The sequence below is a fragment of the Leptospiraceae bacterium genome, assembly GCA_015075105.1.
Taxonomy (GTDB): domain Bacteria; phylum Spirochaetota; class Leptospiria; order Leptospirales; family Leptospiraceae; genus JABWCC01.
The window spans coordinates 1,252,399-1,310,069 of sequence record JABTUZ010000001.1 but is presented as its reverse complement, the minus strand read 5'-3'; the positions used below and the strand labels follow the sequence as shown (position 1 = coordinate 1,310,069).

Below are 57,671 nucleotides of genomic sequence, written 5' to 3'. Positions count from 1 at the left end.
CCGTCGTTAGATCCCATTGACCAGTTGTTGTGTTTCCCAGAACCATTGACTCCCCGAAAAGGCTTTTCGTGAAATAGACAAACCAGCCCATGTTTGGAGGCAATTTTTTTCATTGTATCCATAACAAGTTGGTTGTGGTCTAAAGATACGTTAGTTGTAGTGAATACAGGTGCTAATTCGTATTGAGCCGGCGCTACCTCATTATGCCTTGTTTTTGCATGAACACCCATCTGCCATAACTCGCCTTCGATTTCTTTCATAAACTCAAGAATTCTTGGCTTCACCGAGCCGAAGTAGTGGTCTTCTAATTCCTGTCCTTTGGGCGGCTTTGCACCAAAAAGAGTTCTTCCTGTGGCAATTAAATCCGGTCTTAGATTGTAAAAATTTTTATCTATTAGAAAATATTCCTGCTCTGCACCTACAGTCGGTATCACTCTGGTTGCAGTTGTATTTCCAAAAATCCTAAGCACTCTTAAAGCGTGCTCACTCAAGATATCCATTGATCTTAACAAAGGGGTCTTCATATCCAATGCTTCACCTGTATAAGAGCAAAACGCGGTTGGGATACAAAGAGTGTCGTCTTTTAAAAATGCGGGAGAGGTCGCATCCCATGCAGTGTAACCCCGTGCTTCAAAAGTAGCCCGTATCCCACCGGAAGGAAAAGAAGACGCATCAGGCTCCCCCTTGATTAACTCCTTTCCACTGAACTCCATAATGATTTTACCATTTGAAGAAGGAGATAGGAAGGAGTCGTGTTTTTCTGCTGTAAGCCCTGTTAAAGGATGGAACCAATGTGTAAAGTGTGTCGCACCATTTTCTAAGGCCCAGTCCTTCATCGCATTTGCCACAATATCTGCAATAGATGGCTCTAAGGGCTTACCGTCTTCAATGGTCTTTTTCAAAGACTTATATACATTTCTTGGGAGTTTTTCCTGCATAACGCTATCGCTAAATACTTTCACCCCGAATAATTCTGTAACCGGGGTCTTTTTGAAGTTAAAACCACAATCCATCGGTGTAGTTTTTGTAATCCTAAAAATAGCTTCTTGTCTGACTGTTATTTGATTCATATCTAATCCTTTGCTTTAAATACTAACAAATCGCTCAAATTTTAAGCAAAATGCTTTCTTAAGTAAGAAGTCATTTTGATAAATTCAGAGAATTTATTCTTTACTATTCTTACTGCAAGATTTGTGCCAAATGTATTAAAGTCTGGGTGAATTTGCGGCCGGGTTGTTTGTAAGAAATTCATCTACAATTTTTTGTTTTTTGTCTAATTTGGACAAATGAGTATCAATAATTTTCTCAAAATCTAATTTTCCATGTGAAATATCAAATCTTTCTGATTCTATCGTACCTAAATCGAGATCAATAGGTACTTTGTCTGCTTTATCCGCATAGTCTTTTGCTTTTTTCCAATAATCTTTGGATTCTTTGTAGAAAGAATTTGCAATCTCAAACGATTTTTTTAAATCATAAGCATAATCTAAATTGTAAAAATACAAATGCCTCTTGTCATAGAGAGAGCCGATTCTCATAAGAGATCGCATAATTTGTAAGTTTATGTGCATGAATACCAGTAGTCTGTATTTATAGTAAGCGTTTTCGTCTTTTATTTCACAAAGTGCATTTTTTGGATTTCTAAATCTTTTTTTTAATCCGATTTTTAAAAAATAAATATCTCTTCTTAGCTCATTTTCCCCATAATGGAGTTTCAACCCATATAACTCATAAAAATCTTCTAAAAATTTAGGCTCCCATTTATGGAGTTTATAGGGAATCCAATCTGAAAATTTAGTGTGAGTACCATTTTTTTCATATTCATAGTTATAATCTAAGTCAACCTCGGACTTCAAAGAGCTTGATAATAATACAATTCCAAGTAGTAAAATTAGCTTGGTTCTCACATATTTCTTATCGGCTGATTTGGTCCTGTCTTGTATTAGCTTTTGGTAATTTGTAGCGTATTTCTGATTTCTTGCCCAAGTTTCATTTAAGTGGGATCTCCATCTTTTTAGCAAAGTGCATGCTTTATACCAATTGTGAACCTTTCACGCAAAAATGTGGGATCTCCAAATCGGAGGACTGAAGACTGAAATCCGAGGACTGAAATAGAGGAGCTAGGATTTTTAAATAGTCTTCCTGAAAAAGGAAAGAGCTTGAAATAAAAGGCTTTTTCATGAAAATTGAGCGTATTAAAATTGCCATGTTTTAGAAATTACTTTAAAAGCTGGCAAATAATGAAATCACAAAATCCTCACAAAATACCGTAATGAGATCCAATTATTTCAATCTCGACTGGATCAAATTCTCGATCCCCGACATCCATTATTCAAGCTTTCATTGTCTATCGATTGGAAATCTTTTGAAATAGAATTTGGCTGCCGAGTAGAAAATAAAGGAAGACCTGGACTACCAAATTCTGGCTTGTGGTCTGTAATGCCTTCATTATCTGAAATTTACATACAATGTTTTTCGGATGAAAGGGTCGTAGAACAGTTTATTGAAAATCCTTACTGGCAATTTTTTGTGGTTATGAATTTTTTGGCATAGATTACCCTGTGGAACCGACATCTCAACCAAATGGAGAAATAGGTCGGAGCAGATGGAGTCGAAAAACTTTTAAAAAGAAACAATTTCTTTGGCAAAAAGGGCAGACATCATAACCGAGAATGTGAATTTAAAAATTAATGTTGATACGTTAGTTCAAGAAAAGCAATAGCGTTTACTGACTGACGCACGGTTGTATCATAAAGCAAGAGTTACTCTGGTAAGAGAAGCCCAAAAAGAGAAGTATTAAATTGCAGGCAGTCCTATGAGCGGGTAATCAATAAGCTTCTTTAATCAAACAAGGACGTTATTCACATGCGAGTCAACCTAAACGATCTCGAAAAGAAACGAAAAACTATTGATTTTACTGGGTAGAGTGACACGTGATATTCGTCGTAAAGCAGGCAATCCGGATTTAGGATTTGAAGCTTTAATAAAGAGCCAGAAAAAGTAATCCAACAAAACGAGATGCAACAAAACCAAATCTATAGTTTTCATGCACCGGAAGTTGAATGTATCGTAAAGGGAAGGCATATAAAAATATGAATTCGGCTGTAAAGTGAGCATAGTTTTAACAAGTAGCCAAATAACTGGATTGTTGGAGCTGAAGCGTTACACGACAACCCGTATGACGCATACATACATTAAAAACCTGAGCAATTGATCAGGCAGAAAAGTTATCCTCCGAAAAAGAGCGATTGAAGTTTTCCTTTCGATCAGAACGGTTACAAAGAATCAAGAATCATCCAGAGGATATAATTGTAAATCTTTCAAACAAAAGTAGAAAAAATGACCATCACACAGAAAAAAAGAATGAATCGTAGAAATGCAATTGAACCGATTATTTCACATATAAAGTTTGATCATAGGATGGACAGAAATTTTCTGAAAGGTGTGAAGGGAGATAAAATCAATGCGTTGCTTGCTGGTGCAGGCTTTTAATTTAAGAAAGATCCTTCGGCTTTCTTTTGTTTCCAAATTTTGTATTTGAAAAAATTGAAATTCTTGGCAATAATTCTACCCAAAATGCTATATTTTCAATATGAAAAACGCCACATTTGATTTTTTCAGGGAGGACTAATTACATTTATCTTGTAGATAATTACATTTATCTTGTAGATAGAGGTTTTGAGCTTTAGTAGAGTTTTTGAGATTTCGCTTTTAGTGCAGATTTTACACTTTTCGTGCGAAAATGTGGGAACTCCACTCTTTTAAGTAAAGTGCATGTTTTATACCAATTGTTCACCTTTCACGCAAAAATGTGGGAACTCCATCGTTTTCGGGGATAAAAAAAGATTTCGCATTTAGTGCAGATTTGGGACTTTTTCTGTAAAAGCCAAAAAAATTTTCTAAAAAATGCAAAAATTTTTTTTCTAAAGCAAACTTTTTTTACCTTATAAAGAAGAGCAGAAAATTTTACTTTAAGGAGAAATTTATGAACCCAGAAAAATATGTAGAAACACAATCGAGCTTGCTTGTTCCAGCAAAATACATGGACGAGTTTAATAGAAGAACGACAGGTTTTTCGAGACGAAAATATTTGCACGCATTGTTGAACAGATACAGAAATGTGATTCTTTGGGGAACTTTTGAGAAAATGGATAGAGTAAAGAAAGCGTATCAAGAAGTCGGACAAAATTTGCAGAAGAAGAATTTTACCCCTGAATAACGAGGACTGGATTGAGCTTGGCATTCTTGCAGACTGGCTTGGCACCACAAAGACCGCTCTTTTTACTCTTCTGTTAGTGCTTGACCTTGCCGAATGGGACATAATTCTCCCCAGCAGGTTCTTCGAGAATGGAGTTCCCACCCCGGTAACCACGATTGCGGGGGGAGCCTACCTCTCCAAGAGAAAAACAACCCGCTACAACAGACTAAAACGACACAAACCCGATGGATAAACAAAAAAACAAAAGTAAAAACAAAAAAAACAACACAAGCTTACAAAAAGAATAGTCATGCTACGTCTAAAAAGTTTTTTATCCATTTATCAATTTCTAATATAGACTTATTTAGAAGGCCATATAATTTTTCTTTTTCTTCTTTAGTAAAATTGGAAAGCACAAAATCGGCTACGCTAAAATCCGAGCGAGGGGGTCTTCCGACTCCAAATCGTAACCTATGGAAATCTTTAGAGCCAACTCTATCAATAATATTTCTAAGACCGTTGTGACCCGCGTGCCCACCTTGAAATTTTAGCCTAATATCTTCAAAAGGAATATCTATTTCATCGTGAACTACAAGCATGCAATTAGGGAGTATCCCATTTTTTGATAAAAAAGAAGAAACGGGATTTCCGGAGAGATTCATATAGGTTGTGGGTTTTAGAAGAAAAATGAATTTATTTTCAAGTTCTATTTTTCCAAAAATAGAATTCTTGTCGGATTGAAAAGAAACATTGTATTTTTTTCCTAACTCATCTATAACCATAAAACCAATATTATGCCTGTTGAAAGCATATTCTTTACCGGGATTGCCCAATCCGACTATAAGTAATTTTTGTTTTTCTGTCATGAGTTACTTAGAGGAAGGTTTAGCATTTTTTCAGTTGCTTTGATTGCAGCAGTAATTTGATCCGAATCAACTCCAACAGTTCGAAATGTATTTTCTTCTTCAGAGTCTATGAACTTTCCCCATGTAATAATTGTTTCTACAAGTGCTGAGGTTTTTCCACCGGGTGGAATTCTTACTTGGTAGTCAAGAAGACAAGGAATAGGAATGTTTAGACCTTTCATAATTTTAGAAAGAGCGTCCATAAATGCATCGTATCCACCGTCACCTATTCCAGTTTCTTCATATATTTTATCTTGAGATTTTATTGTGAGTTCTGCCTTTGGGAAGACACCTTTTCCGGAGGTTACGATACAGGAGAGGATTTCTATATGATTTTCTTTTTTTTCTCCTTCTAAGTCGGCAATTAAAAATGGTAGATCTTCTTGGGTGATTGTTTTGTTTTGATCGCCCAACTCAATCACTCTTTCCAAAACTTTTTTTTCTGTTTCAGAACTTAAAACAAGACCTAATTGTTTTAGGTTTTCAGAGATACTTGCCTTCCCTGCAAGTTTGCCAAGCGCATAACTTCTTTTTCTACCAAACCTTTCCGGTAGTATTGGGTTCGCATACAGATTCCCTTTTTTATCTCCATCCGCATGAATCCCGGCAGTTTGGGTAAATACATCTTGTCCAACAATTGGTCTATTTTCAGCAATTCTTTTTCCGCTAAAAATTTCTACTAAGCGACTTCCTTGGGTAATTTTTTTTTCAATGATTCCGGTTTTTACTTTTACTTTATCGTGGAGTGCTGTAACTACAGCTTCGAGCGGAGTATTGCCTGCTCTTTCTCCGAGGCCATTTACGGATACATGAATCCCTTTTACGCCTGCGTTTACTGCTGAGATACAATTTGCAACCGACAAATCGTAATCATTGTGACCGTGGAATTCAAAATGTATGGATGGAAATTTAGTTATCATTTCTTTTGAAAAATGAAATGTTTCTTCTGGAGATAAAATACCAAGTGTATCGGCTAAAAATATTTTTCCAGTATGAAGATTTGAAAGACCCTGTACGAATTCAAATACATACTCAGGTGAATTTTGAATTCCATTAGACCAATCTTCTAAATACACGTTGACTGCAATGTTTTTCTTATCAGCGTAGTTTACAGTTTTTTCAATATCGAATAGATGATCTTTTAAACTTTTTTTTAATTGCTCGGTTAAATGTTTTTTTGATCCTTTTGTTAATAGGTTGATTGTTCTTCCACCGGCTTCGGAAATCCAATCTATACTAAGGTTTTCGTCAACAAAGCCCAAAATTTCGATTCTTTCTGTGAGATTTTCTGTCCTTGCCCAATCAAAGATTTTTTTTACTGAAGATAATTCTCCTTTGGAAACTCTTGCAGATGCAATTTCCACCCTCTTAATATTCATATCTAAAAGTAAAAATTTTGTAATACCAAGTTTTTCATCTCCTGAAAAGCTAACGCCTCTTGTTTGCTCGCCGTCTCTGAGAGTAACATCTAAGATTTCAATATATTTCTCTTTCATAGAGTCCAGATTTTTTCCGTATTTAGTTTAGTCTATTGTTTTAGATTCTCTTTTTTAATTTACTGATCTTTTGTTTGTCTATTCCTAATATTTCTACTTTTGTGCTTCCGGGATTTGGAATGATAAAATTTTCTGTGTTGTAAATTTTTAAGAAATCATTTTCTTTTATATAGGTTTCAACTAATTTTTTTAAAATCCCTTCTCCGATTCCATGTACAACTTCAACAAATGTCTCCCCATTCATAAACGCTTCTTGAATTTCTCTATCCAATTTATATTTCGCTTCTTCAAAACGCATTTTTCTAATATAAATTTCTCGGATGGGCATATTTTTTTCTCCAAAATATTAATTAAATACAACTTCTTCAAATTGCAATATTTTTATTATTGTTAAAAATCTGTTGGTGTATCGTCATCTGAATACGAATTTTTCATAAAAAAAAGAAAAATTCAATTTATAAAAAAAATTAATTTTTTTGGAAATTACGGTATAAGGTTTTATTTCTATTTACAAAATTCTCCGATAATTAATAAGAAAAAATTGTTTTCTTGATTTTCCATTAAGGTGCAGTCTGTTTGGTGAATCAGGTTTATCATAAAAAGGCAGGGGCTATGTTTTTAACCAAGATTCTATCTATAACAGTGTGTATTTTTATTTTGCAAATCCCAATTTTTGGTCAAGAAAATTCTAAACTAAGCGAGAAAGAAGTCCGCTCCTCAAAAAAGATTCAATTTCAAAATAGAACCTCACGTAAGGCGAGTGAAGGGTCAAGGGAAAAGGATATCGAGGTCGGTAAATCCCTGTCCATTAATCTGGAAAAAAAACCAGACAGTAAACACTCAAGAAATGGTGTCAGTGTAAAAAGAATTAATGCAACTGATGATATTCAATTTGGAGCAGATATTATCTCTCTTACTGAACATTCAAACTTTGGGCATATTCACTCTATTCAGAGAATTTTATCAGGGTATATTCAAAATACATTTGAATACAAAGAGTCTGATTCGGATACGATTGCTTTGTATATATTGTATTACAATGCGATGCACAGGGGAAATTTAAGCTATATCCAAAAGAGATACAATAAAGATGTAGTAGGTGCTCTCGATAAAAATAAAATTGGAATATCCAAAACATATAGAGAGTGGAAAGGCAAAACTCAAATTTTGATTCCGGTTGAGAAAAATATTTTAAAGGATAAAAAGAAAGACGTAACTTTAGATGAATTAGAAAAAGAAGTGAATAAAGTTATCGAGAAAAAAGAAAATGGGAAAGAAGATAAAAGCAAGTTTGACGATGTAGTAAAGAAAAAAAATACCGAAGAAAAAAAGCAGATTGAAAAGAAGAAGGAAGAAATCAGAAAAAAAGAAGAACAAATTGCCAAAAAAGAAACAGAAATCAATAAAAGAGAAACCGAATTAAAAAAAGATCCAGAGAAGAATAAAGAAGAAATCAAAAAAGAAGAGGCAAAGAAAGAGGAAGTTAAAAAAGAAAAAGACTCGGTTGAAAAAGAAAAAAAAGAAATAGAAAAGAAGGAAGAGAAGATCGTAAAAAAAGAAGAAAAGTCCGAAAAGAAAGAAACCACAAGTGAGCCTTCTAAATCAAAAAAGGAGGATCCAACAGCAGAGCAAACCAAAAAAGAATTAGAAGCTACAAAGAAAGAGCTTGAAAAAGTTAAGGAAGAAGAGAAAAAAAAGACAGAGTTCGATAAAAACGTAGTTGGTGGAAAAATTCTTTTTTTGAAAACTCTAAAGTATTTGGATCAAGGTCACTATAATAACGAGATGCACGTATTGGATCCCGAGAAAGACGATTCTATTATGAAGGGGGAGTTTAATAATATTTGCGGAAGAACTTTTGAAATTTTCTCAGATAAGGTGCTTCTTATAGGTTTTCAAGACAGTCATTCAAAAAATCACAAACTTACATTTATCGACAAAGATTCTTTGAAATTGGTGAAGATGAGTGAGGTCAATGTATTTTGGAGAACTCCCATGATTATAAAAGGGGAAGAACTTTACGCATTTGAAGAAGAAAATGGGAAAGTGTATTTTGCAAAGTTTGACAAAGAATTAAAAAGAGTATTGAGATCAGATAGCGAGGTTGGACCCAATTCCAATGTTACTTTCTATGGTTCAAAAATTTATATCACAGGCAAAGAAGATTCATCGAATACAGAAATTAAGATATTCAAAAAGGATGATTTAAAGCTATTAAAAAAAATTCAACCTTGATCTAAAAGCTGGTCGATTTTTAGACCGACCTCTGCATTTGCAGGATTATTTTTATGAAACTCTTTTAAGAGGTCAAGAGCTTTTTCTTTTTTCCCGTTATTGCACCAGAGTTCGGCAAGCTCTATTACAGGTCTCCAATCTAAAGGATTTTGATCTTTGAGTGAAACGTAGATTTCTTCTGCTTTACTGTCTTTCCCTTTCAAGGCAAGAGTGGATGCTTTTCCGAGTTTTGCATAATAGTCGTCGTTGGATTGTAGAATTTTATCAAAGCACTCCAACGCCTTATCGTATTTCCCAAGACCACGAAGACTGTCTGCGTACCTATTTAGAATTAATTTATTGTCCGGATCATTTTTTAGAATTTCTTCCCAGAGCACGATTGCTTTTTTAAAGTCTTTGTTTCCTCGATAAGACTCGGCAAGACCGTACAACGCAAAAAAATTACCTTTGTCTAACTTCTTGGCTCTTTCGTAGTATTCTATAGCCTTATCAAAATTTTTAATTTTTCTGTAACTATTTCCAATCTCTGTTAAAATTTTGATATTGTGGGGTTGGATATCAACTAACTTTTCCCACCATAGAATTGCGTCTTGGTATCTCTGACAGGCAAAATACAAATGACCAATCCCTACAATAACGTACTGATCTCGTGGGTTGATTTGCAAAGCAGACATATAATAGTTTTCCGACTCTTTAAAATTTTTTAATTTTCTGTGTGCATCTGCAACTCGACTAAGGATGGAGGCATCAGAAACTGTAAGAGATTTGAACTCTTCTGCAATCTGAATTACTGACTTTAGTTGTTTCATTTCACGGTAGCAGTTCATAAGCCCCATGATAGAAAATTTATTTGTGTTGTCCCACTTCAAACATTCTCTATAATACTTGATTGCTTCATCATAATTTTTTGTTTTATAGTTAAGATCCCCCAGCCCAACTAATCCGTAAGTATTTGTAGGATCGGTTTCTATAAGCTCGTCTAAGCGAATCTTGGCTTCATCGAATTTTTTTTGGTCTAAGAAACGATAGGCATCCTTTGCGAGGCTTTTTACCTTATTGAATTTTTCTTCTTCGGTGTTTGCAACTTCTGAACTATTCATTATAACCAATATTCTATTGACTTCACACAGGTCAAATTTCTATGATATTATAAGAAAGAAATTTATAAATTTCTTTTGATTTTATTAGTAAAATGATTGTTTTAATTGAACATACTTCATAAAAAAGTAAGTCAAAAAGTGGTGAATATGGAAAAAAAAGAAGAATTATTGTCTGGTGCAAAGCTAATGATTGAGCTTTTGCAGGAAAAGGGAGTAGATATTTGTTTTGGTTATCCCGGTGGAGCGATACTGCCATTCTATGACGAGATGTTGAGAAGCTCGATCAAACATATTTTAGTGCGCCATGAGCAAGGAGCAATCCACATGGCGGAAGGATACGCTCGTTCCACAGGGAAGGTTGGTGTGTGTATAGTAACATCAGGACCCGGAGCTACAAATTTAGTGACCGGGCTTGCAGACGCAAAGATGGATTCTATTCCAGTTTTGGCAATTACCGGGCAGGTGGCTACGGACTTAATCGGAACAGATGCTTTTCAGGAAGCAGACATTTATGGGATTACAATACCCATTACTAAATACAATGCACTATTAAAAAATGTAGATGAGGTTTCCAGACATTTTGAGGAAGCGTGGAAGATTGCGCTTGGTGGAAGACCGGGCCCTGTACTTTTGGATTTCCCAAAAGATGTGCAAGTGAAGACTACCAAAATTCATAAGCCCAAAGATTTAAAAATAGATCCCCACCATTATGAAAAATTTGGGATAACAGGTGATATAAAATCTTTGGCAGAAGGGATTAACAAATCCAAGAAGCCTGTTCTTTATGTAGGTGGTGGAGCAATTAGCTCTGGTGCGTATAAAGAAATTTTGAAGTTAGCAGAAAAAGTAGATATCCCTGTTACGACTACTTTAATGGGGCTTGGAGCATTTCCGGGAACCCACGAACTATCGCTTGGGATGCTCGGAATGCACGGAACTGTATATGCGAATCAGGCAGTCATGGAGTGCGATTTTTTATTGAATCTGGGTGCAAGGTTTGACGACAGGGTAGCTACAAAACTCGGTGAATTTGCTCCTTTGGCAAAAATTGCTCACATAGATATAGATGTTGCAGAGTTCAATAAAAGAATATTCGTTGACTACGCCATTCACGGAGATTTAAAAGAAGTTTTGAATTCTCTAATTCCTTTAGTGGAAAAAATAGAAAGAAAAGAGTGGAAAAATAGAATTCAGGAATTGAAAAAAAATCATCCATTAAAGTATGACAATTCAGGTGATTCTGTCAGACCACAGTATTTTTTGGAAAAACTTTACGAAAAGACAAAAGGCAAAGCAATTGTTGCAACCGACGTTGGTCAGCACCAAATGTGGGCGGCACAATATTATAAATTCGACGAGCCAAACCATTGGTTGACTTCGGGTGGGTTGGGCACCATGGGTTATGGTCTTCCGGCAGCCATCGGAGCCAAAATTGGGAATCCAAAGAAAACCGTAATTTGTGTTTCAGGGGACGGCTCTATTCAGATGAACATACAAGAGCTTGGCACTATATCCATGTATAAGGTAGGCGTAAAAATTCTTATCTTTAATAATGGATTTTTGGGAATGGTTAGACAGTGGCAGGAGCTTTTCTACGACGAAAGATACTCTAATTCAGGGTGGGATTTTAATCCCAATTTTATGAAAGTCGCAGAGGGCTACGGAATCCCGTCTATGAAAATTTCAAAGAAAGATGAGATAGATAATGCACTCGAATTTTTTCTGAAAGACGATAATTCAGCCTTATTGGAAGTAGTGATTCCATCTTTGGAAAAAGTGTATCCGATGATACCTTCAGGAAAATCAGCAAAAGATATAATAGAATTTCAAGGGATTAAGAGTACAGAAAATGAAACACGTAATTAGTATTTTAGTAAATAATCATCCGGGTGTAATGAGTCATGTATCCGGTTTATTTACACGCCGAGGATACAATATTGATTCGATCGCTGTGGGCGTAACAGACAACCCTGAAATTTCCTGTATGACAATAGTTGTGAATGGAGATGAAGCGGTTGTAGGTCAGGTAAAAAATCAACTATTAAAATTGACCGATGTATTGAAAGTAGTGGATCTTGCCTACCATGAATCTTTAACAAGAGAGCTTGTGCTAATGACTATAAAGTCAACAAATTCTACAAGATTTGAAATTATTTCTATTTGTGAAGTGTTTCAAGCAAAGATAGTAGATATGACCGATGAGTCTCTCATGGTAGAGTTTGCTGGAAGCTCAAGACAAGTAAATGCAATTATCTTAATGTTGAAGAAATTCGGAATTAGCGAGATTGCAAGAACAGGTCAAATTGCACTTCCTTATCAAACTAAAGAGTGGTAGAGTTAAATTTTTTTTGAATAACTTTTTAACTCTTCACCCACCGAACAGAATACAGTACCATCTCCCAGAATTTCTGTAAGTCTCATCATCAGCTCGTTGGTCGGCTCTATAGAGTAGTGTGGGTGCGCTTTGATTACTTTTTTCTCTGTAGAGGATTGCAATAGGTGAAAGAAAACTGAAGAGTCTCCTTTAAACGAAGTTAAGATCGAATACAGTCGCATTACAAGCTCAGTATTTGCAAAATCTGTAGTGTCAATTTTAATATGAAGAGATCTTTCTAATCTTTTTTCGAGGCTGTCTTCAGATAAAATTTCCATAGAGTTTACGATTACCTGACCTCTTAAATCAGATTCTCCAACTTCTACTTTTTCTAAAATTCCTTTTAGAAAGACCGGGTTGTCTTCTTTAAGCAATTCCTTGAATTTCTGGTAAGTCTTTGGAAAAATCGTACAATCAATTTCACCGGTATAGTCTTCTAATTTGAAATTCATAAATTCTTCATTTTTTTTGGTGAGCTTCAACTGAGGTTTTGTTATAATCCCTGCAAGCTCTATATTCGATCCGGAGTTTACATTGTCAATTTTCTCAATCGTTGAAGTTGGGAGATTTTTTAGTTTGAATTTGAACTTATCCAACGGGTGACCGGATAAGAAAAAGCCAGTAATCAATTTTTCATTTTTTAATTTTTCGTCCAAGCCCCATTCTTCTGAACTTTTGGGTATATTTAAAGAAATAGATTCATTGTCGCTCATTTCAAAAAGAGAAATTTGCCCTTCCGATTTCCTTTCTTGCTCTTTTATGGCATAATTTGTAATCTGGTCTAAAGAGTTGAATAGGCATTTTCGGGTATAACCGAATGAGTCCAATGCTCCTGCTTGGATCAGAGCTTCAAATACTTTTTTGTTTACCAATCGGAGATCGATACTCGTTAAAAATTCCATGAAATTTGAAAAAGACTTTTTGTCTTTTCTTGCCAAGATTATATTTTCACTGGCTAATTCTCCGACTCCTTTCAATGCAGATAAACCAAATCGAATTGTATTGTCTTCTGGAATAGTAAAATTTGAATCTGATTCGTTTACATCCGGGTTTAAGATTTTAATTCCCATTTCTCTTGCGTTATTTACGTATTTAACAATTGTAGAGGTATCGCCGTTTCCAGTAATTAAAAGAGCCGTAAAGTATTCTGTTGGATAATTTGCTTTTAAATAAGCAGTTTGATATGTAATTAAAGCATAAGCTACAGAGTGGGACTTGTTGAACCCATACCCACCGAACTTTTCCAATAAATCAAATAATTCTTTGGCAAATTTTTCTGAATGACCTTTTTGTATTGCGCCTTCTATAAATTTTTTTCTAAGCGGCTCCATAAGCTCAGCCTTCTTTTTTGCCATAGCCTTGCGAAGCATATCGGATTCACCCATAGTGAACCCTCCCACAATTCTGGAGATACTCATCACTTGTTCTTGATAAACCGCAACTCCAAAGGTCTCTTTTAAAACAGTTTCACAGCTTTCGTGAGGATAGGTGACTTTTTGTTTTCCACTTTTTCGATCCAAATAGTCTTGTAACATTCCAGATTCCATAGGCCCCGGACGATATAGAGCAATGAGTGCAACAATCTCTTCAAACGTTTTTACTTGGCTTTTTGCAACAAGGTCAGTGATCCCTGGTGATTCTAACTGAAATATTCCTAGTGTATTCGCTTTTTTCAGGAGGGTGAATGTGGCACTATCGTCTAAAGGAATTTCATCAATTTGAATTTTGATGTTTTTTCTTTTTTCGATGAGCTTTACTGCATAGTCAATCGTTGTGAGGTTGTTCAGACCTAAAATATCCATTTTGATTAGACCGACACTCTCTAAGTTGTCTTTATCGTATTGGGTTACTATTGCTCTTCCACTTTTCCCTTTTTCGGCGACTGTAGATAAAGGTACAACTTCTTCTAATGGGTAGGGGGATATAACAACACCGGCAGCGTGCCTTCCGGGTTGGCGAAAGTTTCCTTCCAATCTATCTGCAATTGCAAATAGCTTCTGGTTAGTTTCATTTTTATTTTGAAACTCTCTTAGGTCTTTAGATATTTCTAAGGCTGACTTTATAGACGTTCCAGGCTTACCCGGAAATGCTTTACTTATTTCATTGGACTCTGCATAGCTTATATTTAAAACCCGTGCAACGTCTTTCAACGCAGCTTTTGCAGCCAAAGAAGAAAATGTGACTATTTGACCTACTCTTTCTTCACCGTATTTTGACTTGATGTAGTTGATAACTTCTTCTCTTCTTTCCACACAAAAGTCTGTGTCAACGTCGGGCATATCTTTTCTGTCCGGGTTGAGAAATCTTTCAAATAGCAGGTTGTATCTTAATGGGTCAACATTGGTCATTCCTATGGCGTAGGAAACAATTGAGCCGGCGGCAGAGCCTCTACCAGGTCCGACCGGTATTTTTTCTCTTCTTGCAAATTCTATATAATCCTGTACAATTAAAAAATACCCGGAAAAATTCATTTTTCGGATCGTATCCATTTCAAAATTTACTCTATCTTGGATTTCTTTTGTTATATGGGAATATCTTTTCTTAATTCCTTCATTGACTAATTCTTCTAAGTAAGTTTCGCTATTGTATCCTTTTGGTACGTCGAATTCTGGTAAGAGGTGATTTCCGAAGCTGAGTTTCAGGTTGCACTTGTCTCGAATTTCAAGAGTTTTTAAAAAGGCTTCAGGAATTTCTGGATACAAAAGACTCATTTCTTCCGGGCTTTTTACAAAAAATTCTGGGTTAAATCCAAATTTTAATTCTTCGTCAATTTTTTTTTGTAGTCCTATTCTGAGTAAAATATCTTGTGCGGAATGGTCTTCCTTGGTTAAGAAGTGAGAATCGTTTGTCAGTACAAGTGGAATATTATTGTTCTTTGAATATTCTATTAAGGATTTTGCAACAATTTCTTGCTCTTTTATCCCATGTTTTTGAATTTCAAGATAGAAGTCTTCTTTCCTGAAAATTTCATGCAGCTTTCCTGCCAACTGAATTGCTTCTTTGTCCTTACCTTCCATAGCTTTTCTTGGGATTTCTCCAGCAAGACAAGCTGAAAGACAGACCAACCCTTCGCTGTGGGATTCTAAAAGCTCGTAATCTATTCTGGCTTTTTTATAAAATCCTTCTGTGTAGGATCTACTTGCTAATTTCAAAATATTTTTATAGCCGATTTCATCTTTGACTAATAAAATTAGGTGGTAAGCACTTCCATCAGGAATACTGTCTAATTCTCTTTCCTCTGATCTGTTTGGTGAAACGTAAAATTCACACCCAATGATTGGTTTAATCCCTTCTTTAGTAGCTTCTCTGTAAAATTCAATTGCCCCAAACATATTACCGTGATCGGTCATAGCGACTGCGCTCATCCCGAGTTTTTTTACGTGTTTCATTAACTCAGGTATTCTTATAGCTCCATCTAACATGGAGTAGGTAGTGTGCAGATGCAAATGTGTAAAATCAGATTCTTTCATGGGACATAATTTTTAGCTGTTAAGTCAGTTTTATAAACATTATGAATCTTTACCGTAAATTTTTGTTATAAATTTCAGAATAATTCAAAAATTTCTATAAAAATTTAGAATTATTGAAATAGAGTTGGTACAGTTTTTGAATATTGTAAATTTAACAGTGAATTTTCACATACGCTGTAGAATAGGTTTAGGCTATTTTTTCTTCAGATTTTAAAATCAATACCGGAGCTTCTTTTCGTTGAATCACTTCTTCTGTAATTACAACTTCTACAATATCTGTTCTGGATGGAATCTGAAACATTAATTCCATCATCGTATCTTCAATGATAGCCCTGAGTCCTCTTGCGCCGGATTCTCTTTTCAAAGCTAATTCTGCAATTGCTGAAATTGCTCCTTCTGTAAATTTGAGTTTTACATTCTCAAGCTCAAACATTTTAATGTATTGCTTCATGATAGAGTTTTTAGGCTCGGTAAAGATTTTTTTCATTGTTTCAACATTAATTTCGTCTAAGGTTGCAAGAATTGGAAGTCGTCCAACGAATTCAGGAATTAAACCAAATTTTAGTAAATCTTCTGGGATCACTTCTTTTAGTGTATCTTCTTTTGAGGCTTCTTTATTGTCAGAACTAAATCCGATCACCTTAACACCAGTTCTTGCTTTCACAATCCTGTCTAAATCTACAAATGCTCCACCGCATATAAATAAAATATTTTTGGTATCAATAGAAATATAATCCTGATGAGGGTGCTTTCGACCGCCTTGAGGAGGAACGTTTGCTAGAGTTCCTTCGATAATTTTTAACAAAGCCTGTTGTACACCTTCGCCACTAACATCTCGTGTAATAGAAGCACTATCTGATTTTCGAGCGATCTTATCAATTTCGTCTATATAGATGATTCCAAGTTCTGCTTTTTTTATATCGTTTTCGGCGTTTTGAATCAACTTAAGTATAATATTCTCAACATCTTCTCCTACATAGCCTGCTTCTGTAAGTGCTGTAGCATCTACAATAGCAAATGGTACTTTTAGTATTTTTGCAAGAGTTTGAGCCAGTAGAGTTTTACCGCTACCTGTCGGACCAATGAGAAGAATATTTGATTTCTCTAATTCTACATCAGACTTTTTTAAATTAAAATGAATTCTTTTATAGTGGTTGTAAACTGCGACCGAAAGAGCTTTCTTAGCGACTTCTTGACCGATTACGTATTGGTCTAAAATTTTTTTGATTTCGTTTGGTTTTGGGACATCACCCAGAGTAGAGGTCTTATCTGATTGATTAGGATCATCTGCGATGATTTCTGTGCAAAGAGCTATACATTCGTCACAAATATAGACTCCGGGCCCTGCAACGAGTCTTTTTACTGAGTCCTGTTCTTTACCGCAAAATGAACAAAATAGTTTTTCATTTCCCATAGATGAACTTTTTTTACTTTTACTCAAAAAATTTTATCCTTTCGTTTTTTCTTTTTTTCTGTCAGTAATTACAACATTGTCTATTAGACCATAGTTCTTTGCTTCTTCTGCGGTCATATAGAAATTTCTTTCTGTATCCTTTTCTATATTTTCGGCAGTTTTACCAGTATGTTTTTGATAAATTTGATTCATAGTAGTTTTTATATGCAAAATTTCTTTTGCTTGTATTTCAATGTCGCTTGCTTGACCTGAGGCACCACCGTAAGGTTGGTGGAGCATGATTCTTGCGTGAGGTAGTGCCGATCTTTTGCCTTTGGCTCCACCTGCGAGTAGTAGAGACGCCATAGAAGAAGCCTGTCCTATGCAAAGTGTTCTTACCTCTGATTTGATGTATTGCATTGTGTCATAAATTGCAAGACCCGAAGAAACATAGCCTCCGGGAGAATTTATATAAAGCCAAATATCTCTTTCTGGGCTTTCTGCATCTAAAAATAACAACTGAGCCGTAATTACATTGGCGTAATCGTCATCAATAGCATTTCCGATAAAGATAATTCTATCTTTTAAGAGTCTTGAAAATATATCGTACTGTCTTTCTCCCCGACTGGTTTGCTCTATTACATAAGGCATAAGAGCCATGTTCACACCTCTCTAATTTTGGTTACGATTTTTATGTATTCGGAAAAAGTAATTTCTTTTGTGGATTTTTTTTCACTTGTGTCATATAAAAAGTTTCTCACTTTTTTAAAAAGCAGGTTTTTTCTTATGTTTTCTTCTTTGCCTTCTTTTTTTAGCTTTTTTAGGATTTTTTCAGGGTTTTCTCCATTAGATTCTTGGATTGCCCAAAGATTTACGTCTTCATCCGTTACCTCAATTTTTTCTTCTTCTGCAATTTTTAGCAGACTAACCCACTCTTTGATAAGTTTTTCCGAGTTCCTATTAAAATTTTCTTTAACTTCATTGAAAGGTTTATCGATCATTTTTGCGTATTCTTCCATAGAAATGTGGGGAAGATTTGCATAATGAACCATCCTATGAAAGTTATCGTTGGTAACCTCGTCTATCATGATACTCGGAATCGTAAACTTGGATTCTTCTATGACCTTGTCTGCCAATTCGTCCATAGCAATGGATTTTAATTCCTTTTGCATGTATCCATATTGAATATTTTTTATTTTTTCTTTTAACTCTGCAAGACTTGGAGTATTGTCCCATTCTAATGCAAGGTCATCATTTAATTCGGGTAAAATTACTTTTTGGATCCCTAAAACTTTAACTGAATACGTAAGTTTATCGTCAGGACTTGAAGGGGTTTCCGAGTCAGTAACATCCCTTGTGTCAATAGTGAATTCTAGTTGTTGACCTGCTTTTACACCGATTAAATGTGACTCGAATTTTTCAAACTTTTTCTCTGCGACTAAATGAACGCTTTCATGCTTCGGAAATCTCAGATTGTTTTTATTTGGAGAAACTGAATATTCAATTTCAACAATATCAAAATTTTCGCTTAATTCATTTTCTTCTTTGAGTTGAGTTTTCATCAACTGATTTTGAATGTCTTTCAGTTTTTCGGCAATATCTTCATCTGCAATTTTTGGTTTTTTTTCTTCGTATTTCAACTTTTTGTATTTATTCAACACTACCTCGGCGGGTGTAAAATAGGTAGCAGTTGCAATCATAGATTTCTTTCTATTAAAATCTTCAATTTTGAACTGGGGGAAACGAATCGGAGCAGGTGTAAGGGCCTCAATGATTTCATTGAACCCATCTTGTAATATGATATTGATTGCATCCTCGGTTACAGAGTCTCCAAGAATTTTTTCTACCATCTCAAGGGGAGCCTTCCCGGGGCGAAAACCGTCAATCTTTACTTTGGATTTTGCATACTCGTAAGCTTTTTTAAATCCTTTTTCAATATCATTTGCAGAAAAAGTAATCTTTAAATCTGCGGTTGCATTGTTGTTTTTTTTTACTTTGTATTCCATAAGATTGATTATGACCTTTGTAGTTAATTATAAAGAAATATTCAGACTCATACCGAATATTTTTGAGCGGGAAACGGGGCTTGAACCCGCGACCCCCTCCTTGGCAAGGAGGTGCTCTACCACTGAGCTATTCCCGCAATAAAAAATTTGCTAAAACCATTTTTGGATAAATAGAACTAATGTAAAGAATTAAATCTTTTTTCAACTTGAATTTATTATCTATGGAGTGAAATGTTTTTAATTTTTTGTAGGAGACTAACTACCTTTTTAACATAGGTCGTAAATATTTATAGACTGTATCCGCCATAATTTTATGGCCTTCTTCGGTAGGGTGGATTCCGTCCAGTTGGTTTAGAGAGTTTTCACCCGCAATTTTCTCCAATAAAAACGGAACAAGGATAATATTTTCTTCTATTTGTATTTCTGGAAAAATTTTTTCAAATTTACGGGCATAGATCGGTCCGAGGTTTGGAAATGTTTTCATTCCGAGTAATAATATCTTACAATCAGGGTATCTTCTTTTTACCATTTGAATAATTTGAATTAAATTGGACTTGATTTGCGACGGTGAAATCCCTCTCATGGAATCATTTGCACCAAGCTCCAATACAAATATATCTGGTTTTTTTGAGAGAGCCCAATCTAGTCTGGAAATCCCACCCGATGTAGTATCTCCGCTTAAACCTGAATTGATCGCAATATAACGAAAGTCTTCCTTGTCTAATTTTTTTTGGATTATTCCTACAAAAGAGTCTTCTTGGGAATCCAACCCCATTCCAGCAGTAAGGCTGTCTCCAAAAAATAGAATAGTTTTGGGAGAAGATTTTGTGTGGGTCGAATTTTCTATAATTTTTTCCTCTGTATGTTTTTCACAATAAAAAACACAAAATAGTAAAAGTAAAAAAATGTATTTCACTAAAAAAACCTCATTATGCACTTTCAAAATTGAATCGAATATGTTTCGTATTTGGTCAAGGGAAATTTAATCCATTGACATCCGTATGGTACCGGATAAAATACGAATAAAGGGCAACTTATGAAAATAAAAATTGTTCATCTCATATTATTGGCTTTTTTGGTAAGTATTTTTTTGACTCACTGCGAGGATAAAAAAAGAGAAAATACGGTAGGGGTTATCAGTTTTGTGAAAGGGAAGGCAGTGGTTGAAAGAAATTCAAAAAAAACTGATCTAAAATACGGAGAGAAGGTTTGGGAAGGGGATAAAATTTTTACATACAATAATTCTGTTTTGGTGTTAGTGTTTCATAATGATCTTGGGGAAATGGAGATTCAATCTAATACGGTTTTAACTATAAATTCATTATTAAAACAAATACAATCTATTCAAGTTCAAAAGGGAAGCGTTTGGACAAGAATCACAAAACTTGGAAAAGGGAATGAATTTTATTTACACACACCAACATCGGTTGCGAGCGTTCGGGGAACAAAATTTTATACATTCCAAATAGGAGCCTATCAAGGTACTTGTCATTGTGAAGGTCAGATTCAATTAGAGCTAAAAGATCAAGAATATAATAAAGTAAATTTAAAAGATATTTTGGTTTTCTATAAAGATAAGAAAAATGTTGTGATAAATCCGGAAGATTGGAAACCGCCTAAATCTAAAGAGGAAAGACACCGACATTCGCAAATAGATAACAGTCCATTGGGTCAGAGAAATAATTTGACTAAGGTAGAATCTGACATGCTATTGAAAACTATTGATGGACTGTTTCAAAAATAAGGAATTTGGACTTTACGCATTTTGAGAACGAAGGTATTTTATTTCGTGTACATAATAATTGTTGTAAAGTCAAAAGCCTTCAATAAACTGTAAATCGAAAATAAAAAATGTATTAATTAGTTACACTATAGGTATATGAACCCAGATAATAAAAAGAAAACCCCAAGAAAACTTAAGTCAAACGAAGAAAAAAAAACTTTTCACCCTAAGGACAAAGAAGATAAAAAACCTTTTCCAAAACGAGAGAATAAAGGTTCGAAAAAGAGTTTTTCTAAGGCTGGAGAATTGCCTAAAAAAGAATTCAGAGACAGAAAATCTTTCGGAGATAAAAAAGAATTCAGAGACAGAAAACCTTTTGGAGATAAAAAAGAATTCAGAGACAGAAAATCTTTCGGTGATAAAAAAGAATTCAGGGACAGAAAACCTTTCGGTGATAAAAATGAATTCAGGGACAGAAAATCTTTCGGAGATAAAAAAGAATTCAGAGACAGAAAACCTTTCGGAGATAAAAAAGAATTCAGGGACAGAAAATCTTTTGGAGATAAAAAAGAATTCAGGGACAGAAAACCTTTCGGAGATAAAAAAGAATTCAGAGACAGAAAATCTTTTGGAGATAAAAAAGAATTCAGGGATAGAAAACCTTTCGGTGATAAAACGGACAATCGAAGAAAAGAATTTTTTAAAAAAAACTATTCTTCAGAAACGAATGACGGCTTTGGGAAATCTACAGAAAGAAAAACTTCTTATCGTTCCGGTTTAGGAGAAGATCGAAATTTTATTAAAAATAGAAATTGGTCGGATAGGTATGAATCTGATACAGAAGAGTTTGATCCATATTCGGTTAGAAGAAGTGAATCTATTCCAAGAGATTCTTTCAGAAAAAATAAAAAGCATGAGTTGGTAGATGAAAAGCATTTTCCAAAGACTACAAAAAATTTTTTAATAAAAAAGAAAAAACCTGATCCAGAAGAAATCCATCGTGAAAAAATCAGCTTACTCTCCAAGTTAAATAAGAATACGAAATTTACTGATATACACGATGACGAGGATGATGAACTTCCTTCTGAGCTTAGAATCAATCGTTTCTTGGCAAAATGTGGGTTTGGGAGCCGTAGAGATTCTGAAAAACTAATCTCTGAAGGGAAGGTAAAAATAAACGGAATAATTGTGAATGATTTTTCTACTAAAATTCAAATAGGGAAAGATGAGGTAGAAGTTAAAGGAGAGATCGTTACCCCGATTTTGCAAAACTTTACAATTGCTTTCAATAAGCCTCCCGGATATATTTCTTCTCACTACGATTTGCACAATGAGAATACGGTATTTCATTTATTGCCAAAAGAATATAAGAGATTTTTTCTTGCAGGTCGGTTGGACATTACCTCTCGGGGTTTAATGATTTTGTCTTCAGACGGTGATCTAATTCAAACACTAAGCCATCCTTCTTTTCATCAAAAAAAAACGTATAGGCTTGTAGTGGAAAATTGCCCTGATGAAAAGAACTTAAGAGAAAGTTTTCTTCGAGGAATCGAGGACGATGGTGAATTTCTTAGAGCTAAGGAAGTTGAGGTATTGGATAAATCGAAAGGACTTGTGAAGGTGGTATTGGAAGAAGGCAGAAAAAGACAATTGCATAGAATGTTTGCAAAAGTTGGTGCCAAAGTTTTGGACCTTCAAAGAATTTCAATAGGAAAACTAAAGTTAGACGATTTAGATATTGCAGAAGGAGAATTCAAAAAGATTGAAAAGGAAGATATTTTTTATTAAAACACAAAAATGAATTTTATATCTATAAAATTTTTAGCCTTATTTATAGTTCTGTACGTTTTCTATTGGAATGTATCTTTAAAAAAGAAAAGAATTTTACTTATTATTGCTTCTTGTATATTTTATTCTTTTTTTAGTTTTAATTTTTTAATTCATTTAATTTTTATAATCCTAATTAATTTTTTAATGATCAAATATTTTTTACAGAAAGAGGTTTTTGTAAAATTAATCGTAGGGGTAAATTTATTCAATCTGATTCTGTTTAAATATTTTTATTTTGTTTTAGAGTTAATCGGTCAAATTTTTGGGATAGGGGTCTTATCTGAAAAAACAGAATTGAATAGATATTTTTCAAGTTTACTAAACTTAAAAGTTTTTGAATTGGTCTTGCCCGCTACAATCAGTTACTATACTTTTCAATTTATTTCTCTTGGGGTGGATTTAAAGAAAAAAGTGATTTCAGAAAAGGTAGAATTTTTCGATATAGCTTCCTATATTTTATTTTTACCGGTGATGATTGCGGGTCCAATTTTACGATACAAAGACATTCGTTCTCAATTTGAAAATCCGACTATGAATGAAAAAGACATGGCAGACGGGCTTTGGTTGATTTTAGTTGGGATTGTAAAGAAGATACTACTCTCTGATTTAATTGCACTCTCTATCTATCCAGTATTCTCAAAACCTGCGGATTACTCCGGTTTATCTCTGCTTTATACGAGTTATTTTTTTGCTTTTCATTTGTACTTAGATTTTTCCGGATTAACAGACATGGCAAGAGGAATCGGAAAGTTACTCGGATTTTCTTTGCCCGAAAATTTTAAGGCTCCTTTTTTTCTTTCCAACTTTGGAGACTTTTGGAGAAGGTGGCACTTGACTTTTTCCTTTTGGATTAGAGATTATATTTATATTCCTCTTGGTGGGTCAAGAAAAGGAGAGCTTAGAACTTCTTTCAATCTACTCATTACATTTATTTTGGGAGGGCTTTGGCATGGCGCAAGTTTGAACTTTGCCTTGTGGGGATTTTTGACAGGAATTTTTTTGTCTATTGAAAGGTTTTTTGGAAATTTACAATTCATGGAAAAGATTCCCAAAATACCTTATCTATCGTTTGGGTTAAAATATTTTTTTGTACTCCATATCTATTTGATTTCGTGGGTTCTTTTTTTTACTCCGGATGTAAAAACGGCTCTTCTTGTAATGAAAAATATAGCTATAATGAAAAAAGGTTTGGAGCTTACGGCTTTAGAAACAGGTTTTTATGTAGGGGTATTCACCTTTCTTTTTCACTCAGTTCAAGAGTGGCCGGATGCCTTTAGAAAGTTTGAAAAATACAAATATAGAATTTTGCCTTTTGGATACATCCTTGTGTTGTTGGTAATGATATCCAATCAGAGTGGTAACTTAGATTTTTTCTATGCAAAATTTTAGGACGCTATTATGAACAAGAAAAATTTTTATATTTACTACCCTTTGATTTTTCTAATTTTTTTATTTTTCATAGATAAAATTTTTAGTATTTCTTTTTTTAAAGAACGTTTTTTACAAACAGGGAATGCAGTCTATTACAAACATAGAGAATTGCTTTTAGAAAAATTAAAAAAAGACACAACTAATAAGAATTTGATCTTGGTGTTTGGTGATTCGAGGGGGTATTCCTATTCTGATCTTGCATTTGAAAAAAATTTTGTAAGAAAGAATTCTTGGAAGGTGTACAATTTCAGTGCAGCTCAGGCAGTTCCTGCGTATTCTTTTTACATGTTCAGGAAAGTTATAGAAAGTAAGGTGAAGCCTAAACTTGTTGTGTTTGCAGTTAGCCCGGAAGGTTTCGATGATTCTAAAAGACTTATATTTAAGCCTTTTTTAAGACTTGGGGCTGATAGAGAATTTATTTCTAAATATTGGAAATTTTTGCCGAAGGAAGACAGGTATGAATATTTTTTAGATAAGATTTTTGTGTATCGATCTTTGGAATTTGATTATAAGCTTTTATTGAATCGAATACAATCAAAATCTCTATCTCAATACGATCCGAAAACAAATTCAGAGATGATGATTTTAAATTTGTACAATGGTGCGCAAGTAGCCTACACAACTTTTCAAAACGATGATACAAAACTAAAAAAAGATTCTCTTAGAATGAAAAATATTTATTTCTCAAATTTTAAAATTGACTCTACTCAATATTTTTTCATTGAAGAAATGTTGAAACTTGCAAAAGAAAATGAAGTTATGGTAAATATTCTTTTCCCAAAAGTGTATCCAGATTATAAAAAAATCTATGATGAGTTTGATTTAAAAAATACATGGTGGAAAAAATTAGAAGAGTTGAGTGAAAACTACCAGATGAAATCTTTCAATTTAAATGAAGTTTCTAACTGTTCGTTATTTTACGACGCATCCCACCAGTCTAGTATTTGTTTTAACGAGCAGTTGAATTTTCTTTTAGATGAATACGAAAAAACCCATTCAAAAAAATAATTTTCTACACGGAAAATATAGTCCAAAAAATCTATGTGCAGACATTTTACGTCCAGATTATATTTTTTGAGTCTTCTAAAAATTTATTAAGACCAATTTCTGTTAGTGGATGCTTAATAAGAGTAGTAAAGGTAGAATAGGGGATGGTAACACAATCGGCACCGCGTAAAGCCGACTCTTTGAAATGGATCGGGTTACGAATGGATGCTGCCAATAGTTTCGTTTGAATCCCATAATTATCATAGATATTTCTGATTTCAGAAATTAACTCCAACCCATCGTGGCTATAGTCGTCTAATCTGCCAATAAACGGTGAAATATAAGTCGCTCCGGCGTTTGCTGCGATTAGAGCTTGTGGAGATGAAAAACAAAGAGTTACATTTGTGTCTATGTTTCTTTTGGATAACTCGCTTACTGCTTTTATTCCTTCGCCAATAAGTGGAATTTTTATCACTACATTTTCTGCAATTTCTTTTAGCTCAAGTGCTTCTTTCAGCATCCCTTCGTAATCTATAGAAATCACTTCGGCACTTACCGGCCCCTTGGTAATTTTGCAGATTTCTTTTATTACTTCTTTGAATTTTCTTTTGCTTTTTGCTATTAAACTTGGATTTGTGGTTACTCCGTCTAAAATTCCAAGGTCTGCAATTTTTTGGATTTCATCGACCTCTGCCGTATCTAAAAAAAGTTTCAATATATCCCCCTAAATGTTAGTTTAATAATTCTTTTAAAGTTTTGATTTCTGGTACTGAGAAGTATTCTTTGTATTCTTTTGCAATCATATCTTTGATACTTGCACTATAATAGTCCATTCTTCTGGAAAATGGTTTTTTTCTATACACATCTTTCCATTGCACTATATACCCTCCTTTGGGAGTGGCTTCATTTGCATTCGTAAGCTCCCAGATCACTGCTCCCCCGATTTTGTTATCATCCAACGATTCCTTCTTAGGTTTACCGTATTTATTTTCTATTTTTAATTTTAGTAAATCGCTTTCCACATAATTAAATAAAACTCCGACTGAATACAAGCTGCCTGTCCCATCGTGTTTCTGGTCTCCAGTTTTCGGATCTAATTCGGTAGAGGAGGTATCTACAATATTTTTTTCACGGGATTCTTTTACTATTGCAGGGGTCTTGTAAAATCTGTAAAGATAGTTAATTCCATTTCTTCTGATTAGAAGGCTTTCGTCTTTCACCTCATTTACGACTTCTATTTTTTCAGTTGAATTTGGATTTTTAGATAAATTTAGAAATTTATCTCGAATGGATTCGTAACTGGCTCCCCATTCAGATTCCCCGAATCCATCCAAACTGGACGATTCAGATTTTGGTCGATCTTGTGCATAACCTACAGTTGTGAGTAACAGGAAAAATAGTATAAGTCGTTTCATGTTAACTATATCGGAAAAAATCGAAAATGGATAAAGATTTATTCGTCCAAAGCGGATGCAATATTTTCAAAATTGATTTTTTGAACAAAAATAGTCTCAAAATAGCTTGTCGCTGAGTTATCAAAATTCGAGTTAATCGAATTTTGGTATGAATACAGTGAAAAGAAAAGGGCAGCGGAAATTAGTGAAATTCTAAATAGAATATTCCTTTTTTGTATTCTCCTTTTTTGGAAAACTTTTCCTGCAATTTCTTCTCCCCATCTTTCGCTTTGAACTTTTTTTTGAATTTGTGAATTTCTAGAGTTTCTCATTTATTTTCTACCTCCATAGATAGTTTTTTTATCATTACTTTCCCGCGAGAATTTCTGCTTTTTACGGTTCCTTTGCTGATATTCAATTTTTCAGAAATCTCTTTTTCGCTATACCCTTTATGGTAGTGGAGTAAAATTTCAGAATATTTTTTTGGGATTTTTTGGAGTAGGGTTAAATATTTTTCGACGAGTCCAACCTCAGAATCAATTTCTTCTGTTTTAGTTTGATTTTTTAATTTTTCGATTTTTTTTTCTTCTTTTTCCAATTTGGAATTCATTCTGATAGATTCATTTTTGGCGATAGTGTATAGCCAAGTGCTTAATAAAGAATCTCCTCGAAAACTATTCTTACTTAGCGATTTGTAAGCCCGGAAATAAGTTTCTTGGGCAACATCGTCAATAGCAAAAGAAAACCTCTCTCTGAGATGTTTGGAAATCGCAGAGAGGACGATCTTTTTTGTAGAGTTTACGATTTTCGCAAATTCTTCTTCAGTCATTGTGTTGAAATCTTTTTTGCATTTTTAGAATCAAATCTCCCAATTTATTTCTTTGCTCTGGATTTAAAACAGAATGAAACTCAATGAATTTTTTTAATATAAAACCTCTAAGTGCGATATGCTTTGCAGATTCAGCCTCAAAATATTTTTGTGCTTTTGCTTCGTCGATTTTTTCTTTTCTGATTTCTTCTACTAATTCTTTTGGTATTCTTTCTCCATGCCCGTGGACTTGAAGTTCTTGTCGTTTTGCAATTACTTCATTTTTCAGTTTTTCTAATACAGCTTTTTGGGTATCGTTCAAATCCAATTCTTTTGTCAATTTCTTAGTGATAAATTCTGTAAATTTTTGAAAAGAGGGTGGGTGGTGTCTTCTGCAAGCTGTAAAAGATACCCCTCCAATGATCATTAGAATTATAAATTTTGTAAATGTTTTCATGTTATTCTCCCTTATGCAAGTGAGACCTGAAATTTTTAATAAGGTTCCATGACTGATTAATAAAATCAGATTGTAAAATTGCTCACTGATTGAAACATAGAATCGTTAGTTTGGCTTAAACCATCTGACATATCTTTTAATGAAAGAGCTTGGGTATTTAGGTCTTCTGCACTTTGAGTTAAAGATTCTGCGCTATAAGATACCTCACTCAAGAAATTTTTCTGAATCATTAAGCTCGATTTGATTTCGTCGGAGTAGCTGTTGATATTGTCTAAATTTTCTGAAATAGTATTTGTTATCTCACTTTGCTTTTCAAATTTTTCTCTGATTTCGTTTGTGTAATTATTGATACTATCAAAATTGTTAATCACCGAGTGGATACTATCAAGAGTCAGATTCACCCTGTCAATCCCGGTTTGAATAGATTTTGAGGAAGTTGAAATGATTGATTCAATGTCTTTCACGCTGTGAAGAGTTTTATCGGCTAACTTGGTAATCTCGGAGGCTACAACTGCAAACCCTCGTCCACTCTCTCCAGCTCTTGCCGCTTCGATGGATGCGTTTAATGACAATAAATTTGTCCTATCAGAGATTTCAGTAATAATCCCTATAAACTCCGAAACTTGTCCTGTGCTTTCTTTTATGTTTTGGATCGCTTTTGCAATATCGCGTATTTCATTTTCACTGGTTAAGATATTGTTTGTGATATGGGTGATGAGGCTGTTTAATTGGTGGGTGATTTGTGCAATGTCTTTAAAAGAATTTATAAATTCTAAAATGATATTACTTACATTTTTTGTCGAGTCAACAGAACTTTCAATATTCTCATTGATTTTCTTAGAAGATTTTGACAATTCTAAAAAAGTAGAATGAAACTCTTTCGATTGTTCTGTCTGTATTCCTGCCGTATAGCTCAAATCAATAGAGTAGTTGGATAACTTTGTCACAATTTTATTATTTTCTAAGGTAGCTTGCTTCATTTTTGAGATCACTTCATAAATTTGATCTTTCATAATATGAACACTTGAAGAAAGCACCCCGATCTCATCTTCAGATTCTTTGATTGTGTAGTCGAACTTCAAGTCTCCCTTGGCTATTTTTTTTGTAACCTCTGTAAGACTTTTTAGAGGAGAGATTTTTTTATTTATAAAATATAGCATTACTCCTCCTCCAAGAATTAAAATAATAGTACTGATTGCAATCATTAGTAGAATAAACTCATTGATCAGATATTTATAGGTCGTACTTGGAATTCCAACATACAATATACCGATTACTTCTCCTTGTCGATTTAGGATTGGCTCGTAAGCAGTTTGATTCATAACACCCAACACATCTGCCGCACCGTAATAGGGTTTATTATTTTTTAATACAGTATTTTCTACGAGAGGAGATACTTTTGTTCCAACCGCTCTTTCTCCGTTCGGCTTTAATACGTTAGTTGTCACTCTTGTATTTCCTAAAAAAATCGAAGCTGTATTTCCTGAAATTTCTTTGATCATGTCAACTATTTCAAAATTATTGTTTATAAGAACCTCTCCCTTATAAAGAGAGTTTCCTCTTGCTGACCAATCTCCTGGCAGTCTAAGTTCCAGAAGCTCTTTTGAAAACCGTATATCCGATTTTAATTCTTGTTGTATTAGCTTTTCAAATTTGTCTTGGAAGGAGATGGAGGTGAATAGTGCAGTGGTGGAAAAACTTATTGCAATAACTATAGCAAATATCAGGGTAATCTGATATTTGATATTATTCAGGATGAGTTTCATGTTTTATTCTCGTATTATTCTTCAATTTCGGGTTCTTTTTTTCTTCCGGTAACTTTGCCTCTGGTAGGAAAATTAATATCTGGAATTTGTTTTCCGCTCATTTTATAAAGTAGTAGGGCCGCTATAATACAAACATTGCATAAAGTAAATAAAAATAGAGTTTGATGGTATAGACCATAAACAGATAAATTGGCAGCAATGAGTGAAACACCCATTCCGCATAAAATAGGAATTTCTTGGCTAAGTAATTTAACTAAGAAATGACCTTCATTTGTAAAAAGTAGATCTCCGAGGATTGCTTCTTTTAAGGAAGTGTAAGTAGCCATTAAAATCCCAAGAATAAAAAAGGACTGAAAAAAATAGTTACCGAATTCATTCGTATAGTGGGGAGAGCCGATTAACCCTCCAAGTAAAGACCAAAGATAAGAGAAAAAAGCAGAAAGAAAAAAAGCGATTCCCCCGTTTTGGATATCACCGTGAGATTCTATTACGGAAAGCATTTCTTTGGGAATGATTCTCAAAAAATCAATCAGCTCTTCTCTGGAAAAAGTATCTTTTTCTCTGTCACCAAAAAGTTTAAAATAATAGTTTAAAACACTGATTACACCGAAGGCTATACCAAAAAAAATTAGAAAAAGTAAAAATTCCATATCAGTGCCTAAAGTGCCTCATCCCTGTAAATACCATAATCAAACCGTGCTTATCCGCAGCCTCAATCACTTCTTCATCTCGAATAGAGCCACCTGGCTGGATGATTGCCTTAGCTCCCACTTTTGCGATTGCATCGATCCCATCTCTAAACGGAAAAAATGCGTCACTTCCCACATAAGTTCCAACAACTGACAGCCCAACTTTTTGTGCTTTTAAAGCTCCAAGCTCTACCGAATCTACCCTTGACATTTGACCTGCGCCTATCCCGATTGTGGAGTTAGTATCTGTGTAAACAATTGCATTGGATTTGATGAATCGAACACAATTCCAAGCAAACCATAACCCTTTAATATCTTCTTCGTCAGGTTTTAGTTTAGTCACTACTCTAAAATCTTTTTCTTGAATTGTATAATAGTCCCTGTCTTGGATTAAGATACCGTGGTGGATTGGTCGTAGGTCTATTTCTAAAAGTGCTTCTTTGAATTTTTCTATTTGGATTAGTCGGATATTTGGTTTTTTTGAAAACACGGATTTTGCTTCTTCTGTGAATTTTTCAGCGATTACTCCTTCTACAAAAACTTCTGTAATTTTAGAGGCTAGTACATCATCTACAACCCCGCTCACCCCGATAATTCCCCCAAACATAGAAATTGGGTCAGTTCTTTTTGCGAGTTCAAAAGACTCAAGGGTAGTTTCTCCACTGCCTATTCCACAGGGGTTTAAGTGCTTGATGATAGATACTGTATTTTTAGGCAAAAGACTTGCGATATGAAAGGCTGCGTCAAAATCGAGCATATTATTAAAAGACAATTCTTTCCCCTGAATAGGAGAAAAATCGCTCTTTGCGAGTAAAGGCTCGTAAAACGCCGCAGTTTGGTGTGGATTTTCACCATATCGCAAGTCTTGCTTTTTTCTAAAGGAAAGTGTAATTTTTTCTGGGTATTTTATTTTTAATAGTGAGGTCAGGTGATTAGAGATCACCGAGTCGTAAGAGGCAGTGTTTCTAAAAGCTTTTACTGCAAGCTCAAAAGAGGTAGTTTTTTTTACCGAGCCACTGTTTTCATCCATTTCTTTTTTTAAAACTTCATAATCGGACAAATCTGTAATTACTACTGTATGTTTATAATTTTTAGCCCCACTCCTAAGCATGGAAGGTCCACCAATGTCAATATTTTCAATTGCCTCTTCTATGGTTACATTTGGTTTTTGAATTGTGGATGCAAATGGGTAAAGGTTTACTATGATTAAGTCAATTGAAGGAATTTTGTGAGAGAGTAATTCTCTTTCGTGCTCTTTATTGTCCGGGTCACCGAGTAGTCCCCCATGGATTTTAGGGTGAAGAGTTTTGACCCTTCCACCAAGTATTTCAGGAAATCCTGTATAAGAATCCACAGAGGTCACATTCACTCCATTTTTACTTAGCTCAGAAAGTGTGCCTCCTGTGGACAAGATTTCTACGCCGTGCTTTTCTAAAAATTTGCCGATTTCGACTAAACCGGTTTTATCGCTTACGGATATTAGTGCTCTTTGGATTTTAATCATTGTAAAATAGTTACCTTTCTACCTATTATTTGAATTTTGTCTTCACAAAAATATTTTACCGAAAGCGGTAATATCTTATGCTCTTCTTTTAGTATTTTATAAGTCAAATCTCTTTCTGAAATCAAATTTTCTATTTTTACTACTGCTTGGAGTATAATCGGACCAGAATCTACTCCTTCGTCAACAAAATGGGTCGTGCAGCCGGTAAATTTTACTCCATAGTCTAAGGCTTGTTTTTGTGAGTTTAAACCAGGAAAAGAAGGCAATAGAGATGGGTGGATATTGATAATTTTATTCGGAAAATTGGAAATAAAATCTTTGTTTAGAATCCTCATATACCCTGCGGTAACAATCAGATCGGGTGAAAAACTAAGGGTTGATTTTATGAGATCCGAGTGAAACTCTTGCTTATTTGAATAATTTTTGTAGGGCAGTACGATTCTTTCTAAATTGTAGTTTTTTGCAATTTCGAGAGCTTTTGCATCAGGGTTGTCTGTAATCAGGGCGACCGGATTTGCGGAAATTTTCCCGGAATGGATAGATTTCATTACGGCTTCAAAATTCGATCCTCTACCGGAACACAAAAAAATGGTTTTTTTCTTTAGCTTTTTTTTGAATAACACTTGCAGACTTTTTTAAAATGATTTAAGTTTCCTAATAACGACCATTAAGACCCCGCCTGTTTTTGTCGAAGAATATTTCAGGAGAAAAAAATGTCGCTTGCAAGAAAAGAAAATTTAGTTTCAGGGTATGACCAATACAAAAAGAATGAAGTGGCTACTGTAAGCCAGGGCAAGCTGATTGTAATGCTGTATGAGGGTGCAATTCGCTTCCTGAAAATTGCTTCGGAAAATATGACTCCACGAAAATACGATTTGGTAAATAACAATATTATCAAAGCCCAAGACATTGTAACCGAGCTGATCTTGGCTTTGAATATGGACGAGGGGGGTAAAATGGCAAACGACCTTTTAAGTATCTATGTATATATCAAAAAACGCCTCCTTGAAGCCAATATGAAGAAGGATTCTGCAATCATTAACGAAATCTTAGGGTATTTTACCAATCTAAAAGAGGCATGGGAAGAAGTGGCCAAAAAAGAAACGAGTGCAGGCAATCAAGTTTCCATTGATAGGGGAGCGGGGTTCTCGATCCGAGGATGAAAAAAAAAGTAGCTAAAAGCCTAAATTTAGAAAGTCTTTACGAAAAAAAAATTACTGTTTTAAGTGAGCTTTCTAAAAACCTGCACAGGCAGATGGATATTCTAAGCTATGGAGATGGTGAAGGAGCTGCAAAAATATCTTTTCAAAACGAAAAGATGATTCAAAAGTTAGACGGAATAGACGAAGAAATCGGGATTGTCGGTGAAAATTCTCCTCAAAATGTCAAAATGATCTTTCTTTCAGAAAAAATTTTTACTCTTTTAGAAGAAATTAGAGGTGCTCATTCTAAAGTAACAGAGCTTTTTGAAAAATCTGTTCACTCTATGAAAAAAGAATTAAATACAATTCAAGCAAAAATTCAATTAAAAAAATATCTTCGTAGTCCCAATTCGTTTTGGAAAACTACAATTTCATAGACGCAGTTCTTTTTTTTGGATTAGAAAAGAATTTCTCTCGAAAAGAATTTCAGAAGGCTTACCACGCCCTATCTATGAAATACCATCCCGACAGGGGAGAATTTACCTCTGACGTTTTATTTATCGAGCTTGTAAAATACAGAGAAGTCATCGAAGAGTATCTAGAGAACCGTGAAAATCTTGACTCCAAGAGTATAAAAAACTCGAAAGATTATCAAATTTACAGAGAGGCTAAATTTATAGAGAATGAATCTATTTTAAATTATTTTAAAAAAAGAGACGGGCTTAAAATTTCATTGAAAGAAAACGAAAACCCTGAGCTAAAGATCTTAAAAACAAAATTAAATTCTGCAAAAGAGAAATACGAAGAGATACTATCAAATTACCCGAAGAGTATATGGTTAGAAGATTCAAAAAATTCGATTCAAAGAATTGAAATCTGGTTTCATTAAAATTTTTATTCAAGGGATAATGAGTGCATTGGAAGATGCAGAAATATTCAAGGTGTTAGAAGTTTGGATTGGGGAAACAGAGCGAAGGGCGCTTCTAATTGCAATATATTGTCCTGAGCTTACTGTGACTTGAAATTTACAAATCCTATTTGTGTTTTCTCCCGGATTCACAGGTGCCAAGCCTCCGGGCTGGGAGCTTATTTCGGCTGAATATTCTATCGGTTGGTTTGGTGTCAATTGCGGGCCTCCTGTACAGCCTGTTCCCTTATTTATATCCGGTGGATTTCTTGCTTCATTTTCCGTATTTCCTACAAATAGTTTATAGTCTGCAAAAAATATTTCAGGGTTTCCAGCTTTAAATACAAGCAGGTAGCCGGAAGGTATAACTGTGACAGTACTAAGAGAAGATGTATTTTGATGAGCTACTGAAACTAAAATAGGTGGGACAGTGCTTTGTTTGGATACTGTATAATTTGTACAAGACAAGATTTGAAAATAGCAAAATAACAGAATAAAAAATGTAATAAAGAATTTCCAAATTTTCATAATTCTATCCGATAAAATACAAAATTGGATAGAGTATGGAATTTGTAATCAATAAAAAAATCGTTCGATGAGTGAAAAATTCTAATAATCAGGTAGTTCAATCGACAATCCATTGAAACGAATTCAAATAATACGATAAGAGTATTCCTAACGCCCTCTGAAACCACACCATTTTGAAAAAGTTTTTTTATTTAGAGAAAATGATTTTCGATATGGACGTTATTTTGTATTCGCACGAATAAAAATCTTTTCTATAATTCAATTTATGCCTAAAAATCGAATAAAAAGCCGATTGCATTACCGCCTAACGTACAGATTTGGATTCAATTGATATTGATTTTAATTCTCAATATTCGTAAAAATAAAAAATTTTAGCAATTTTCTTTTGAATACTTGATTTTTTTTTATGATTAATTTTTATGATTATTTTTCAGTAACTCTAAAGGAAAATTTAGAATGAACAAGCAGGCTATTAAGATAACCGTCTCTCTTGCAGTAATTGCAGTGATTCTTTATCTCATTTTTTCTCCGGCAAGAACTGTCGGATATTCACCGGATCAACCGATTCCGTTCAATCACAAAATACACGCAGGAGATGATAAGATCGATTGTAGATATTGTCATACAACTGTAGAAACTTCGGCACACGCAGGGATTCCGCCTACCGCAACTTGTATGAATTGCCATAAAATGGTAGCACCGAAAAATTCAAATGTCCAATGGTTGAAAAAGCAGTATGAAGAAAATAAACCAATCGAATGGATAAAGGTTCACGATACACCGGATTTTGTATTTTTCAATCACTCAAGACATATTTCGAGGGGTGTGGATTGTTCTAAGTGTCATGGAAATATAGCTGAAGCTGTAAAGGTAAAACAAGTGGAGTCTATGAATATGGGTTTTTGCGTAAATTGTCATCGTGAAAACAACGCTCCAAACGATTGTTCTACTTGTCACAGATAACAAAGGAAATAGATATGTCTGAAAAAATGAATTTTCAAAAAGAAAAAAAATCCCACTGGCAGTCTTACGAGACCAAAGATTCTAAAGAGCTAAAAACACTTCAAAAAACCGAATACTACACTTCACCCGATCCGATTATCGAAAAGATCAAGACCGGAAAAACTGACAGAAAAACTTTCTTGAAGTTGATGGGTGCATCAAGTGCGATGCTTACATTGAATTGTGTAAGAAGACCAGTAGAGAAGATTGTACCTTATGTAAACGCTCCTGAATTTATTAAGCCAGGTGCTTCTAATTATTACACATCTGTATGTGGTGGTTGTTCTGCCGGTTGCGGTATGTTGGTTAGAACTCGCGATGGCCGTCCTCTAAAGTTAGAAGGGAACCCCGATCATCCTGTGTCCAAGGGGGCGTTATGCGTAACCGGTCAAACCTCTATTATGGATTTATATGATCCGGACAGAGCAAAAGAGCCATTTCGTATTGAAAACGGTAAGGCTACTGCGATTGATTGGGCAAAATTAGATTTAGCCATAAAGGAAAAATTAAATACCACAAAAAATAAGACAAGAATCCTAACCGGTGGATTGAATTCTCCTTCTACAATTTCGTTGATTGCTGAATTTTTAAAATCTGTGGGTGGTGGTAAACACTATGAATCGGACTCAACGTCACCGGAAGATGCGATTTCTATTGGGCAGGAAATTTCTTATGGTAAAGGTCTTGTTCCAAATTACAGGTTTGATCTCGCAAAAGTAATTGTATCTGTGGATTCAGACTTTCTTGGAACTTGGATTTCTCCTGTAGAATTTACTAAAGGATTTTCCAAAGGAAGAAACTTAAAAGAAGGACAAAAGTCTTTCAATAAACTGATTTCTGTAGAATCGTTCCCGACTGTGACAGGATCAAACGCAGACGAAAGAGTGGTATTAAAACCAGGTCACCAGAAAAAGTTTTTATTAGCCTTAGCGATTGAGCTTTCTAAGTTAGGAACAAAAGGGAATATTCCAAATTTATCATCTGCCGATCTAGCAAAAGAAATCGGAGTTGAGCTTTCTGTAATTGAAAAAATTGCAAAAGACTTAAATTCCCATAAAGGTGAATCTTTGGTTGTTGCAGGTGGTACTACGGCTCAAACTCAAGATGCAATAGAAATCCAAGTAGCAGTAAATATGCTTAATTCAATTTTGGGTAACGACGGCAAAACAATAGACCACGTATCCAATAGAAGAGATTCTAAAACAAATTACGCTAAAAATTTAGAAGAATTGAAAAAGGAACTCGAAAAAGGTGAAGTAGGGGTTCTTTTCATTCAAGGTGTAAATCTTGCTTATGAACACCCAAACACAGATTGGAAGACCTTATTGTCTAAGGCTGCACTTGTAGTTTCTCTTTCAGACAGGTTAGACGAAACTGCACTCTTGTCCGGCTATTTAGCTACTTCTACTCATTTCTTAGAGTCATGGGGAGATAGCGAATCAGTTAGGGGCGTGATTGCAATTCGTCAACCTACAATTCGTCCTTTATTCAACTATCGATCATTTGAAGATTCATTGATTCAGTGGGCAGGTGGTTCTCTGCTTGGCGGAAAAAATTTCTATGAAATTTTAAAGAATACTTATTCTAAAAAAACGAATTGGGAAAATTTACTTCGTGAAGGCGTGATTGTAAATTCATCTGAGTTAAGTAGGGTAAAACCTGCCAGAGGATTCAAAGGCTCTCTGTCAAACGACTCCACAAAAATCGACGGTCTCTCTTTGGTATTATACACAACAGTTGCCATGGGTGACGGAAGTGGGGCTAACAATTCGTTTAGGCAAGAGCTTCCCGATCCGATTACAAAAGTAACCTGGGACAACTTTGTAGCAATTTCCCCTGTTTTGGGTAAGAAATTAGATATTCGTTCCAATGACTTGGTAAAAGTGAAAACGAGTAACGGAAAAGAAATCACCCTATCTGCGCAGATTCAACCTGCAATGCACTCTGAAGCAGTGGGGGTTGCTCTTGGATACGGTAGAACTGCCGCAGGAAAAGTTGGGAATGGAGTAGGTCAAAATTCTTACCTATTAGCCGTAAGTGGGAATAACGGGAATCAATACTCTGGAATTAGCGTTACCTTGGAAAAAACAGGCAAGAAATACAAACTTGCAACTACTCAAGACCACCACATGATGAATCCTTCTCCGGTAGCAGGTACTAAATGGGAAGAAAGACCATTAATTCAATCTGCAAGTTTTCAAGACTATTTGAAAAAACCGGATGCAGGAATCGTAAAAGAAGAAATTCCTATGATTTCTATAAATGGGGTAAAAACTCCTGCTCGAGGCTTAAATCCTGTCCATGAATACAAAGGGAATAAGTGGGGACTTTCTGTAGATCTTTCTCTTTGCACCGGTTGTGGAGCTTGTGTTGTAGCGTGTCAGGTAGAGAATAATATTCCTGCTGCAGGTAGAAACGAGGTCAGGGTAGGAAGGGAAATGCACTGGCTTAGAATAGATCGTTACTATATAGGCGATCCGGAAAAGCCGGAGACGATGGAAATTGCCCACCAACCTGTGATGTGTCAACATTGCGATAGTGCACCTTGCGAAACAGTTTGTCCGGTTGCAGCTACAACCCACGGTCAAGAAGGTACAAACGACATGGTTTACAACCGTTGTGTCGGAACGAGATACTGCTCTAACAACTGTCCGTATAAGGTAAGAAGGTATAATTGGATGAATCACTGGGTGGATACACCGGATTCAAGAGCACCTAAGCATCTTGCGTTCAACCCGGATGTAACTGTCAGAACCAGAGGGGTTATGGAGAAATGTACATTCTGTGCAGGAAGAGTAGCTGAAAGAAAAATTCAAGCTAAAAATGAGGGCAGGAATTTAAAGGATAGGGAAATCCGAACTGCTTGCGAAGAAACTTGCCCTGCAGATGCTATTGTGTTTGGAAATACGAATGATCCCGAATCAAAAGTTTCCAAATACAGAAAAGACCCAAGGTCATATACAATTTTAGATTTCTTAAACATAGGTCCTCAAGTAGGATATATGACTAGAATTAGAAATAAAGGTTAACAGGCGGAATTCAAGATGTCAATGTCAGAAGCAATTAAAAAAGAATTAGATATAGTTCCTTTAGTAGAAGGAAATAAAACTCTAAAGCAGATAACAGACGAAGTTTTAAAGCCCGTAGATGAGTTTCCTACAAAACTTTGGTGGAGAGCTTTTATTTTAGCTATAACGATTACTGTAATTGATTTTGCAGTAATCGGTTATTTGGTTTATGAAGGTTTATACATACTCGGTATCAACAATCCTGTTGGTTGGGGATTTTTTATCGTGAATTTCGTTTTTTGGATTGGTATCGGTCATGCAGGTACTTTAATTTCAGCAGTATTGTATTTATTTAGGCAAGAATGGAGAACTGGTATCAACCGTGCCGCCGAGGCTATGACAATTTTTGCGGTTATGGTTGCGGCAAGTATGTTGATTATCCACGTAGGTCGCCCTTGGTTTGGTTTTTGGTTATTTCCTTATCCAAACGAAAGAGGACCACTTTGGGTAAATTTCCGATCTCCTTTAATTTGGGATACTTTTGCAGTTTCTACCTATCTGACTATTTCGCTACTATTCTGGTATTTAGGGTTGGTTCCTGATATCGCAGCAATCAGGGATCGGACAAATCATAAAATTAAAAAGATGGTTTATAGTGTTCTTTCTTTTGGGTGGGTTGGTTCTAATAGAGCGTGGACTCACTTGGAAATCGTTGCAATGATTTTAGCGGCACTTTCCACTCCAATCGTATTGTCTGTTCACTCGATAGTAAGTTTTGACTTTGCGATTTCTATCCTTCCAGGTTGGCACACTACAATTTTCCCACCCTATTTCGTAGCCGGTGCGGTATTCTCAGGGTTTGCAATGGTTGTAACGCTCATGGTGATTACAAGAGAAGTGTTTAACTTGAAGCAACTAATCACAATGAAGCACTTAGAAAATATGAACAAGGTGATTATGGTCACCGGTATGATGGTAGGTCTTGCATATAGTACTGAGTTTTTCATAGCTTGGTATTCTGGTAACGAATACGAAGGGTTTACTTTTGTAAATAGAGCCTTTGGTCCTTACGGTTGGGCTTATTGGATTATGGTTTCTTGCAACGTAATTAGTCCTCAAATTTTCTGGTCAAAGAAGCTCAGGACGAGTATCCCTGTGATGTTTGTAGTATCAATTTTTGTGAATATTGGAATGTGGTTTGAAAGATTCGTAATAGTAATGACCACTCATAGAGATTTCTTACCTTCCAGTTGGGCATTGTATATACCTACGATCTATGACTATTTGATGCTTTTAGGCTCTTTTGGTTTATTCTTTGTATTGTTCCTATTGTTTACAAGAATTCTTCCAGTGATTGCAATTGCTGAAGTCAAGACTGTGATGCCTAAAAAAGAAGGAGGACACCACTGATGTATAAGCCAAAATTAGAGCAGTTTCATAAATATCAGGAAACAGAATCAGGAGTATTCGGACTATTCGATACCCAAGAAGAGATTCTGCATGCAGCAAAAAAAACTAAGGAGAAAAACTACTCCTATTTTGATTGTTTTACTCCACTCCCTGTACACGGTTTAGACGATGCTATGGGACTTCCAAGGTCAGGTCTTCCTTGGATTACTTTTATATTTGGAATTGTTGGGTTTGCGGTCGGGTTGTCTTATCAGTATTTAACTCACGCAATCGACTGGCAAATTGTATATTCAGGGAAGGCGTATAACGCATGGCCGGCCTACGTTCCGATATTGTTCGAGGCTACTGTCTTTTTTGCAGGTGTTGCAACTGTTTTTGCTATGTATTACATAACTGGATTGTATAAGTTTGATCGTAAGCCGATTCATCCCGATGTTACAAGTCATAGATTTGCTCTCTGGATTCCGTCTAACGTCGCTGGTTATAACGAAAGTGAAGTAATTCAATTTATAAAAAGCCTTGGAGCCAAAGAAGTGCAGGTAGTAAAAAAATGAAAAATTTCAAAATTATTGTAATTGGTTTTTTCTCTGTATTGTTTATTTTGAATTGTGAGTATAAAACTCCTATTTTAGAATATTTTCCAGATATGGCTGACTCCAGAGCAGTAGAATCTCAAGAAGCTGACGTGCTTTCTGCAAGTATTCTGGGTGGGAATAGAATCCCTCCCGAAGGAACGATCCCAAGAGGATATTATCCATACCCTTACTCAAATGTACAATTTGCAGATGAATTAAAAAATCCTGAAAAGGGTCTTTCCAATCCATTGAAAAAAAGTCTGGCTAATTATAAAAGAGGTGAGGACAGGTATCAAATATATTGTTCCCCGTGCCACGGTGTTACAGGTCAAGGAAATGGTAATGTAGTCGGACCTTCTCCAAGATACCTAATGACCCCGACTCCTCTAACTCAGGAAAGGGTAGTGAAATTTACAGACGGACAAATTTACCACGTAATTACTGTTGGAAAGGGTGTGATGAGTAGCTACGCTTCTCAAATCGAGCCGGAAGATAGATGGAAACTGATTCAATATATCAGAAAATTGCAAGAAGCTGAAAACAACAAAACAAAGGCGGTTAAGTAGGGAAGATGAACGCTGAAATTAGAGACAATTTAGTAACTTATAAACTATCTCCAATGATTAGAAATGTATTATTTGGTATGATGGGTCTTGGAATACTCAGTTTTGTAATAGGGTATTTTGTACTCGGGCATGAGACCGCAAGACATGGACACAGCAATCCTGCCTGGTCTGCTCTCCTTGTGGCCGTTTCTTTTATAATCGGTATTTCTCTATGCGGTATTTTTTTTACTGCACTTAGCAATATCACCGGGTCTTACTGGTCTGTAACGGTTAGAAGGCTCACTGAAAACTACGGTAGATTTATGCCTGTAGTCATTATTTTGCTTATTTTAGTGTTCATAGGGATCCACGATTTATTTGAGTGGTCACACCCTGAGGTAGTAGCATCCGATAAACTAATCAAACACAAAAGTGCTTGGCTTAAAACTCCTTTTTTTGTAGGTAGATTAATCTTTTTTGCGGTGATTTGGTCTTTTTTCGGATACTTTTTTTATAAAAGATCAGTCGATCAAGACTCGGACAAAAATGTATCTCACACAAAATTCAGTGCAAAGTTGTCAGGTGCGTTTATTATAGTGTTTGCGCTAACTCTTTCTGTTACCTCATTTGATTTACTTATGTCTTTGACTCCGCATTGGTTTTCTACTATGTTCGGTGTGTATATTTTTGGAGGGGCTTACCAAACTGTTCTCGCTTCCATGATTATATTTATCTATATTTTAAAAAAGTCAGGATATCTTGGAGACTATGTAAACGAAAACCATATTCACGATATAGGAAAGTTCTTACTTGGGTTTACAGTATTTTGGGCTTATATTGCGTTTAGTCAATTTATGTTAATATGGTATGCGAACCTACCTGAAGAAACTTTTTGGTATGAGATGAGATTGACAGGCGGTTGGACATTTATTACAATACTCATTCCATTTGTAAAATTTGTAATTCCTTTTCTTTGGTTACTAAATCGACCAAATAAAAGAGATATTGAAGTCTTAAACAGGATTAGCGTTTGGATTGTAGTAACTCAAATTTTAGAGCTTTTCTGGATTGTATTTCCGGCTAATTTTGAATACTTTAGTTTTTTGAGTCTTGTCGTCACTTTTGGGGTAACAATTGGTGTTATTGGGCTTTTTGGATTTGTAATTTTGAAAGGGTTGGAATCTGCAAAATTAATTCCGGTAGGCGATCCAAGATTGGAAGAATCTTTGCACCACCATCAATAGGGGAAAAGTATGAATAATAAAAATTTACTAAAAAAAATATTTGCTCTATCCATTGTTTCGTTCTTTATTTTCAATTGCGGCACAAAAGCAGAAATTACATGGAATACAAAGGTTTATGCAGAGCCAAACATAAATTCTAAAGTTGTCGGTGAATTGAAGAAAGGAGATATAGTCACGCCTTCTGATTACTTGAACCACGAAAGACTTCAGAAAGAATTTATTAAGGTGAAAAATTCTAAAATAGAAGGGTATGTTTCTCCAAAATTTGTAGTTATTAATCAACTCCCTGAAAACTCTGTATTTACTTGGGGCTATAAAAAAGACTATAAGCATTTTTATGATCCAAACGATAAAAAACATTATCCTCAAGGTTATGAATGGCCAAATTTAAAAGCTATATCTAAAGAAAAAATTTCTTTGGACGAACTTTTAAAAGGCGAGAAATTAGATTAATACATAGTTTCACTACTATTGTATTTTAAGTTTTTAAACGCAACACGATGAAAAATTTACTTTGTAGTAGGAGATAAAAATGTCTAAAATTCTTGAAGAAGAAAGAAAAAAACTACTATCGGCAAAGACTCCAGAGCAATATATTGAAAGATCCATCAAGTCCAAACTCAAACCCGGTCAAAAAGGAAGTATTACAATTGAGTGGCTAAGAAAAACAGGGTTTACAAGCGAAGATATTCATAAGGCAAGAAACCGTAATGCTCATTGGAGAGCACAAAAAGGTTTAGGAAGCTACGAAAGAAATCAAAGGCGTTTGCAAAAATTTAATTTTTTAGTAAAAAAGAATTCTCAAGCTAAACGCGAATGGACAGAGAAAGACTTAAATAAATTGTATGACATGAATAAAACCATGACGGATTGGGAGCTTGCCAAACACTTTAAAACTACTATCCCATCTATTAACCATCTTCGCAGAAAGTTTCGTCTTGCTGAAGATATTCTTTTAGCGAATAGGGAAAAGCCTAACAAAGGTAAAATTTTAAAATACGCCCAAAGAGCAGAAAAAGTTCTAAGAAAAGAGTTAAACGGTTAGGTTTAATACACCTTCACTTTAAACTTTTTTTTCCATTCTGTATTTAAGTTTTTAACTTCCGATTGTGGAATTGTAATCGTATCCTCTAAGCCGTCGCTGATATACGCATCGGAGGTAGGTGAATTCAACTCTTGAACAATTTTCTTTATGTTTTTATCAAATCCATGGATTCTTCTAACCCGATAAATATTAAAATTTATATCAAAGGGAGAATAACTAAGTCTATTGGAGTAATCAAAAATAATTTTATTTTTATAGGAGTGCCCTTTGTATTTTCCTTCGATCAATAGGTGGTTGTATCTTTCAGGTGGGAAAGAGCCATAAGGAGTCGCCATTGCATAAATCCTAAAATCTGGTAGAAATTTATTTATTTCTCTTTGACAGCCGGCAATTTGCTCTTGAATTCTATCTCTAAACTGATTTAAGTTTGCATGCCAAAGTGTATGGTTTCCTATTTCATAACCATTATTCAATAGAAATTCTGTTTTCATTTTGGTAAATCGTATTTGCCCGAATAGATCGTTTGGAGATTTTGAGCCCGGGGTAACAAAAAAAATCGCAGTTAAGGGGAAATCTGGATTTTTTTTCTTAAACTCTTCCATCATTCCTACCGCACAGTTTGATTTTATTTGTCCATTTTCATCAACCTCAAATTGGCTGATAGAAGAGTCATCAAAAGTAATCAGAACAGGCTTCTTTCCTTTTGGGATTTTTATATTGGCATTAGAAAAATCATTGGTTTGGATCGGAATAAATCCTTCTCTTTTTAGAGTTTGTAAATCTTCCACAAAACCTTTTCTGGATCTCGTAAAATTGGAATCAAAGTCTCCGATTTTATGGTAGGTTAAAACAAAGATTTTTCCGAGTTCGTTTGGCTCTCTTTCTTTTGACATTATGGGTTTTATCAACAAGAATAGAATTGCAAATAGAAAATAGTTTGTAAAAGTTTTCATCTATCGAAAATTTCCTTTAATAGTCTATAGTTATAATAATTAGAAACTACAATTCTACAATAGTCTCTCGATTCTTTAGAAGGAATTTCTTCCAGAAAATGATTAAAATCCCCCTTGTAGTGATTTCTTTTCCATTTTCTTAAATTACCGGGCCCTCCATTGTAAGCTATGGTTGCCCAACGAATATCGCCTTCGTTCATCTTTAATAAATCAGACAAGAATTTAGTTCCGAATTTCACTGAAATGTTTGGGTCAAATAGGGAATAGTCTTTTTCGTTTAGGGCTTTAGCCAAAAATTTTCCGGTTGAAGGGATTACCTGCATTAGACCTTGTGCGTTTGAAACCGATATAGCAGATTCTCGAAAAAAAGATTCTTGCCTCATCACTGCATATACGATATCTTCGCTCACTTGATACGTATCTGAAAATTTTTGAACAATATTTCTATGGGGTCGTGGGTATAGTCTGGATAGAATGGCTGAAGGTAAAAGGATTGGGTCATCTGGGATTTTATTTTTTTTCATAAGCACACGAGTATAAAAAATACTTAGATAGCTATTGAATGACAAATCTCCTAAACCTACATAGAGTAACGCCCGATCCTCTTCTCCTAAATTATTTGAATTAAAATATTTAGAGGCGAGCCAGACCCCTCTTTTTTCTTCACCAATTTTCAGATAGTCTCTTGAAAGATTTAAAAGTCTATGGTTATTTATTTGGTTTATGGAATTATTTAGCCTTGTACCCAATTCAAAACTATTAATGTCGTAGGCGAAACTTAAGTCTTTATTTTGGAGAGTGAGTGCGTAGTCTCTTTGGGGGGTAAGTGAAAGAAATTTCAGGAGATTTTTTTTGTTTGTTAAAGGGTTAGCAGGTTTTGCAATTTGCTCAATCTCTTTCTTAAATTCTTCTTGAATCGTATGCACATAATAAGAACCCGGGCAGTGCTCATAAAAATTTTCTAAATAAGAGAGCAGGGTTTTATAGTCATTGGTATCTTTCAAGAATCTAAAATACCAATACATGAGTCTGCCTTTTACAGGTAGGTTAGGAATTGAGAGAATTGCTTTTTCCCAGTATTCCTTTTTTGCGTAATATGTATTTGCAGAAGTTTTTCCTATCAAGAAGTCGATTAGTTTATCTTGGAATCCGAGATCGTAGGGGTTTTCTTTTAAATAGCTTATCAAAGTATGAAGAAATTTTTCTTCAAGGTGTTTTTTGAAATACAATCGAATAAAAGTTTTTTGAGCGCTAAGTGGAAAAGTCTCTCGAATATATTTTTTCAGTAAATCTTCGGATATATGTATTTCTTTGTTTGCAAAAAGTATTTCGATGATTTCGGATAGAAAAATTTGCTCTTTTTCGGTGAAGTCTGAATGTATCTTTAGAAAATTTGATATTTGAGAAGGTTGGTTTTTAACCAAAAATTTTATAATGTTTTTAACCGATACAGGATTTTCGTACTTCCTGTTGAGTATAATTTTATTTTTTCCATAAAGGAGTTTACTTTCCTTTTGAGATAATTTGCTCAAGATAAAAGATAACTCTACTGAATCTAAATCTTCATAAATAGAGTCCTTTAAGTAGAATTTTAAATCGGAATAAACATTCAATCGTATATAATCCGGGCAATTTGGATCAGAGATTATGGAAATCCAAGTATCTATAGCTCTTTTTTTAGAAGAATTTCTAAAAAGACTTTGAGCATACCTTTGCTTGACTTGAGAGGTCAGTAAAATTCTTTTTTCTTGAGTGCTGAGTTCATCAACTTTTTGAATAACACTCTGATAGTTTTCTGATTCATACAAAACTTTTAATATTTCTTCAAAAGCGTCTAAACAAATTGGATCGTCTTCTTTTGCAAATTTTTCAAGAAAGATCAATTTATTATTTTTAGATAGCATTTTTCTCGAATTGAACTCGTGGTAAAGTTTCCAGAAGGTCAGTCGAATTACAGGGGATTGTCCGGGCATCGGATTGTCCAAAATAGTTTGGAGAGTATGTTCAGTCACAAAATCTACTTGTTTTCCTGTTGCAATTGAAGAATATAACCTGAATTTTTTATCTCTATCCCCAGAAGAAGACTCTTCGTGAAACCTCGCTAAGGCAAAAAATTCGCTTTCTGTACGTGGTGAAGAGTTTTTGAAAATATTTTCAATCTTCTTCCATTGCTTGGATTTTACCAGAAAATACATTTCTTCGTTACCAAATACAGGAAAATGTCCGAAAATAAACAGTAAGAGGATTATTAAAAAATTTTTCTCAACCATTAGATTATTCCATTTCGTTAGAGGGAGCTAAAGTGCCTATTTCTATTTTTGAAGATGTTGAAAAAAAAATACCAGAGTGGAAGGAAATATTTATTGGTCAGGATACTCAAGACCATGAGTTAAAAATAGTATTAAAAAATTCCGATTTTACTCAAGAGTTGCCGGTTTTAGTTTCAGATGGAATGGATTCTGCTATAAAAAAGTTGCAGTACCAGATTATAAAAAACTTTTCCTCCGGAAATTCATTTCATTTGGATCTTGTAAATTTTTTGGAAACGAATCTTTTCGGAAAAATCAGCCTAAAAGAAAAAGTAAGCAATACTTTCTGGATAAATAAAGAAAAATCCTTCTCTGAAAGAGAAACAGAGTTATTACAATTTTTGGTTTCCGAGTTATTATTATTGGTAAAAAAATATAAAGGAAGTCTTGAGAAAGAAATATTGGAAATTGCAATCGCAAGTTTACTGAACGAAGGGAAAATCTCTGAGGTTTTAGAAATATCGAGTGCAATTTCTCTGAACAATTCTATTTCTACAAAACTTTCTCTTTTTATGTATTTGATCGGAGAATCCAAAGAATTGGATTTAGGAAATATGGAGGAAGATTCTATTCTATTTGCATTGTGTGAATTGAAACAGTCAAGAATAAGCGAGACAAAAAAAGAAGCGTTATACGACACTGTAATTTCGGGAAATTCTCAAAATCTAATCGGTGTAGTTTACAATCTGTACTCCAAAAAAATATCCGGAATTAGAAATGCCTTGCCACTATTTCAGATTGTATTAAAAAAATATTCCAACCTTACAATCCCTGAAAAAAAAATATTTATTGATGACTACCTTGCCTTCGGATTTTATTTTAGATCATTTTTCTTAATGAAAAAAGTTTATTCTACAGGTGAAATAAAACAAAAGCTCGCAAACTTAAACTATATCAATGGGAAAAAAAAACATCCAGAACCAAGCCAGCCCAAGGAAGACTCTATTCCATTATCACAAAAATATGAAATGTTGAAGAACCAAGGTCTGATCTACACCTTAACTTCTTTTGAATTACTCACTCTTTTAAATTCTCAGGTAGGTGAAATAGTAAAACAAGATATTTTGGCAGCAATTTCTCGTTTATCAAGTTCCTATTTGATTCAAAGAGCGTATTCTGTCCTACTTTTTTTTGAAAAAAATTATGAATCCTTTTTTCAAGCACAATCTAAATCAGGGAGATTGAAGTATGGTGCAGAAAGCCTTTACCTAAAAGCAATCGCTTTGAAAGAAATTGGTCTGATAGAGGAAGGACATGATATATTGGTTGCTTTGGAAAGAAAATTTCCAGAGTCCTATTTATTAAAGTCTGCGATAGAAAATCACAAGATTTGAAGGGGATTTTTTATGACACTTTAACTATCAAATCATTCAGCAATTTTATTTCCGAGCCTTGCTTTTATGTTTTAAAGATTTTGATCTTTTTTTTCCATTCAAACTCTTCGTTCTTTAGATAATCTTCTGTCATTTTGTATGTGTTTACTCCATTTAGGAAACCGAGCAGAAAGTCATCTCCGACAAGCAACTCTATTGCACTCTTATCCGATCGAAACTCATACACCCCCTGTAAATACTGAAAATTTTCTTTAAAAAAATCATTTGTAACTTTTAAGAATTGAAGAGAAAAAAGTAAGCTATGAAATTTATTTTTATTCTGTACGAAAATTTGAAATCCTCCGCATACTTTATCTCTGTGCTTATGAAAAGTAGGTATAAAAAGAAGGGGTCGAAGATAGAAAAAATCTTTTTGATACCGAATTAATTCATTCCAATAGCTTTGATTGTTTATATCAATGAATGGAGCACCAAAGATTTCAAAGGGTCTGGTTGTTCCTCTGCCTTCAGATAAATTTGTGCCTTCTAACAGGCATTGACCTGTATAAACTGTACAAGTGGAAATTTTAGGAATATTAGGAGAGGGGGGAATCCAAAAATCTTCAGAGTCTTTTTGGGGATAGATTTCTCCAATCGGTATAACAAAAATATTTAAATTGAAATTATTTTCTATGTTGTGATAATTCATTAGTTCAGCAGTGGAAAGCCCGTGCCTGTGCACTATTTTTTTCACACCAACAAAGGACTCGTATTTTTCTTGCAGGGGACTACCTTCTATTTTTCTTCCGATTGGATTGGGTGAATCTACAACGAGTATTTGGATTTTATTAGACGATGTTTTGTTATAGTTGGAGATTTTTTGCAGTATATAATAGGCAGAGGTTAAAAATGTATAGTACCTTGAACCGATGTCTCTTATGTCAATTACAATTAGGTCTAAGTTTTTTAGAGTTTCTTCTCTTATAAAAAGTGAGTTTTCATCCTTTCCATATAGGTTTTCGATTGTGATTGAATCAAAAAAATATTTTAAGGAGTCTCCGGAAACTTGGTCTTGCAATTCGGCAAATAGCCCGTGCTCCGGTAAAAAAATCACACGTAGTTCTAAATAGTCTTTTAGCTTCTGAAAATGGTAAGTTTTATCCCAACCAAAGGCGCTTTGATTTGTAAGTATCCCCGTTCTTGCAGTGCTAAGTCCGGATAGTAGTTTTTTCGATTTGGAAGATATTTTTTTCATTGGGTCGAATCAATATTTTTTAAATTCAAATTATAGAAAATTCTTAAATAAAAATAGAGTTAAGATTGTTAAAATAGAGAGTATTCAATCTTAAAAAGTCATTTTTTTTCAAAAATTAACTGAATTCTTATATTTCAAGTATAATTTCTAAAAAATAGAATTGAAATTATCTATTATAATTATTTTTTAAAAAATAGTGTAGTTTATGGCGGTAGATACAAGCAAAGTAAATCAAAAAATTACTGTGAACGCAGGAGAGGTTTTATTCTCTGAAGGCTCAATTGCAAATTCCTTAAATATTTTGCACGAAGGCTCAATCGTATTTGAAAAAAAGATTAAAACCGGAAATTTTCCATTATTTCAGATAACCGGAGTGAATCTGACACCTGGTGCAATTGCACTTTTTACATCCGGGAGATACCCCTACACGATTAAAGCAGCACAAAACTGTGTTATTTCTACTTATTCCGTAAACCCTGCAACAATTCGTAAAACTATTTCAGGAAAGGTATCCTTGGGGATTACTGTAGCGAGGACTATTTTACGAGAGGTTTTAGAATCTTATAAAAAAATCAATCAGATACAATTACTTGATTCAAAGGTTGCACAATATTCAGACAATTTAAGTATTACTTATTACGCTTTTAGCCCTTCTGTTTTTCCGGATATAAGCCCGGAGAAGCCTGTCCCTTCACCGGCGATGGAAATTCATGACTCTGTTATGAAATTTACCCGAGACAATATAAAAGAATTTTTTGAAAGAGGGGGAAGACTTCCCGAACCTCCATCGGTTGCTTTTTTAAATGAGCCTCATGATCAGTTTGCAAGAGATTATTCTGAAGAGGTTGATTTTGACGATAAAGAATTCATTTTTATGAAAAAACTTTTATCAACAGACCCAAAGATACAGAGCGCACTTTTTGAGGCAGACGTTAGTTTACTTGTTTATGCTTGTGAAAAATTATCCGAAGTGTATTCTGGAATTTTCAACAGCATAGATGAAAAGACGGATGCTCTTTCTTTGAATTGTGGAGTTTTTTTAGGTGGAAACGAAAGCCTGTTAGAAAAGTTTTTTCTATTATTAGATCTTGCAGAAACTGGGTTTGGGGACGCTAAACCAGAAATATTAGTTCCTATTACAGAGCATATTTCTGAAAAAGCTGCGCAAATTTTATCTCAATTCAAGAATTTATTTGGAGTTGGGTATTCCAATCTCTCTCCAAACATCCAAAAGTTTAAAGAGAAATCCACAAAACTATTTGGTACTTTAAAACCAATTGAAATCCAAACAAAAATAGAAACTAATGTAGGAGCCGGAATTGATGTAGAGGCTATCCGAAAAGAATTAGAATCATCTGCCAACAAGATTATTAATTTTGCTGGTCTTGCACCGGACAAGGTCAAAGAATTTTCTGCGTTAATGATAAAACTAAAGCAGATGAAAGACCCATTGGATCCGGACTCTGACGCTAGGAAATTTAGAAGAAATATTACAAAAACGTATTGGGAAATTTACCAGTCTTGCTTTATAAAATATTTGAATCAGGCGAAAAAAGCACCTAAGCCTGTAGAGATGATGTTGCAGTTCGGATTTTTCGATGAAACACTACTCGACAACGATCAGTTGGCTTATCTATACACTTCTTCCGATTACAGTAAGTCCAAAGAAAATACCCCTGTTTGGTATGGGCAAGAGTGGTTAGAGAAAATTTATAAAAAAGAAGTACCAAACTCCTTAGATGAGCTTGGTCAGACTTATTTTGATAAGGTCAAGCTAACTATAAAAGATACAAATATTAAAAAAGAATCTGATTTACCAGCGTCTATGGATACAAACGAAGCCAGACTGAAATTTGAGTTATTGGCTATGTATGAGCCAAATGTTAAATTGACTTCAGGGAGTATCGCAACCCACCTGCCTATTCTCACCCGTAACCATATCATTTTGCCTCTTGATAAATGCAGGATTACAAAAAAACTGATTAGCGATGAGATCGAAGAAATTTTAAAGATAGATTATACCGCATTCAACAGAGAAATAATTTTTAACAATGAAGAGCTTGGGATTCGTAAAGAATTTGTTCAAAGAAGTATTACACCCGATTTTGTAATAGTTCCGTCAATCGGAAGTAAAGTGATGATGTGGCAGGACTTGTCTATTCTGAGAGGCTCCGGCTCCAAAGAAAGCAGGGGAAGAATTATACTGCCTATGTTTGTGACGGGTGACCTAAAAACTATGCTAATGGAAGCAATTGCTGTATTTCGCTGGGAATTGTGTAAAAATATACTGGGTCCGGATTGGAATAATGTTGGGATTCCTTCCATCACATCGGAGTATATGGACTATATTCAATTTTTCAAAAAGAGTAAGGATTTATCTATTGAACTGAAAGAAAAAATTGCTTCTGAATTTAAAAGATTTAGAACAGACAGAGATAAGTTTGTGAACGATTATTTGTATTGGGTGAAATACGAATCCGAAGGGGTTCAAAGACTCAATCGAGTTGTACGAAATATTTTCTATAGACATATTCCATTTACAAAAGTCATTCGAGACAAGGTTTGTAAAATGCCTGCTTATGCAGATACCCACAATCGCTTTGTGAATATTCGTAGTCGTCAACACCGTGAGTTTGAAAACCGTTACAAAAAATACATGGCAAGCGGGTCTCTTCATCCTGCTTTGCAAGAAAATTTAGATTATTACAAGGAATAATATCTTCTTTATTAAGTGTCTTTCTGTTTTGTTTATAAGAAAATTATTCTGAAAGATTGGAATTTATTCGATAATAATATTATATAGAAATAAAAAAAGGAATTCGATTGAAAAAATTTATAAAACAACTAAGAACGAAACTACTATATTCAACTTTGATTTTATCCTGGCTTTTTCTTTCGGGATTTTCTTTTTATATCGGAGTTTCAATTTTGAATTCCGGGAAAAAGGAAGGGAAGGAAGTTCAATCCAATAATTCACATTCTGCATTTAGTTTTGCTTCAATTCAAGATTCGATTGAATCTATAGTATTTAAGGATTCTGCAAGTTCAAAAGAGCCGGGTACCGATTTGAATGAAAATTTGTCCAAATCGAATCAGAAGGACAAATCCGCACAGGAAGTTGATGAGTCAGCGAAACAAGAAAATGAAGGCCTTGAGTTTCGAGCCTCTACTTGGTTTTCAGATTATGAGGCAATGAAAAAAACTGTACACTACTACCACGAGATTCACCCATTTATTTATTCTATGAAGGGTGGACTGACCAACAATGGTCAAATTTTATGTTCTTGGTCAAAACAAAATCGGTTGGATCGAGTGAAAGAGCTGAGGGCATTAAACCCCAAGGTAAAAATTATTCCTACAATTTTCAGATGGGAAAATCCGAAAGAAAAAATTTCTGAAAATATTGGTATGAATTCCAGAAATGATATTCGAGACAAACACATCGAGATTATAATAGGTGAAGTAGAGACTTATGGATATGATGGGATTGATATTGATTACGAGGGAATGAGTTGTAATAAGAAAGAGAAGTTTGAAGAGTTTATTGTTCTTCTTTCTAAAGAGATGAAGAAAAGAAACAAAATTTTATCCATTGCGGTTCACCCCAAGACTCAATCTTCAAAAGAAAAAATGGTAACTTGTAGGGGTCTTCCAAAAAAAATCAAACAAGATTTTCAGGAAAACTGGAGGGGACCTACAACCCATGACTATGAGTTTTTGGCCAAGCACGCCGACCGTATTAAAATTATGGCTTATGAACTTCACCCGAGGAAATACAGGAATCCGGGGCCAGGCCCTCAAGCACCCAATACTTGGATTGCGAATATTATAGAATATGCCAAAACAAAAGTTCCTGCACATAAATTGTATATGGCAATCCCAACCTACGGATACGATTGGGCTTTGAATTGCAAAGCACCCGCAAAGGCTGTGTATTTTTCAGATGCCAATCGAATACGCTCTTTAGGTGTAGAGCACCAGCCAACTGATATTTCTAAAATTTTTGAAAAAAGTGCCAATAGCAAATCGTGGAAAAATTTATCTAAGTTTTTGTATATTCATGAAGACAAAGTGTATGAGGATCCGAGTTTGTGGTATAAGTCTAACGGTTGCGACCGTGTTGCTTTTTATATGAACAGAAAAGCATTTGAAGACAAAATGAATCTTCTACGAAAATACAATTTGGGTGGGTTTTCCTTTTGGCAATTATTAAAAGACAATGACCCGGGTATAAACGATTACCTTGAACTTTTGGTTAGTGGGAAACTTCCCCCGGTTGAACCAATTTCAGTGAAACAGGTTGTAAAGGTAACTCAAGAATCAAAAGAAAAAGACGAAAATGCAAATGAGAATTATCCTGATTCAGAAGAGAAGGATAAAACGAGATAAGAAATTCTGTAACAGAGGATCCTTGTGAGGCTGCACAGTGCATACTTAAGGGTGGGGTAGTTATATTTCCGACTGAAACTGTATATGGAATTGGTGCCTCGGCTAAAGACTTTCAAGCTTGCAGCAGAATTTATACAATTAAAAATAGACCTTCCGACAACCCATTTATATTGCATGTTTTCAATATAGAGGAGGTAAAAAAAATAGCCCATATTTCCAACTTAGCAAATTCTATTTTTGAAATCTATTCTCCAGGTCCCATAACTTTAATATTAAAAAAAAAAGACAAGGATTTATTTTCATCTAACTTAGATACAATCGGTGTTAGAATTCCAAGAAATAAAACAGCTTTAGAGTTTTTGTTGCATGTGGGTGTTCCGATTTGCGCCCCGTCTGCAAATATTTCCGGTAAGCCATCTATCACGAAATTGGAAGACATAGAGAGTGAATTTTCTGAAAAAGTTGACTTGATTCTGAAAGGTGAAGAGCCAGAAATTGGACTTGAGTCAACTGTAATAGACTTTTCAGTGAACCCGCCAATTCTTTTAAGGCACGGAAAAATTTCCTATATAGACTTATTAGAGTATATTCCTGATCTTAGGGTAGTTGAGAATGTAGAAAATGCAATTAAAAGCCCAGGGTTAAAATACAGACACTACGCACCCGATTGTAAGGTGATTCTTTGTGATAACCTTTTAGATATTGAAAGACATGAAAACTCCGCTCAAATAGGTTTTCAATTTCATCTTTCTCTAAATATAAATAAAAAAGTTAAAGACAATTTAGAATATATGAAAGAGTTGTATTCGTTTTTTATTCAATGCGATAAAAATAAAATTCAAACCGCTTATTGTGAAATACCAAATGAAGATAAGTATAAACCTGCCTTGATGGATAGAATATCAAGAGCTATAAAAAAATAATTATTTTTAAGTAAGGGATATTTTATTTTCACTTCAATCTATGCAATGGTTTGAATCTATATCATAAATTTTTTTGTAATTGTATTGCAATTTGAGAAATTAGGTTTTTTTGAAGACGCTCTTCAAAAAAATGTATATCTAAGTTTTGCAAATCTTGTAGCTTCGATCCGATAAATTTAGTGTCTTTGAAAAAACTTTTTAAACTATAACTTGCAGGCTCATAGAGTATGTTTACATTTTTTAGGTTCAACTCATTTTTCATATCTTGGATTGAGTCTATAATCGAGGAATTAGAATCCACCATTTTGTAATGAAAGAAATCTTTCCCACTAAAAACTCTACCATTCGCCAACTTCTCTAATTCTTTTTCCGTGATTTTTCTTGAATCGCACACTCGTTTATAAAATTGAGAGTTGATTCTTTGAATTTCTAATTGAATTAGCTCTTTTGAGGAAGGGCTTAGTTTGCCGTATTCAGAAAAAATTTCCCTATTTTCATAAAAACCAATCCTATCTTTAGTGATACCTAACTTATCGTATAGACCTTTCAAATTGGGTCTAAGTACAATTGTACCTATTGAGCCAGTAATACAAAATTTACTAGAATAGATTTTTTCACAAGCCGTGGAAATGTAATACCCACCAGAAGCTGAAATATTTTGAAAATAGCAATATAGTTTTTTTTCTTTTTTTAGTTTTTCTAATTCCTTATGGATGATCTCGGAAGCAAAAGCTGAGCCTCCACCCGTATCCATTTCTAAAATTACCCCTGCGATTTTTTTGTTGTTTTTTATTTTACGTAAAATTTTTATAAGCGGTTTTGCGTGGATACTGTCTGCTTTTAATTCTTCTTCATCTACATCTCCTTCTTGGATATTTCCTTTTAGAGGGAGGATTAAAATGGATTTTTTTCTTTTTGGGAAAAGTTCAAAATCTTTCTTTTTTTTAAAAAATAAAACTTGAAACTCTGAGGATTCTTTCAAAGAATTTTTGCTATCAGTATTTTTTGGAAAGTCTTTCAAAGAGTAGTTTTCTTCAAAATCTTCTTCATCCAAAAACCCGTCAAAAAAATTTTTTTCTAATAGAAACTGAGATGAAAGAATTGGTTTTTGTAAATCTTTTTCTTTTAAGTTTGTTGATTCTAAAAATCTTTGGACTATAATATCTTTAATAGAATTTACTAAATTTTCTATATTCTCTTTTGCCGGCTTTGAGTATTTGTCTTTAGAAAATATTTCCCCAAAAGATTTATAAGCACCCGACGCGTAGCTTTCTACTTCTACCCCCAATTTTTTTGCAGTCTTTCCGAAGAAAAAAGATTCTGAGGAAGGGAGTATGGATAAAAATTCTCCCGTGTCCATAGTATATTTTTTTTGGAAGTAGGTGAGTAGGTACAATGTTTTTAAATCCCCCGATTCAGTGAATGCTATAGTTTCTTTTCCGGAAGAATTCAGATTTTCGATTTCTCTACAAATAGAATCAACTTCAGCTAAACCGTATTTGATTGGTTTTACCATGAAAAATACTTTTTTGATATAAGGGTTTTTTGAGATCAGTCTAAGATATGTTAAAAAATCTATTAAGAATTCTTCATCGTCTTTACCACTGATAATTTTTAGGATAGTAGATTTTTGAACTGAGGAAAATTTAGATGGAACTTCTACGAGTAAAACTTCTCCTTTTACAAAAATATGAAATACCCAATAGTATAAAAATTGAAGGGTTTTCAATGGTAATAAAATTATTCTGAATATTGGGTAGAGCAATTTGTTTTCCTCTCTTTAAAAGTCAGTTAAAAAAAAGGTTTTTCTCTGGAAAGTTTGTTTTATGTTTGAGCGATTAAAAAAAAGTAGATTCAAGGGAATAAGAAATGTCTGATAATTTTATACGGGTAAGAGGGGCAAGGGAGCACAATTTAAAAAATATCAATATAGATATTCCAAGAGATAAATTGGTTGTAATTACCGGTCTATCCGGATCAGGGAAGTCATCTTTGGCTTTTGATACAATTTATGCAGAAGGGCAAAGACGTTATGTGGAAAGCCTTTCGAGTTACGCAAGACAATTTTTAGGTCAGATGGAAAAACCGGATTTAGACTTAATTGAGGGTTTAAGTCCAGCCATTTCCATCGAGCAGAAAACTACCCATAGAAATCCTCGCTCTACTGTAGGCACTGTTACAGAAATTTACGACTATTTAAGGTTACTATACGCAAGGATTGGAAAACCACATTGCCCTGTTTGCAAAACTTTAATTACCTCTTTATCCGTAGATCAAATCACTGAAAGAATTTTACTTTTTCCTGTTGGTTCAAAGATTCAAATTCTTGCACCGGTAGTCCGCTCTCTAAAAGGTGAGCACAAAGAAATCTTTGACAAGGCGAGAAAAGATGGATTTAACAGAGTAAGAATTAATGGAGAAATTCATTCACTCGATGAAGAATTCCACCTAAAAAAAAATATTAAGTCTAATATTGAAATTGTAGTAGATAGACTTGTGATAAAAGAAGGACTAAACTCAAGACTTGCCGACTCAGTGGAGACTGCTTTAAAAGCATCTAATGGTTTACTCATAGTTGACGATGGAGAAAAAGACCACTTGTATAGTCAAAAACTTTCTTGTCCAAATTGTGATAATGTTTCGATTCCGGAGCTTTCTCCCAGACTATTTTCTTTCAATTCACCTGAAGGTGCTTGCCAAAAATGCGACGGACTTGGGATGCTTTTAGAGTTTGACGAAGAGTTAATCGTAAGCAATCCAGTTCTTTCTCTAATGGATGGTTGTTTTGAAGTATGGGGAAAAAGCGGGGGTTATTGGTATGTTGCAACTATTCATGCTTTAGCAAAAACTCTAAAATTTGATTACAACACTCCTTGGGAAAAATTACCCAAAAAAATTCAGAAGTCCATTCTACACGGTGATTCTTCTGTTAAAATTGATTATGATTTTAGAAAAGAAGATTCCCATTTTGAATTTTCTCGTGAGTTTGAAGGAGTGATCCCTAACTTACAAAGGAGGTATAAAGAAACTAAGTCAGACTCTATGCGTCAATGGATGGAGAGTTATATGACTAACCATCCATGCCCATCTTGTAACGGGAAAAGACTGAATCCGATGAGTCTTTCAGTCTCAATACAAAATACGACTATAGATAAATTTGTATCTTTTTCAGTAGAAAAGGCTTTGGATTTTACTAAGTCACTCGGAATTAAAGGTTCGGATGAAACTATAGCAAAACCAATTTTAAAAGAAATAAACCAAAGGCTTACCTTTTTAAAAGATGTAGGTGTTGGATATCTAACCTTAGATAGAAGTGCAGGTACGCTATCTGGAGGCGAGGCACAGAGGATTCGACTC

At 34.5% G+C, this 57,671-nt stretch carries 50 protein-coding genes, 1 tRNA gene and 1 pseudogene (2 of these 52 only partly in view); 26 read left to right on the top strand and 26 right to left on the bottom strand.

Going from position 1 to position 57,671, the window contains the following annotated elements; genetic code table 11:
* Both HS129_06405 and HS129_06400 read right to left on the bottom strand, forming a co-directional pair.
* A protein-coding gene (locus HS129_06405; protein ID MBE7411682.1) for a glutamine synthetase III crosses the window boundary here: on the bottom strand, positions 1–1,070 show its 5' end (the start). 1,108 nt of this gene lie to the left of the window's left edge; 1,070 of the gene's 2,178 nt are visible here — the first part of the coding sequence; it begins with the start codon at positions 1,068–1,070; its stop codon lies beyond the left edge, outside the window.
* 135 nt (positions 1,071–1,205) lie between these two features.
* On the bottom strand, positions 1,206–1,907 hold the full coding sequence (locus HS129_06400) for a hypothetical protein (GenBank protein MBE7411681.1): 702 nt from the start codon (positions 1,905–1,907) through the stop codon (positions 1,206–1,208).
* Positions 1,908–2,253: 346 nt separating this feature from the next.
* On the opposite strand from HS129_06400, the pseudogene HS129_06395 reads away from it, so the two are divergent.
* From HS129_06395 to HS129_06385, 3 genes and pseudogenes are all read left to right on the top strand, one after another.
* Positions 2,254–3,492: pseudogene (locus HS129_06395) on the top strand (IS5 family transposase).
* A gap of 493 nt (positions 3,493–3,985) precedes the next feature.
* A complete protein-coding gene (locus HS129_06390) occupies positions 3,986–4,219 on the top strand; it encodes a DUF1564 family protein (protein ID MBE7411680.1) in 234 nt (77 codons plus the stop codon).
* Positions 4,220–4,295: 76 nt separating this feature from the next.
* Positions 4,296–4,451: a hypothetical protein gene (locus HS129_06385; protein ID MBE7411679.1), complete on the top strand. Its 156-nt coding sequence runs from the start codon at positions 4,296–4,298 to the stop codon at positions 4,449–4,451.
* Positions 4,452–4,506: 55 nt separating this feature from the next.
* Here HS129_06385 and HS129_06380 read toward each other — a convergent pair whose 3' ends face one another.
* Genes HS129_06380 through HS129_06370 form a run of 3 tightly spaced genes read right to left on the bottom strand, consistent with a single transcriptional unit; the run spans position 4,507 to position 6,927 of the window.
* A complete protein-coding gene (locus HS129_06380; GenBank protein ID MBE7411678.1) occupies positions 4,507–5,064 on the bottom strand; it encodes an aminoacyl-tRNA hydrolase in 558 nt (185 codons plus the stop codon).
* Positions 5,061–6,599, bottom strand: coding sequence for a 2-isopropylmalate synthase (locus HS129_06375; GenBank protein ID MBE7411677.1), 1,539 nt, complete (start codon positions 6,597–6,599; stop codon positions 5,061–5,063). Before HS129_06375 ends, HS129_06380 begins: the two co-directional genes overlap by 4 nt.
* 40 nt (positions 6,600–6,639) lie before the next feature.
* Positions 6,640–6,927, bottom strand: a complete 288-nt coding sequence (locus HS129_06370) for a Smr/MutS family protein (protein ID MBE7411676.1) — start codon at positions 6,925–6,927, stop codon at positions 6,640–6,642.
* 284 nt (positions 6,928–7,211) lie between these two features.
* Here HS129_06370 and HS129_06365 point away from each other — a divergent pair, with 284 nt between their 5' ends.
* A complete protein-coding gene (locus HS129_06365) occupies positions 7,212–8,834 on the top strand; it encodes a hypothetical protein (GenBank protein MBE7411675.1) in 1,623 nt (540 codons plus the stop codon).
* Here HS129_06365 and HS129_06360 read toward each other — a convergent pair.
* The gene (locus HS129_06360; protein MBE7411674.1) at positions 8,825–9,934 is read right to left on the bottom strand and encodes a tetratricopeptide repeat protein; all 1,110 of its coding nucleotides are present in this window, start codon (positions 9,932–9,934) and stop codon (positions 8,825–8,827) included. The genes HS129_06365 and HS129_06360 overlap by 10 nt on opposite strands.
* A 147-nt stretch (positions 9,935–10,081) precedes the next feature.
* On the opposite strand from HS129_06360, the gene ilvB reads away from it, so the two are divergent.
* Positions 10,082–11,800, top strand: coding sequence for a biosynthetic-type acetolactate synthase large subunit (ilvB, locus tag HS129_06355; GenBank protein ID MBE7411673.1), 1,719 nt, complete (start codon positions 10,082–10,084; stop codon positions 11,798–11,800).
* Complete coding sequence (gene ilvN, locus HS129_06350; GenBank protein ID MBE7411672.1) at positions 11,784–12,269, top strand: acetolactate synthase small subunit; 486 nt, start codon at positions 11,784–11,786, stop codon at positions 12,267–12,269. Before ilvB ends, ilvN begins: the two co-directional genes overlap by 17 nt.
* Positions 12,270–12,271: 2 nt before the next feature.
* Here the strand turns inward: ilvN and dnaE are convergent, their stop codons facing one another.
* From dnaE to HS129_06320, 6 genes are all read right to left on the bottom strand, one after another.
* Entirely contained in the window at positions 12,272–15,778 is a 3,507-nt protein-coding gene (gene dnaE / locus HS129_06345) for a DNA polymerase III subunit alpha (GenBank protein MBE7411671.1), read from the bottom strand.
* Positions 15,779–15,965: 187 nt separating this feature from the next.
* Positions 15,966–17,192 (bottom strand): ATP-dependent Clp protease ATP-binding subunit ClpX, encoded by a 1,227-nt coding sequence (gene clpX / locus HS129_06340; protein MBE7411670.1) that lies wholly within the window; start codon positions 17,190–17,192, stop codon positions 15,966–15,968.
* Positions 17,193–17,225: 33 nt separating this feature from the next.
* On the bottom strand, positions 17,226–17,831 hold the full coding sequence (gene clpP, locus HS129_06335) for an ATP-dependent Clp endopeptidase proteolytic subunit ClpP (GenBank protein ID MBE7411669.1): 606 nt from the start codon (positions 17,829–17,831) through the stop codon (positions 17,226–17,228).
* Between the two features lie 2 nt (positions 17,832–17,833).
* Complete coding sequence (tig, locus tag HS129_06330; protein ID MBE7411668.1) at positions 17,834–19,177, bottom strand: trigger factor; 1,344 nt, start codon at positions 19,175–19,177, stop codon at positions 17,834–17,836.
* Between the two features lie 65 nt (positions 19,178–19,242).
* Positions 19,243–19,314 (bottom strand) — tRNA-Gly (locus HS129_06325).
* A gap of 122 nt (positions 19,315–19,436) precedes the next feature.
* Complete coding sequence (locus HS129_06320; protein MBE7411667.1) at positions 19,437–20,093, bottom strand: arylesterase; 657 nt, start codon at positions 20,091–20,093, stop codon at positions 19,437–19,439.
* Positions 20,094–20,213: 120 nt separating this feature from the next.
* On the opposite strand from HS129_06320, the gene HS129_06315 reads away from it, so the two are divergent.
* The 4 genes from HS129_06315 to HS129_06300 all read left to right on the top strand — a co-directional run bounded on the left by HS129_06315 (position 20,214) and on the right by HS129_06300 (position 25,169).
* Complete coding sequence (locus HS129_06315) at positions 20,214–20,921, top strand: FecR domain-containing protein (protein MBE7411666.1); 708 nt, start codon at positions 20,214–20,216, stop codon at positions 20,919–20,921.
* A gap of 135 nt (positions 20,922–21,056) precedes the next feature.
* The gene (locus HS129_06310) at positions 21,057–22,688 is read left to right on the top strand and encodes a pseudouridine synthase (GenBank protein MBE7411665.1); all 1,632 of its coding nucleotides are present in this window, start codon (positions 21,057–21,059) and stop codon (positions 22,686–22,688) included.
* Positions 22,689–22,697: 9 nt separating this feature from the next.
* On the top strand, positions 22,698–24,119 hold the full coding sequence (locus tag HS129_06305) for an MBOAT family protein (protein ID MBE7411664.1): 1,422 nt from the start codon (positions 22,698–22,700) through the stop codon (positions 24,117–24,119).
* 9 nt (positions 24,120–24,128) lie between these two features.
* Entirely contained in the window at positions 24,129–25,169 is a 1,041-nt protein-coding gene (locus HS129_06300; GenBank protein ID MBE7411663.1) for a DUF1574 family protein, read from the top strand.
* A gap of 46 nt (positions 25,170–25,215) precedes the next feature.
* On the opposite strand, the gene fsa is transcribed toward HS129_06300, so the two are convergent.
* The 9 genes from fsa to HS129_06255 form a co-directional block, all read right to left on the bottom strand.
* On the bottom strand, positions 25,216–25,863 hold the full coding sequence (fsa, locus tag HS129_06295; protein ID MBE7411662.1) for a fructose-6-phosphate aldolase: 648 nt from the start codon (positions 25,861–25,863) through the stop codon (positions 25,216–25,218).
* 16 nt (positions 25,864–25,879) lie between these two features.
* A complete protein-coding gene (locus HS129_06290) occupies positions 25,880–26,563 on the bottom strand; it encodes a hypothetical protein (GenBank protein MBE7411661.1) in 684 nt (227 codons plus the stop codon).
* 38 nt (positions 26,564–26,601) lie between these two features.
* Entirely contained in the window at positions 26,602–26,874 is a 273-nt protein-coding gene (locus HS129_06285) for a hypothetical protein (GenBank protein ID MBE7411660.1), read from the bottom strand.
* Positions 26,871–27,371, bottom strand: a complete 501-nt coding sequence (locus HS129_06280) for an RNA polymerase sigma factor (GenBank protein MBE7411659.1) — start codon at positions 27,369–27,371, stop codon at positions 26,871–26,873. Before HS129_06280 ends, HS129_06285 begins: the two co-directional genes overlap by 4 nt.
* A complete protein-coding gene (locus HS129_06275) occupies positions 27,364–27,807 on the bottom strand; it encodes a Spy/CpxP family protein refolding chaperone (GenBank protein MBE7411658.1) in 444 nt (147 codons plus the stop codon). Before HS129_06275 ends, HS129_06280 begins: the two co-directional genes overlap by 8 nt.
* A gap of 65 nt (positions 27,808–27,872) precedes the next feature.
* Positions 27,873–29,573 carry a cache domain-containing protein gene (locus tag HS129_06270; GenBank protein MBE7411657.1) on the bottom strand — a complete coding sequence of 567 codons (1,701 nt, stop codon included), beginning with the start codon at positions 29,571–29,573 and terminating at the stop codon, positions 27,873–27,875.
* A gap of 14 nt (positions 29,574–29,587) precedes the next feature.
* Positions 29,588–30,223: a hypothetical protein gene (locus HS129_06265; GenBank protein MBE7411656.1), complete on the bottom strand. Its 636-nt coding sequence runs from the start codon at positions 30,221–30,223 to the stop codon at positions 29,588–29,590.
* A 1-nt stretch (position 30,224) separates the two neighbouring features.
* The gene (gene purH, locus HS129_06260; protein ID MBE7411655.1) at positions 30,225–31,766 is read right to left on the bottom strand and encodes a bifunctional phosphoribosylaminoimidazolecarboxamide formyltransferase/IMP cyclohydrolase; all 1,542 of its coding nucleotides are present in this window, start codon (positions 31,764–31,766) and stop codon (positions 30,225–30,227) included.
* On the bottom strand, positions 31,763–32,395 hold the full coding sequence (locus HS129_06255) for a phosphoribosylglycinamide formyltransferase (GenBank protein ID MBE7411654.1): 633 nt from the start codon (positions 32,393–32,395) through the stop codon (positions 31,763–31,765). Before HS129_06255 ends, purH begins: the two co-directional genes overlap by 4 nt.
* An 84-nt stretch (positions 32,396–32,479) precedes the next feature.
* Here HS129_06255 and fliS point away from each other — a divergent pair, with 84 nt between their 5' ends.
* The 3 genes from fliS to HS129_06240 are packed head-to-tail and all read left to right on the top strand — an operon-like array spanning position 32,480 to position 33,797.
* Positions 32,480–32,929 carry a flagellar export chaperone FliS gene (gene fliS / locus HS129_06250; GenBank protein ID MBE7411653.1) on the top strand — a complete coding sequence of 150 codons (450 nt, stop codon included), beginning with the start codon at positions 32,480–32,482 and terminating at the stop codon, positions 32,927–32,929.
* The gene (locus HS129_06245; protein ID MBE7411652.1) at positions 32,926–33,345 is read left to right on the top strand and encodes a hypothetical protein; all 420 of its coding nucleotides are present in this window, start codon (positions 32,926–32,928) and stop codon (positions 33,343–33,345) included. The genes fliS and HS129_06245 overlap by 4 nt, the downstream gene beginning before the upstream one ends.
* The gene (locus HS129_06240; GenBank protein ID MBE7411651.1) at positions 33,324–33,797 is read left to right on the top strand and encodes a molecular chaperone DnaJ; all 474 of its coding nucleotides are present in this window, start codon (positions 33,324–33,326) and stop codon (positions 33,795–33,797) included. The genes HS129_06245 and HS129_06240 overlap by 22 nt, the downstream gene beginning before the upstream one ends.
* Before the next feature lie 9 nt (positions 33,798–33,806).
* Here the strand turns inward: HS129_06240 and HS129_06235 are convergent, their stop codons facing one another.
* Entirely contained in the window at positions 33,807–34,343 is a 537-nt protein-coding gene (locus tag HS129_06235) for a hypothetical protein (protein MBE7411650.1), read from the bottom strand.
* Positions 34,344–34,799: 456 nt separating this feature from the next.
* On the opposite strand from HS129_06235, the gene HS129_06230 reads away from it, so the two are divergent.
* From HS129_06230 to HS129_06195, 8 genes are all read left to right on the top strand, one after another.
* Entirely contained in the window at positions 34,800–35,306 is a 507-nt protein-coding gene (locus HS129_06230) for a cytochrome c3 family protein (protein MBE7411649.1), read from the top strand.
* A gap of 14 nt (positions 35,307–35,320) precedes the next feature.
* On the top strand, positions 35,321–38,374 hold the full coding sequence (locus HS129_06225) for a 4Fe-4S dicluster domain-containing protein (protein ID MBE7411648.1): 3,054 nt from the start codon (positions 35,321–35,323) through the stop codon (positions 38,372–38,374).
* Positions 38,375–38,395: 21 nt separating this feature from the next.
* Entirely contained in the window at positions 38,396–39,763 is a 1,368-nt protein-coding gene (nrfD, locus tag HS129_06220; GenBank protein ID MBE7411647.1) for a polysulfide reductase NrfD, read from the top strand.
* Positions 39,763–40,317, top strand: coding sequence for a DUF3341 domain-containing protein (locus HS129_06215; GenBank protein ID MBE7411646.1), 555 nt, complete (start codon positions 39,763–39,765; stop codon positions 40,315–40,317). The genes nrfD and HS129_06215 overlap by 1 nt, the downstream gene beginning before the upstream one ends.
* Positions 40,314–40,904: a cytochrome c gene (locus tag HS129_06210; GenBank protein MBE7411645.1), complete on the top strand. Its 591-nt coding sequence runs from the start codon at positions 40,314–40,316 to the stop codon at positions 40,902–40,904. The genes HS129_06215 and HS129_06210 overlap by 4 nt, the downstream gene beginning before the upstream one ends.
* A 5-nt stretch (positions 40,905–40,909) precedes the next feature.
* Complete coding sequence (locus tag HS129_06205; protein MBE7411644.1) at positions 40,910–42,127, top strand: hypothetical protein; 1,218 nt, start codon at positions 40,910–40,912, stop codon at positions 42,125–42,127.
* A gap of 9 nt (positions 42,128–42,136) precedes the next feature.
* A complete protein-coding gene (locus HS129_06200) occupies positions 42,137–42,580 on the top strand; it encodes an SH3 domain-containing protein (GenBank protein MBE7411643.1) in 444 nt (147 codons plus the stop codon).
* A gap of 79 nt (positions 42,581–42,659) precedes the next feature.
* Positions 42,660–43,172 carry a hypothetical protein gene (locus tag HS129_06195; protein MBE7411642.1) on the top strand — a complete coding sequence of 171 codons (513 nt, stop codon included), beginning with the start codon at positions 42,660–42,662 and terminating at the stop codon, positions 43,170–43,172.
* A 2-nt stretch (positions 43,173–43,174) separates the two neighbouring features.
* On the opposite strand, the gene HS129_06190 is transcribed toward HS129_06195, so the two are convergent.
* Complete coding sequence (locus tag HS129_06190) at positions 43,175–44,125, bottom strand: polysaccharide deacetylase family protein (protein ID MBE7411641.1); 951 nt, start codon at positions 44,123–44,125, stop codon at positions 43,175–43,177.
* The gene (locus HS129_06185; GenBank protein MBE7411640.1) at positions 44,122–46,395 is read right to left on the bottom strand and encodes a lytic transglycosylase domain-containing protein; all 2,274 of its coding nucleotides are present in this window, start codon (positions 46,393–46,395) and stop codon (positions 44,122–44,124) included. The genes HS129_06190 and HS129_06185 overlap by 4 nt, the downstream gene beginning before the upstream one ends.
* A 32-nt stretch (positions 46,396–46,427) precedes the next feature.
* Here HS129_06185 and HS129_06180 point away from each other — a divergent pair, with 32 nt between their 5' ends.
* The gene (locus HS129_06180) at positions 46,428–47,768 is read left to right on the top strand and encodes a hypothetical protein (protein ID MBE7411639.1); all 1,341 of its coding nucleotides are present in this window, start codon (positions 46,428–46,430) and stop codon (positions 47,766–47,768) included.
* Between the two features lie 64 nt (positions 47,769–47,832).
* Here HS129_06180 and HS129_06175 read toward each other — a convergent pair whose 3' ends face one another.
* Complete coding sequence (locus HS129_06175; GenBank protein ID MBE7411638.1) at positions 47,833–49,002, bottom strand: DUF1343 domain-containing protein; 1,170 nt, start codon at positions 49,000–49,002, stop codon at positions 47,833–47,835.
* A 205-nt stretch (positions 49,003–49,207) separates the two neighbouring features.
* Here HS129_06175 and HS129_06170 point away from each other — a divergent pair, with 205 nt between their 5' ends.
* The 3 genes from HS129_06170 to HS129_06160 all read left to right on the top strand — a co-directional run bounded on the left by HS129_06170 (position 49,208) and on the right by HS129_06160 (position 54,314).
* Positions 49,208–51,718: a cyclic nucleotide-binding domain-containing protein gene (locus tag HS129_06170; protein MBE7411637.1), complete on the top strand. Its 2,511-nt coding sequence runs from the start codon at positions 49,208–49,210 to the stop codon at positions 51,716–51,718.
* Positions 51,719–51,801: 83 nt separating this feature from the next.
* Complete coding sequence (locus HS129_06165; protein ID MBE7411636.1) at positions 51,802–53,391, top strand: hydrolase; 1,590 nt, start codon at positions 51,802–51,804, stop codon at positions 53,389–53,391.
* 41 nt (positions 53,392–53,432) lie between these two features.
* The gene (locus HS129_06160; protein ID MBE7411635.1) at positions 53,433–54,314 is read left to right on the top strand and encodes a threonylcarbamoyl-AMP synthase; all 882 of its coding nucleotides are present in this window, start codon (positions 53,433–53,435) and stop codon (positions 54,312–54,314) included.
* Positions 54,315–54,375: 61 nt separating this feature from the next.
* Here the strand turns inward: HS129_06160 and sppA are convergent, their stop codons facing one another.
* Complete coding sequence (gene sppA / locus HS129_06155) at positions 54,376–56,079, bottom strand: signal peptide peptidase SppA (protein MBE7411634.1); 1,704 nt, start codon at positions 56,077–56,079, stop codon at positions 54,376–54,378.
* A 104-nt stretch (positions 56,080–56,183) separates the two neighbouring features.
* On the opposite strand from sppA, the gene uvrA reads away from it, so the two are divergent.
* Positions 56,184–57,671: the 5' portion of an excinuclease ABC subunit UvrA gene (uvrA, locus tag HS129_06150; protein MBE7411633.1), read on the top strand. It continues 1,338 nt past the right edge of the window; only the first 1,488 of its 2,826 coding nucleotides appear in the window; the start codon lies at positions 56,184–56,186; its stop codon lies off the right edge, out of view.

Bases quoted from the DNA above. Each gene is read 5' to 3' on its own strand.
- HS129_06280 (MBE7411659.1), bottom strand. From the start codon at position 27,371: ATGACTGAAGAAGAATTTGCGAAAATCGTAAACTCTACAAAAAAGATC.
- HS129_06360 (MBE7411674.1), bottom strand. From the start codon at position 9,934: ATGAATAGTTCAGAAGTTGCAAACACCGAAGAAGAAAAATTCAATAAG.
- HS129_06205 (MBE7411644.1), top strand. From the start codon at position 40,910: ATGAACGCTGAAATTAGAGACAATTTAGTAACTTATAAACTATCTCCA.
- fliS (MBE7411653.1), top strand. From the start codon at position 32,480: ATGTCGCTTGCAAGAAAAGAAAATTTAGTTTCAGGGTATGACCAATAC.
- HS129_06315 (MBE7411666.1), top strand. From the start codon at position 20,214: ATGAAAATAAAAATTGTTCATCTCATATTATTGGCTTTTTTGGTAAGT.
- ilvB (MBE7411673.1), top strand. From the start codon at position 10,082: ATGGAAAAAAAAGAAGAATTATTGTCTGGTGCAAAGCTAATGATTGAG.
- dnaE (MBE7411671.1), bottom strand. From the start codon at position 15,778: ATGAAAGAATCTGATTTTACACATTTGCATCTGCACACTACCTACTCC.
- HS129_06225 (MBE7411648.1), top strand. From the start codon at position 35,321: ATGTCTGAAAAAATGAATTTTCAAAAAGAAAAAAAATCCCACTGGCAG.
- HS129_06175 (MBE7411638.1), bottom strand. From the start codon at position 49,002: ATGAAAAAAATATCTTCCAAATCGAAAAAACTACTATCCGGACTTAGC.
- nrfD (MBE7411647.1), top strand. From the start codon at position 38,396: ATGTCAGAAGCAATTAAAAAAGAATTAGATATAGTTCCTTTAGTAGAA.
- HS129_06190 (MBE7411641.1), bottom strand. From the start codon at position 44,125: ATGAAAACTTTTACAAACTATTTTCTATTTGCAATTCTATTCTTGTTG.
- clpP (MBE7411669.1), bottom strand. From the start codon at position 17,831: ATGGCTCTTATGCCTTATGTAATAGAGCAAACCAGTCGGGGAGAAAGA.
- HS129_06390 (MBE7411680.1), top strand. From the start codon at position 3,986: ATGAACCCAGAAAAATATGTAGAAACACAATCGAGCTTGCTTGTTCCA.
- purH (MBE7411655.1), bottom strand. From the start codon at position 31,766: ATGATTAAAATCCAAAGAGCACTAATATCCGTAAGCGATAAAACCGGT.
- clpX (MBE7411670.1), bottom strand. From the start codon at position 17,192: ATGGGAAATGAAAAACTATTTTGTTCATTTTGCGGTAAAGAACAGGAC.
- HS129_06270 (MBE7411657.1), bottom strand. From the start codon at position 29,573: ATGAAACTCATCCTGAATAATATCAAATATCAGATTACCCTGATATTT.
- HS129_06215 (MBE7411646.1), top strand. From the start codon at position 39,763: ATGTATAAGCCAAAATTAGAGCAGTTTCATAAATATCAGGAAACAGAA.
- HS129_06365 (MBE7411675.1), top strand. From the start codon at position 7,212: ATGTTTTTAACCAAGATTCTATCTATAACAGTGTGTATTTTTATTTTG.
- HS129_06265 (MBE7411656.1), bottom strand. From the start codon at position 30,223: ATGGAATTTTTACTTTTTCTAATTTTTTTTGGTATAGCCTTCGGTGTA.
- HS129_06275 (MBE7411658.1), bottom strand. From the start codon at position 27,807: ATGAAAACATTTACAAAATTTATAATTCTAATGATCATTGGAGGGGTA.
- HS129_06245 (MBE7411652.1), top strand. From the start codon at position 32,926: ATGAAAAAAAAAGTAGCTAAAAGCCTAAATTTAGAAAGTCTTTACGAA.
- HS129_06230 (MBE7411649.1), top strand. From the start codon at position 34,800: ATGAACAAGCAGGCTATTAAGATAACCGTCTCTCTTGCAGTAATTGCA.
- HS129_06290 (MBE7411661.1), bottom strand. From the start codon at position 26,563: ATGAAACGACTTATACTATTTTTCCTGTTACTCACAACTGTAGGTTAT.
- HS129_06370 (MBE7411676.1), bottom strand. From the start codon at position 6,927: ATGCCCATCCGAGAAATTTATATTAGAAAAATGCGTTTTGAAGAAGCG.
- HS129_06235 (MBE7411650.1), bottom strand. From the start codon at position 34,343: ATGAAAATTTGGAAATTCTTTATTACATTTTTTATTCTGTTATTTTGC.
- HS129_06200 (MBE7411643.1), top strand. From the start codon at position 42,137: ATGAATAATAAAAATTTACTAAAAAAAATATTTGCTCTATCCATTGTT.
- HS129_06305 (MBE7411664.1), top strand. From the start codon at position 22,698: ATGAATTTTATATCTATAAAATTTTTAGCCTTATTTATAGTTCTGTAC.
- HS129_06375 (MBE7411677.1), bottom strand. From the start codon at position 6,599: ATGAAAGAGAAATATATTGAAATCTTAGATGTTACTCTCAGAGACGGC.
- HS129_06380 (MBE7411678.1), bottom strand. From the start codon at position 5,064: ATGACAGAAAAACAAAAATTACTTATAGTCGGATTGGGCAATCCCGGT.
- tig (MBE7411668.1), bottom strand. From the start codon at position 19,177: ATGGAATACAAAGTAAAAAAAAACAACAATGCAACCGCAGATTTAAAG.
- HS129_06210 (MBE7411645.1), top strand. From the start codon at position 40,314: ATGAAAAATTTCAAAATTATTGTAATTGGTTTTTTCTCTGTATTGTTT.
- HS129_06310 (MBE7411665.1), top strand. From the start codon at position 21,057: ATGAACCCAGATAATAAAAAGAAAACCCCAAGAAAACTTAAGTCAAAC.
- HS129_06195 (MBE7411642.1), top strand. From the start codon at position 42,660: ATGTCTAAAATTCTTGAAGAAGAAAGAAAAAAACTACTATCGGCAAAG.
- HS129_06185 (MBE7411640.1), bottom strand. From the start codon at position 46,395: ATGGTTGAGAAAAATTTTTTAATAATCCTCTTACTGTTTATTTTCGGA.
- HS129_06300 (MBE7411663.1), top strand. From the start codon at position 24,129: ATGAACAAGAAAAATTTTTATATTTACTACCCTTTGATTTTTCTAATT.
- ilvN (MBE7411672.1), top strand. From the start codon at position 11,784: ATGAAACACGTAATTAGTATTTTAGTAAATAATCATCCGGGTGTAATG.
- HS129_06170 (MBE7411637.1), top strand. From the start codon at position 49,208: ATGGCGGTAGATACAAGCAAAGTAAATCAAAAAATTACTGTGAACGCA.
- HS129_06285 (MBE7411660.1), bottom strand. From the start codon at position 26,874: ATGAGAAACTCTAGAAATTCACAAATTCAAAAAAAAGTTCAAAGCGAA.